We start from the raw sequence: 56893 nt of genomic DNA on the forward strand, positions 1-56893 counted from the left end.
CGCAGCTGGGCGGCTTCGTGCAGGGCAACCCCTGGCTGGCGCGTGGCAGCGCGCGCGTGATCCTCAACGAGGTCAACAGCAGCGCGCCCAGCCAGCTCAAGGGCTACGTGGAAGTCGCGGGACAGCGAGCCGAGGTGATCATCGCCAACCCGTCCGGGATCCAGGTCGATGGCGGCGGCTTCATCAACGCCAGCGCCGCGGTGCTGACGACGGGCACGCCGCGCTTCAACGCTGACGGCAGCATCGCCGGGTACGGCGTGCAGGGCGGGCTCATTCGCATCGATGGACAAGGGCTGGACGGCTCGCAGACGGACTACACCGCGCTGCTGGCGCGAGCGGTCGAGCTCAACGCCGGCTTGTGGGCCAAGGACGCGCGCATTCAGACCGGCACGCAGGTGATGACGGTCGAAGGCGCAGGCGCGGGCAATGGCGCCGGTGAAGCGCTGACGCCAACCGGCGAGCGCCCGCGCTACGCGCTCGACAGCACGGCGCTGGGCGGCATCTACGCGCAGCGCATCACGCTCGTCGGCACCGAAGCGGGTCTTGGCGTGCGCCAGGCCGGTCAGATCGTCGGTGGGCAGTTGACGCTGCGCGCCGATGGCTGGCTCGACAACACCGGCACCCTCTACGCGCAGGAAGCCGACGCCAACGGCACGCCGTCGCTGACGGTGCAGTCCAACACCGGCGTGCGCAACGCCGGATGGCTCGCTTCGCGCGGCAGCGTCGACGCCAAGGCGCCGCAACTGAGCGGAGAAGCCGGCAGCGTGACGGTCGCCGGCATGAACTCGGACGGCGCGATCGTCCTCGGAGCCGGCAGCCTGTCGCTGACCGCCTCGCAGTCGGCGACGCAGCTGGGTCAACTGCTCGCCGCCGACGGCATCTCCCTGCAAGCCCCCACCATCACCGCCGACGGCGCCCGCCTCGCGAGCAACGGCGCCGCGCTCTCCATCGTGGCCGATGCCTTCAGCGGCGTCGGCGCGAGCCTCGAGCAGTACGGCACAGGCGGCCTCACGCTCGACGCCCGCGTGCTCACGCTCACCGGCGCGACGCTGTGGTCCAACGGCGCGCTGTCGGCGCGCTCGGCCCAGCTCACGCTCGATGGTGCCGATGTCCAGGCGCTGTCGATCTCGCTGAAGGCCGACGGGACGCTGAGCCAGCAACGCGCCTCCCTGCGCTCGGCCGGCGCTGCGATGCTGAGCGCCGACCGCATCGACAACCGCGACGCGCGCGTCGCCGCCGATGGCGGCGTGACGCTACAAGCCGGCACCGAGCTGCGCAACGATCGCGGCGAGTTGCACGCCGCCGCGGGCGGCATCGTCATCCAGGGCCAGGCCGACGTGGTCAACACCGCCGGCGCAATCGCCGCGCGCGATGGCATCTCCGTGGAAGCGCGCTCGCTGGTGCAGGAGCAGGGCGCTTCGATCGATGGCCAGGACGTCACGCTGAAGCTGCAGGGCGCGCTGCGCCAGGACGCGAGCGCGCGGCTGTCCGCCGGCAATGGCCTGTCCGTCGACGCCGCCTCCATCGCCTCCGACGCGCAGGTGCGCGCCAGCGGCGCGCTCACCCTCGCCGCGCGTGACGGCGCCGTGCTCGGCGGCTCGATCTATGGCGGCAACGTGAGCGCCACGTCGGGCGGCGATCTCAGCGTGAGCGGCCTGCTCGCCGCTCAACGCGACCTGAACGCGAGCGCCGCCGGGCGCCTGCAGACGAGCAGCGCCGCGACCGTCGCCGCCGGCCTGGGCATCGACGGCCGCGTCGGCGCGCAGGGCGCGCTGGCGATGTCCGCGGGCTCGGCACTCTCGCTGCGCGGTCAACTGCTGGCCGTCGACGCCGCCTTCGACGCCGCCGGCATCGACCTGGCCAGCGCGCAGCTGCAAGCCTCCAACGCGCTGCGCCTCAGCACGGCCAGCGACCTGGTCACGGAAGGCGCGCGGATGAGCGCCTCGTCGCTGACGCTGCAAGCGCAGAACTGGCGCCATGCCGGCGGCCTGCTCGCGATGAGCGGCACCGGCGACTGGAACGTCGCGCTGAGCGGTCAGCTCGACAACCGTCAGGGCCAGATCCAGACGAACGCCCGCAGCGTCACGCTGACGGCGCAGGGCGTCGACAACACCGGCGGCCGCCTCTCGACCGCCGGCGAGGCCATGACGATGACCGTGCAGTCGCTCGCCAACGCGGGCGGCACGCTGTCGAGCAGCGGCGACCTGCGGGTCGAGGCGCGCCAGCTCGACAACCGCGACGGCGAGCTGAGCGGCCGCGGCGTCGACCTGCGCGCGCAGCAGCTCGACAACACCGGCGGCGGCCTGATCGCGGCCTCGCGCGACTTGAGCGTCCGCGCCGACGCGCTGACCAACGCCGGCGTGATCCGCGCGGCGGGCGCGGCGTCGATCGACGCGCGGACGCTGACGCATGGCGGCACCCTGGCCGCGGGTGGCGCGCTGGGCGTGCACGCCGGCGCCATCGACAGCAGCGGCGCCTTCGCCGCGGGACTGCAGACGGACAACAGCGTCGGCACCACGGGCGACCTGTCGCTGAAGGCCGATGGCCTTCTGAAGCACAGCGGCGTGACGCTGGCCGGCGGCGCCGCGCGCCTCGAAGGCGCCGAGCTGCAGCTGCAAGGCGGCCGCACACAGGCCGCGAGCGTCACCGCGCGCGCGAACGCCGGCGACTTGCGCCTCGATCGCGCGGCCATGGCGTCGGCGGGCGCGCTCGACCTGGGCGCGACCGGCGCCATCGTCTCCGAGAACGCGCAGCTCAGCGGCGGCTCGGTGACCTTGACGGCGGCCGACTGGCGTCACGCCGGCGGCGAGCTCTCGCAGATCGACACGGCCGGACGCCTCACGGCGACCGTGGCGGGCGAGCTCGACAACCGCGGCGGCCGCATCACCGCCAACGGCGCGGCGCTGACGCTGTCGGCGCAGCAGCTCGACAACACCGCCGGGCACATCGTCCACGCGGGCGCCGCCACCGGTGAACTGCGCATCGACGCCGGCACGCTGGCCGGCGCGCGGGGCGAGATCCTCGGCAACGGCGCGCTGACGCTGACCACGAGCGGCGCCGCCGACCTGAGCCTGGCGCAGACGCAAGCTGACCGCATCACGGTGCATGCCGCCAGCCTGTCGCTGCAGAACGCGCAACTGGTGGCGAAGGGCGCGGTCGATCTCACGGCCGCGCAGGCGCTCGACAACACGAGCGGTCTGGTGCAGGGCGGCGGCCCGGTGACGCTGCAGGCGGCGACGCTGACCAACCGCGACGGCCAGATCGGCGGCGCGGCGGTCACGTTGCGCGCCGGCGCGATCGACAACGCGGGTCAGGGCCTCGTGGCGTCGGGCGCGGGCCTGACGGTGACCGCGGACCGCCTCGACAACGCGGGCCAGTTGCAAGCCGCGGGCGACGTCGACGTGACGGCTCGCGCCGCGCTGACGAATGCCGGCCTGATCACCGCGAAGGGCGATGCCCGCGTGGATGCGGGCGCCTTCGATCACACCGGCACCGTGGCGGCGAGCGGCAACACCCGCGTCACGGCCGGCACGCTGACCAGCAGCGGCAGCTTCGCGGCGGGGCTCCAGGCCGACAACACCGTCGGCGATCGCGGTGACCTGACGATCACCGCGCAGCAGCTGCGTCAGAGCGGCACCTCCGTGGCGGGCGGCGCGATGACGTTCAGCGCTGACAGCGTCGCGCTCCAGGGCAGCAAGACGCAGGCGGGATCGGTGTCGCTGCAGGCGCTGGCGGGCGGCCTCGCGCTCGATCAGGCGACGGTCGCGGCGACGCGGCAGCTGGCGCTGTCGGCTTCGGGCGCGCTGGACGCGGCGGGTTCGACGCTGAGCGGCGACTCCGTCTCGATCGCGGCCGCCGATTGGCACAACGCGGGCGGCACGCTCGCGCAGACCGGCGCAGCGGGCGCGATGCGCGTCGATGTGGCCGGACTGCTCGACAACCAGGGCGGCCGCATCGGCGCGAACGCTCAAGCGGCCACGCTGAACGCCGGCCAGCTTGACAACCGCGGCGGCGCGATCACGCATGCCGGCTCGGACACGCTGACGATCTCGGCGGCCTCGCTGTCGGGCGCGGATGGCCGCGTCGCCAGCAGCGGCGACCTCGCGCTGACCGTGAGCGGCGCGGCGACGCTGGATCGCGCGCAGACGCAAGGCCGGACGATCACGCTCGACGCGGGCAGCCTCAGCCATCGCGATGGCCAGCTGCTCAGCCAGGGCGATGCCGCGGTGCGCGTGAGCGGCGCGCTCGACAACTCCGGCAGCTTCTACGCGCAGGGCGCGATGACGGTGACGGCGGGCGGCGCGCTCACGCACACCGGCCTGATCGCGGCGCAGGGCGACCTGACCGTGCGGGCGGACAGCATCGCCAGCAGCGGCGCCTTCGCCGCCGGCATGAAGCCGGATACCACGCCGGCGGCGCAGGGCGAGCTGACGCTATCCGCGGCGCAGGCGCTGCAGCACTCGGGCACGGCGCAGGCGGTGGGCCGCGCGACGCTCGAGGGCGCGTCGCTGCTGCTGCAGGACAGCCAGACCACGGCTGCGTCGATCGCGCTGAACGCGCGTGGCGGCGAGCTGCGCCTGGACCGCGCGCTGCTGTCGGTGCGTGATCTGCTCGAGCTGCGCAGCAGCGGCACGCTGAACACCGAGGGCGCGCGCATGAGCGGCGCCAGCGTCGCCATCACCGCGGTCGATTGGCGCAATGCCGGCGGCCAGATCGGTCAGACGGATGCTGCGGGCCAGTTCACGGCCACGCTGAGCGGGGTTCTGGACAACCAGGGCGGGCGCATCGCGGGCAATGGCACGGCGCTGACGCTGTCGGCGGACCGCATCGAGAACGGCTCGGGTCAGATCATTCATGCGGGCGCGACGGGCGGCACGCTGCGTCTGGATGCGACGACGCTGAATGGCGTCAACAGCACGATCGCCGGCAACGGCGCGCTGGCGCTGAACATCGCGGGTGATGCCGACTTGAGCGGCGCGACGGCGCAAGGCGACCGCGTGACGGTCCACGCGGCCAATTTCAAGCTGCGCGGCGGCGAGCTGCTCGGGCAGAGCTCGGCGGCGCTGACCGTTGGCGGCGAGCTCGACAACACCGGCGGCCTGGTGCATGGCGCGAGCAGCCTGACGATCGATGCCGGCACGCTGACGAACCGCGATGGCCAGCTCGGCGCGGTGGATGTGACGCTCAAGGGCGGCACGATCGACAACGCGGGCCTTGGCCTGATCGCGGCGCGCGGGAAGCTTTCGGCGGACGTGGCGAGCCTGAGCAACGCGGGCTCGATGCAGGCGGGCGGCGATCTCGACCTGCGCGCGAGCGGTGCATTGCGCAACAGCGGCACCGTTCGCGCTCAGGGCGATGGCACGCTGAACGCCGACACGCTGGTCAACACCGGCACGGTGACGGCGCAGGGCGCGCTCATCGCGCAGGCGCGCGAGATCGCCAGCAGCGGCGCCTTCGCCGCTGGCCTGAATGCCGACAACACGCTCGCCACGCGCGGCGACCTGATGCTGACCGCGAGCGGTCAACTGCAGCAGAGCGGCACCGCGCTCGCGGGCGGCGGGCTGACGATGAGTGGCGCCGGGCTCGCGCTGCAGGACAGCCGCGTGCAGGCACAGCGCGTGACGATGACGGCGCTGGCCGGCGACGCGCGCCTGGACCGCGCGACCGTGGCTGGCGGCGAGCGCCTGACCTTGTCCGCGGCGAATGCGCTGGACAGCTCCGGCGCGACGCTGGGCGCGGGCTCGGTGTCGATCACGGCGACCGACTGGCGCAACGCCGGCGGCGATCTCGCGCAGAGCGCGGCGGATGGCGAGCTGCGCGTCTCGGTGGCGCAGTCGCTGATCAACCAGGGCGGCTCGATCGCGGCCAACGCGGCGGACGTGACGCTCGCCGCGGTGCGCATCGACAACCGCCAAGGCACGCTGCTGCATGCAGGCACCGGCACGCTGACGCTGAGCGCGCAGCAGCTCGACGGCACCGGCGGCGAGATCCTGGGCAAGGGCGCGCTGGCGATCCAGACGCCGGGCGCGCTGACGCTGGATGGCGCGCTGACGCAGGCGCGCGACATCACGGTGAACGCGGGCAGCCTCAGCCATCGCGACGCCAAGCTGCTGAGCCAGACCGGCACGGCCTTCACCGTCGGTGGCGCGATGGACAACACGCGCGGCCTGATCCAGACGAGCGAGGACCTGCGCATCGTCGCGGCTTCGCTGGACAACACGGATGGCCAGCTCGGCGGCCGCGCGGTCGGCCTGAGCACGACGGGCCGGCTGCTCAACGGCGGCCAGGGCCTGATCGCTTCGGCGCAGGCGCTGACGATCGAAGCCGGTCAGCTCGACAACGCCGGCAGCCTGCAGTCGCAGGCGGCGATGGACCTGACGGCGCATGGCGCCCTCGGCAACACCGGCAGCGCGTACGCGCGCGGTCCGCTGACGATCACCGCCGAGGGCGCGTTGACGAACAGCGGCATGCTGGCGGCGCAGGGCGCGCTGTCGGTGCAGGCGGCGAGCATCGCGAGCAGCGGCGGCTTCGTCGCGGGCTTGAAGCCGGACAACACGCTCGGCACGCAGGGCGACCTGACGCTGCGCACGAGCGGCGCGCTGCAGCAGAGCGGCCAGACCGTGGCCGCAGGCGCGATGACGCTGTCGGGCACGACGCTGCAGTTGCAGGACGCGAAGTTGCAGGCGCAGCGCGCGGACCTGACGGCCAGCACCGGCGACCTGCGTCTGAACCGCGCGACGCTGGCGTCGTCGGGGGCGCTGACGATGTCGGCGGCGGGCGCGATGGACACGGGCGCGGCGTCGATCTCGGGCGACACGCTGTCGGTGACGGCGCAGCGCTGGTCCAACGTCGATGGGGTGGTCACGCAGACCGGCCAGGCCGGCGCGCTGAGCGCGACGCTGCAGGGCGCGCTGGACAACACGCGCGGCGAGATCGCCGCGGCGGGCCGCGCGCTGACGGTGAATGCGGGTTCGATCGACAACACGAGCGGCCGTCTGGTGCATGCGGGCGCGCAGGGGCTGAGCCTCACGACCGGCACGCTGAGCGGCGCGAGCGGCGAGATCCTCGGCGCGCACGCGGTGACGCTGACGGCGACGGGTGCGGTCGATCTGAGCCAGGCGAAGACGCAGGGCGGCACGGTGACGCTGCACGCGGACAGCCTGCGTCATCAAGGCGGCCAGCTGCTGAGCGGCGGCGATGCGCAGCTGCGCGTCGCTGGCGCGATCGACAACACCGGCGGCGCGATGGGCGCGGGCGGTGATCTGCGCGCGCAGGCAGCGTCGCTGGACAACACTGGCGGCCAACTCGGCGCTCGTGCTGTCGACCTGACGCTGGGCACGCTGACCAACGGCGCGCAGGGCCTGATCAACGCGCAGACCGCGCTGACGATCGGCGCGAGCCAGGTGACGAACGCGGGCTCGCTGCAATCGGGCGCGGACACGCGGCTGACGACGACCGGCGCGCTGACCAACAGCGGCAACGTCTACGCGCAAGGCAGCGCGACGGTGAGCGCGGGTCAGACGCTCACCAACAACGGCCTGATCGGCGCGCAGGGCGCGCTGACTGTGGACGCACCCGCGCTGGCTGGCGCCGGCACGCTGGCCGCGGGCCTGCGTCCGGACAACTCGCTGGGCGCTCAAGGCGACCTGACGGTCCGCACGACGGGCACGCTGCAATCGGCCGGATCGATGCTGGCCGCGGGCGCGATGACGCTGCGCGGCGGCGATCTGCAACTGCAGGACAGCCGTCTGCAGGCGGCATCGGTGTCGATGAGCTCGACGGGCGTTTCGGGCCTGGGTGCGCTGCGCCTGGACCGCGCCATCGTCGCGGGCGCTGGTGACTTGATGCTCGCGAGCGCGGGTCTGCTGTCGACGGACGCGGCGACGCTGAGCGGCGCCAACGTCGGCATCACGGCGACGGACTGGCGCAATGTCGGCGGCTCGCTGACGCAGACCGGCGCGGCCGGCGCGCTGACCGCGACGATCAACAACCAGCTGCTCAACACCGATGGCCGCATCCAGGCGGCCGGCACCGGTCTGCGTCTGCAGGCGCAGTCGGTGGACAACGTGCGGGGCACGCTGATGGCGGCGGGCAGCGGTCCGCTGACGGTCACGACGGGCTCGCTGGATGGCAGCTCGGGCCAGATCCTCGCGAGCGGCGCGGTGACGATCGCCGCGACCGGCGCGGTGACGCTGGTCAGCGCGCAGACGCAGGGCACGGGCGTGACGGTGTCGGGCAGCAGCCTCGACAACCGTGGCGGCAACCTCGTCAGCAATGGCGGGGCGCTGCTCAACCTCACGGGCGGCATCGACAACCGCGGCGGCACGGTCGCCAGCGCAGGCGCGCTCGACGTGCGCGGCGCGAGCCTGCTCAACGGCGGCAACGGCCTGATGCAAAGCGACTCGACGCTGCAGGCCACGATCGGCGGCACGCTCGACAACCAGGGCGGCCGCCTGCGCAGCGGCGCGGCGATGACGCTGAACGCGGGCAATGTCGACAACCGTGGCGGCTGGGCTGGCAGCGACGGCACGCTGAGCGTGACCACGGGCGGCGCGCTGCAGAACGCGGGCGGCACGCTGCTCGCGCAGCAGGGCGTGTCGCTGAGCGCGGCGACGCTGGGCAACCAGCAGGGCCGGATCTCGAGCTTGCAAGGCGGCGTGACGTTGCGCGCGCAGGGCGCGATCGACAACACGGCCGGCGCGATCCAGGCCGGGCAGACGGCGGATCTGGGCTCGGCATCGCTGATCAACGCGCGGGGCGAGGTCTCGGGCGCGATGGTCGTGATCGACGCGCGCGGGCAGACGCTGGACAACAGCGGCGGCCGGCTGCTCGCGACGCAGTCGCTGACGGTGGACAGCGGCACGCTGGAGAACCGCGGCGGTTTGCTGCAATCGGGCGGCGGCCTGTCGGTGCAGACGCATGGCGCGGCGCTGAACAACACGCGCGATGGCTCGGTGACGACGCCCACGGGCATCCGAGCGCAGGGCGCGATGACGCTGAACGCCGGCACGCTGACCAACGAGCAGGGCATCAGCGCCGGCACGTCGGCGCAGGTGAACCTGGGCCAACTGGTCAACCGCGCGGAGCTGTCGGCCTCGGCGCTGACGGTGTCGGTGAGCGGCACGCTGGACAACCAGGGCGGACGGCTGATTGGCGCGCAGACGCTGGACGCGTCGGCGCAGCAGGTGCTCAACCAGGGCGGGCTGATCTACGGCGGCAGCGCGCTGACCCTCACGGCCGCGGGCCGCATCGACAACACGAACACCAGCGGCGCCGGCCAGGGCATCCAGGGCGGCGCGGTCAACGTGCGAGCGCAGCAGCTGGACAACGTCGGCGGCCAGGTGCTGGCCAGCGGCGGGCTTGGACTCACGATCACGCAGTCGCTCAACAACGCGGGCGGTGCGCTGGGCGCGTCGGGCGCGCAGACGATCGGGGATGGGGCGACGGTGTCGGCGCTGTCGCTGAACAACGCGGGCGGGCGCATCTGGTCGGGCAGCGCGATGGGGCTGAACCTGCGCGAGCTCGCTGGCGGCGTCGGCGGGCAGATCAGCAGCGGCGCGGGCATGAGCGTCAAGCTCGTGGGCGACTTCGTCTACGGCGCGGGCAGCCAGTTCCAGTCGGCGGGCGACATGGTGCTCGATGTCTCGGGCAACTTCGCCAACCAGGGCACGCTGCGCAGCGGCGGGACGCTGTCGATCTCGGCTCAGAACATCGACAACGCGGCCAGCGGCGAGCTCAGCGGCGTGAACACGCTGCTCACCGCGGCCGGGCAGATCACCAACCGCGGCCTCATCGATGGCGACGGCGTGCTGCTGAGCGCGGACCGGCTGGTCAACGTGGGCACGGGTCGGATCTACGGCGGGGACGTGGTCATCGACGGCGGCGCGCTCGTGAACGGCGCGGAGAGCGGCGTGGCGGCGGTGATCGCGGGGCGGCGCTCGGTGGATGCGCAGCTCACGCGCGAGGTGTCCAACACGGACGGGGCGCTGATCTTCGCGGACGGGGACCTGAGGCTCGCGGGCGCGAGTCTGCTCAACGAGAACTCGACCATCGAGGCCACTCGGGGGCTCGCGCTGCAGATGACGGGCGGCATCGTGAACCGGACGGTGCTGCAGGGCGTGGGCACGGGGCAGGGCGCGGGGCAGGGGGAACTGGCGTCCAAGGCGTTCATCCGAGCGGGCGGGGACATGACGATCTCCGGCGACACGCTGCTCAACAGCGGCGCCACGATCGAGGGACGCGGCAATCTGACGCTGACGGCCAATCGGATCGACAACGTCAATCCGTACCTGATGTGGGGCCAGTACTCGAGCGGCGGCGGCACGGAAGGCACGCTGATGATTCAGTACAAGGAGGGCAAGAACGCCGACATCAACGACACGGAGATTGATCTCAACGGCCGCACGGAGCAGCAGGCGCTGGCCGACTTCGAGCGCTCGTATCCGAACCGGATCATCGTGTCCCACACGTCGACAGCGGTGGACGGCGAGGCCGGCTCGCCGCTGACGCAGTCGCTGGCGGGCAAGATCATCGTGGGCGGCACGCTGAGCATCGGTGCGGGCACGATCAACAACGACATGAGCCAGGTGGTCGGGATGACCGGCGTGGCCATCACCGGCGGGCAGGTCACGAATGTGCCGCATACCGTGACGGCCACGGACGCGCAAGGCGTGGCGCATACGGTGAATCTGTCGCTGGCGGGAGGAGCGCCGGCAGTGGGGCAGGTGTCGCAGGCGCCGGGCGGGCGTCAAGGCGCTGGCGCGGTGAGCACGGGTGGCGGAGCGTCGGCGCAGCAGGCGCAGGGCGGCGCGGCCGCCAATGCGAGCGGTGGACTCGGCTTGAGGGCCTTCATCGAGCGCGCGGTGCGCCGCACGCAAGCTGGTGATGCCGCGCAGACGAACGCGCAAGGAAACGCTCAGGTGCGCGTCGGCGGAGCGATCGCGTCGAAGGCAGTCGCGACGGGCAACGGCGCCGCAGGTGCCGGTGCGTTGCAGGCAACTCAGCGCAGCGGCGCGACAGCGACCGAGCGCGCCATCGCTGCCGCGCAGGCCGGTGATGCGGGGGGGCAAGTGCAACTGCTGATTGGCCACGAGCGCGATGGCGACGCGGTGCAGATGGGCTCGGTGCAGGACCTGCAAGGCGCGCGCGTGACGACGCAGTTCCGCGATGGGGCGATCGAGTCGGCGCAGGGCAACGGCACCACGCAGCAAGTTCAAGGCACGGCTCGCAGCGGCATTGCCGGTGTGCTCCAACGCGCAAGGGCTGCAGCCGCCGCGCAGGTCGATGCATCTGCGCAGGCCGACAAGGCCACGACGCAGATCGGCAAGGTGACGACACAGGCGGGCTCGACGAACGGGCCGGGCTCGGCGCAGAGCGCAGCGCTGAAGGTCGCCGGGCTCAGCGTCGGGGGGCGCCTGTTCGGCGTGAAGCCCAACCTCACGCTGCCGGCCAACAGCCTGTTCAAGGTGCACAGCGAGCCCGGCTCGAAGTACCTCGTCGAGACGGACCCGCGCTTCGCCAACTACCGCGACTGGCTCTCCAGCGACTTCCTGCTGCAGCAGATGGCGCTCGATCCCACCGTGACGCAGAAGCGCCTGGGCGACGGCTTCTACGAGCAGCGCCTGGTGCGTGAGCAGATCGGACAGCTCACCGGCACCGGCTATCTGTCGGGCTACGCGGACGACGAGTCGATGTACCGCGCGCTGCTCACCAACGGCGCGACCTTCGCCAAGGCGCATCAGCTGGTGCCGGGCATCGCGCTAACGGCCGAGCAGATGACGCAGCTCACGAGTGACCTCGTGTGGCTGGTGGAGCAGGAGGTGACGCTGGCCGACGGCACCGTGCAGCGCGTGCTCGTGCCGCAGGTGTATCTGGTGCCGCGCGAAGGCGATCTGCTGCCGAGCGGCTCGCTCATCGCGGGTGGCCGCGTGGAGATGGCCCTCAGCGGCAACTTCGACAACGGCGGCAGCGTGCGCGGCGGCGCGGTGAACATCCAGGCGCAGAACATCTCCAACACGGGAGACATGCGCGCCACGACGCTGGCGCTGACGGCGCGCGAGGACCTGCGCAACATCGGCGGACAACTCGCGGCTACCGGCGACATGAGTCTGTCGGCGGGGCGCGACATCGTCATGGAGAGCACCACGGCCAGCGGCGCAAAGATCAAGGGCAATGTGGCCACCCGGGCGACGGTGCTGGATCAGGTCGCGTCGCTGACGGCGGGCGGCGTGATGCTGGTGAAGGCGGATCGCGACGTGCAACTGCAGGCCGTGCAGATCACGCAAGGCGGTGCCGATGGCGCGGGGAAGGACGGCGGCGTGCTCGTGAGCGCAGGGCGTGACCTCACGCTGAGCACGGTGCAGACATCGAGTTCACGAGAGCAGATCTGGAACGCCACCAACTACAAGAAGGAGCACCAGAGCCAGGACGTGGGCACGGAGGTCAAGGCCGAAGGCGCGATCGTGCTCAAGGCGGATCAGGACCTGAGCGCCACCGCGGCGCAGATCGCCAGCGCGCAAGGGGCGGTGACGCTCAATGCGACGCGGGATGTGGAGCTGCTCGCGGGCGAGGCCAACAAGGTCGTCGAGGAGATGACCCAGAAGACCAAGAAGAGCCTGTTCAAGAAGAAGACCGTCACGACGTACAACAAGACGGATACGACCACGGCCGTGGGTACGACGGTGTCTGGCGATGAGGTCAACATCGTGGCGGGCCGAGACATCAACCTCGAAGCTGCCCAAGCCGTGTCGGACAACGGCACCAAGCTCCTCGCGGATCGCGACATCACGATCGACGGCGTCACCAACTCGGTGAACACGGAGCAGTTCAAGAAGACCGTGAAGTCGGGCCTGCTGGGCGGTGGCGGCATTGGCATCACGATCGGCAAGCAGGCGGTGTCGCAGGCGACGAAGACCACGCAGGAGACCAACCAAGGCTCGACCGTGGCCAGCGTGAGCGGCGACGTGGACATCCTGGCCGGCGGCAAGTACCGCCAGGTCGGCTCGGAGGTGCAAGCGCCCAAGGGCGACGTGTCGATCCAGGGCAAGTCCATCGACATCCTCGAAGCACGCAACCAGTCAGCGCAGGACACGGAGACGAAGTTCAAGCAGAGTGGTCTGTCGGTGTCGCTGAGCGTTGGAGGCTTGTCGACCGCGATGGAGGCTGTGAAGGCAGGCGAGCACGTCACGCAAACGCAGGACGACCGGATGAAGGCGCTGGCCGCGGCGACTGCGATCTCCAAGGCCATGAGGGCGCAAGAAGAGATCGCCAAGACCGTGAAGGCGCTGGACGAGGAGGGCGTCAAGGGCAACGTCAGCGTCAGCATCTCGATCGGCAGCACGCAGAGCTCGAGCAAGCAGACCAACACGGCGAATCAGGCCGCGGGCAGTTCGGTGCTGGCGGACGGCAAGCTGAGCCTCATCGCCACCGGCGCGGACAAGGACTCCAACGTCACGGTGCAGGGCAGCTCGATTGCGGGCAACGACATCCTCATCAAGGCCGACAACGCCATCAACCTGCTGGCCGCCAACAACAGCAGCGAGCAGCACAGCAACAACCAGAGCTCAAGCGCGTCGGTTGGCATCGGCTTCACGATCGGCAAGCAGAACAGCTGGGGCGTGACGGTCAGCGGCAGCGTGTCCAAGGGCAACTCGGATGGCGTCGACACGAGCTTCACCGCCAGCGAGGTCAAGGGCGGCAGCAGCGTGACGATGATCTCGGGCGGCGATACGACGCTCAAGGGATCCGTCGTGGCTGCTCCGACGGTCAAGGCGGACATTGGCGGCAAGCTGAACATCGAGAGCTTGCAGGACACGGCGACCTTCGCTTCGAAGAGCATGAGCGCGAGCGCCAGTGGCACCTTCAACCTCACGGGGGTCAGCGCGGCGAGCGCGTCGTACAGCAACTCGAAGGTCTCGGCGGATTACGCCGCGGTGGGCACGCAGGCCGGGATTCGAGCCGGTGACGGTGGCTTCCAGGTCAGCGTGAAGGGCAACACCGACCTCAAGGGCGGTGCCATCACGAGCAGCCAGGGGGCGATCGACGCGGGCAAGAACAGCTTCAGCACGGGCACGCTGACGACGAGCGACATCGACAACCGCAGTCAGTACAGCGCCAGCGCGGTGACCGTCAGCGTGAGCACGAGCGGCGGGATGGCCGGTGCGTACAAGGACAGCGGCGACGACCGCAGCACGACCAGAAGCACGATCAGTGCGGGCAGCACGACGATCACGAGTGGGGATGCGGCGAGCCAAGCGGAGCTGGAGAAGCTCGATCGCGGCGCAACGAACGATGCGACGGCGGGCAAGCTCGCGCAGGGCTGGGATGGGCAGAAGCTCGAGCAGCAGGTGAAGGTCAACGCGCAGATCTTTGCGGAGTTCGGGGCGGAGGCGGCCAAGCGGGGCGCTGATTACGCGACGGAGAAGAGAGACGGGCTTCGTGCGGAGGCAGTCCAGGCCGCGACTTCGGGAGACAAGGCGAAGGCGGAGAAGCTCTGGGCGGAGTCGCAGAAGTGGGATGAAGGCGGCGCTTATCGCGTGGCCATGCACGGCGTGATCGGCGGGCTGAGCGGTGGCGTCGACGCGGCGCTGGGCGGCGTGGCCAGCCAAGCGGCTGTCCCGGCGCTCGCGGAAAAGATCAGGGACAGCGATCTCCCGCTGGAGGTGAAGCAGTCGCTGATGCTGGCGGCGGGCACGGCCATTGGCGTGGCCGTTGGCGGTGCTGAAGGAGCTTCCACGGGCTTCAATGCGACGGACAACAACTTCCTGTCCGATCCGAACTACCTGAAGAAGCGCCAGGCGCTCAAGGTGCTCGATGAAGACGAGAGCAAGAACTGGGCTAGCAGGCTGCTGAATCCGACGAGCGGCCTTCTCGACGCGGCCCAGGTTCAGCAGACGCTGAAGGCCATGGACGTGGAGAGCGATCGTCTGCTCAAGATGTATCGTTCCGGCACGCCGATGTCCAACGCCGAGGTGAATCAGCTGGCGGTCTATCTCGGGGAATATGCGCAGAGCAACGGCAAGGACGCGGCGCAGAAGTTGGTGAAGTACGGGCCGCAGCCGAGTGTGGACGCGAGTTTCGAGAATTCAGGATGGACGCTTTCGCAGAAGGCGGAGTCGATTCTGAGAGTCAACGCGGTGCACGAAGGGCAGGCGGCGATCGGTACTCCGGCGCTGGAGGTTCTGGCAGGTCCGGTTGGTAATCTGGCTCGGTTGATTCAGGCCGCGCAGAGCAGTACCCAGATCGGCATGGGGATCGGGGCCATTCGAGATGGCGATACTTCGGGCGGCTTGGCTGATATTGGCTTGGGTCTGCTTGGGTATACGGCGGCGATTGGTGGGCAGTATGTTGCGCAGACTAGACAAAAACCTCAGTTCGAAATCCCTTCCGGGAACAAGAACGCCGGTAGCGCGGCCGCAGAGACTACAAACCCGTCGCTGGCGAACGCTGGAAAGATCGACCCATCAGGAGCCCTTACCGATGCGTCGCCCACTGCACTGCTCCCTCCGCCAAAGCCGGGGAATGTGGTTGCAAACGCAATGAGTCAGAAAGAAGTCGCACAGGCAGAGGATATCGTCAAACTTAAAGGAGGCACCTTTGTCGGACAAGAGTTGTCGAATACCCCCGGCATCGACGGACATTTGGACGGTGTTCCTGTGAGTCTTAAGACTGTCACCGGAAATGGAATGATTGCAGTGCAGCGTGGAATCGTTAAGGGCGCCGATCAGATGTCGAAGGCTGGTGTCGCCGGAGACATGTATGTGGATGCGGTGGCTGCTGGCGTTACTACGAAAAATGTGTCTAATTGGGTGGTGCCTGGAACTCCAATATCAAACATTCTTAATGAAGGGGTTGTGAAGAATGTTGTTATTAAGGCTTCAGATGGCTGGATAACTTTGACTCGAACTACAATTTCGGTAGCTCCAAAACCATGAGAGATGCACAAATACCATTGATGCGTGATATTTCCAATGCGGAAATTGAACTTGTTGTGATGGAGGAGTTTTCCCGTCGGGGACTAAAAAGCCCGAAATTATCTCTGCGCCCATATGGAAAGGGTGGTCTCGTCACTTATGTAGAGGGTGTGGGGAAGGAGGAATGGTGCTGGGTCAGGGTTTATGAATGGCCATCTGATCTCAGTCTAAATTTCGATTTGCGATACGCGTGCTCTATAGAGAGTCGTGGCAGTGACATCTTTTCTGCTATTGTTTCGTTGTCCATTTTGAAAGCTTTTGGTAATGTAATAATTGATGACGCTCAATATGTATCTGAAGGCGGAGAAATGACTTTGTCGGAGTTCTCCAATGCGCTGGAAGGGAAGCTTGCTGAAACGAAGTCGCCAGAGTGATCGGCTGGTTGTATCCGCAATCAGTTCGGTGCAGTCAACGTGCGAGTGCCGCAACTGAATAACCTTGGTGCAGGCGGCGAACTCGAATTTGTGACCGGCGAATGATAGTGATTGGTTATGGGTGAATCAAACATTTGGCTTGACTTGGTCATGGCTGATATAAAAAGGGGCGATGGCATCGGAGCAGCCGTCGCGGCGATTGAAAAGAAAGGTGGGCCATTCTCTACATGGGAGCGGCTTGCATTTCCCGAAGGACCCGGCCAACGTTATCTGGGAAGTGCGATTTATATTGCCTTCGCCGATCGATCGCATGAGTTTTTTGGAAAATATATAAATTGGGCGATTGATGCCTCCAAGCGAGCTTTGGAAGACCCCCGTTTTGAGATTTCTTCGGAAAACTCATCTAAAGGCTGGATGAATAGTCCGACGTTTCCAGGGAATCTAGGGGAGGTACGGGCTGTGTATGCTATCTCCAAGGCGATTGCCGAACAGTCGTCTATTGTGGAAGAAGACCTGAAGAAGAGCGCATCCGAGATTTCTGAATCGGCGCTCCTTAATAAGGGTAGGTACTGGAACGATGAGATAATTCAGGGCCAATATCTTTATGCCGTCAGACTTGCAATGATCGGCGGGGACTGGGATGGAGCAAGGCGCTTGTTGTCCGTAAAGAGGAAATTCGATGTTCTCTCGAGGCAGTTTGAAGTACTCCTCGCTGCTTCAAGAGCGGCGCCGGAAGGCCAAGGCGAGTCAGCAGACCTGAAGTTTTTCGAAGAATATTTCGAAACGATTAGGCGTCCTGACGGTAAAGATCAGATTTATGCCGACGGCGCTTCGTTTGATACGAACTATCGGCTAGAGTTTGCTCTTATTCGGCAAAGACTTATTCAAGATTCGCCGGCGTTTCCGGACTGGGGATTGATTTTCGAATCAATTTATAGGGAATCTTGATGCCGGCCTCTTGAGGAACATCGGGCGGGGCGCCCTGGACGGCACGATGGCGGTGCGCGCAGCAACCGGACAACATTGGCGCGCATGCGGGTCGCTGGCAGCCTTGGGGCTGACGAGCACGCATGCACTCAAAGAAGGGTTGGAATCGCTCGCCATCAAGAAATTAGCGAGGACGGACCAGCCATGAACCACTCCATTTCCAAAGAGCTCGCTAAGGCAATCGCAAATGTCGCCATCTTTTTTGAAGATGCTGCGGAGGACGTGCTAGACCCGGACGCGGCAATTCAAGTGATGGAGCAATTTGCAAGGGACTTGAAGAAGATGAACGATTCGGATAGGAGCGCGCTCATCCGGCGTTTGAAAGAAGTGAGTGCCGAATACGGCGATGCCGCTCGCAGGGAATTTGTGTTTGGACTTCCCGAAGCGCTTGGGTTGAAGTAATGAATGTGGGAATCTTTGGAGGGTGCACGATCTTTGAAGTTGGCACCGTTTCCGACGTGGTTCTCTTCTTCGATTGTGTCAAAGCATTTTCCGCGCGCGATGCGGATGGACTTCGGTGGGAACTGATTACCGACCGCCTCTACAAGCGATACGTGCGTGTGGGAGATATTGCTGAGACAGCGGGTTTGATGCGTCGAGTTCGAGAGGACTTTGCGCGACTGCCGTTGTCACAGGTCGAATGGCAACAAGATGGAAAAGTGCTTTCTGCCATCGATATGTCGTCCCCGAATCTTGCTGCGGCATTTTCAAAGTACTTTGAGGCGTTCGAGCATTGTAGCGAGTCTGCGCGTCTATTCCTTGAGGGTTTTGGGGAGTATCAGGCGATCCGAGTCATGATGTCGGACGTCACTTGGTTTGTTTGGGAGAAGATGCGGCCCCTCGCGCAATATGAAGCTCTGGACGGTCCGCCGTTTTGGATTCGTCCTCAGAGTTAATTTCTCTCGCGAATTCTCCCAGGTGCAGGATTTGGCGCTGAACTCGCGAGAGCCTCAAGGAGGCGGATTGTTTTCAGTATTGGACGACTATCTCAAGCTCGAGTTCTTGATCGACTATTGGTATGACGAAGGGATGGGGATCGCATCTCTCATTCTTTTCAAGTTCGACGAAGATGATTGGGCGGAGCTTGAAAATTCGTGTTCGGCAAGGTCGGTTGAATGGCGAATAAGGTGCGCTCATATATTGGATCTTGTCGACCACGAAATATCTACCAAGATTCTCATTGAATTTCTTCATTCTGACGCCGGAGACTTGGTTGTTGCTGCTGCTGATAGCTTGCGGTCGAAGGGCATGACTTGCTTGCCTCTCAATAGAATAGAGGCGCTAAAGAGGCTTTCCGCTGAAGGCTCGCCTCCTGTCAGGTTGATGATCGAAAAATTGCTCAGCCAACTATCTAGGCCTGACGAAGCATAGTCGTCAGGAGAAGCGAGGTTGTATGAATCGCGAGCGATTTGAATATATACGAGATGGTATCGAAGGCATGGAGCTTGACGCCCTATGGGACTACGCTTTAGAGGCAAGTGACTTCTTCGATGAGCAGCGACAGTTCTTCTTCATGATTCTCGAAAAATTGATTCGTGAAGGAAACATCAGACTGATCCACATGCATACGAAGGTGCCGATGTCCGGAACTGCTGAGCAACAAATTGACGCATTTATGAAGGTATTCCCGAGGGGCGCCGAGGAAATGAATGGGGGACTATGGTTCTTCAGCGAAGAATGTCCCGGTGGTTCTCTTTGGCAGGCACGTTGAGCCTACGCGTATTTTCACCTATTAGGTTTGAACGCCAGGATAAGTCGGGGTTGAATCGCCGAACGAGTCCACGACCCCATGTGCAATCGCTTTACTGAGGAAGCCACGGAACATTTTGGCAGTTGGCGCCGGGTTTTGAGCCGCTAATTAATGATGCGCGTCTTGTGCGCACCTCGGAATTGGCAAGGTTGTGTTCAGCTCGGGAGGCACAGGTGATGGGATCTCGGGGGCTATTCGCAATCCATGAACACCAAACTTCAAGGTGCATTTGTATTCGTCTACAAGAAGACGAACCTTCTTATGCTGAGTTTCTCCAAGTGCTCGCAGGGGACTGCTGCTGGTCATGGCAAGTTCGAGAAGTTCTCCATTGATTCACCGGATGCGGAGATCGGGGCCGCATTGCGCCGGCGAATATCAGATCGGCAGGATGGCCACTACGTTCCCCAAATGTGGAAGGAGCGCCAGGCCTATCTCTCTTACCGAAAGGCGCTCGAAGAGGATCGAGGTGGAATGTCCGAGAATCAGTTTCGGAAATATTCTTCAAGCTTCAATGTTCTTCTTGAGGGTGGGCGGATCGAGTTCGAGGTGTACGAAATGGAGCTATCCAGATGGGTCCAATTGGCAATACTTTGTCTGGACGCTTCTGACGATGAACTCGGTGCGGCTGTCAAAAATGCCGCGGAGTACGTGATTTCATAAGGGCCCTGTCCCGTACTTAGCCAGTCCACATGTTCCATAAGCCTCAGGGGTCGCCGGACGCGAGTTACGTAAATAACTGGGCGGATCAGGTGATGGCCGATCTGTCTAGAGGGGACGGCATCCCAGCAGCCATCTCAGTCACTGAAAAAAATGGCGGACCGTTCGCGAACTGGGAGCGTCTGTCATTTCCCGAAGGACCTTGCCAAAGGTATTTCGGAAGCGCGGTCTACGTTGCCCTCCTAGACCGGAATCACCCAGTTTCTCGTCAATATTTGGAATGGGCGATGGCTACGGCGCAACGAGCACTGGAAGACAAGCGCTTTGCCATTGCTTCCGAGAACTCTTCCAAGGGCTGGATGAATCATCCCGATTTTCCTGGAAATATGGGCGAGGTCCGAGCAGTCCATGCGCTCTCTATGAGCCTCTTTCAGGATGCACCGGTCGACCTTGATGCGCTAAAGAAGAGCTCGCATGAAATCGAGCAGTCCGCACTCCTTACCAAGGGGAAGAGCTGGAGCGATCGAATAGTGCAGGGTCGTTATCTGTACGCGGTAAGGCTCTCAATGATTGCGGGCGACTGGGGGGCTGCAGGCCGCATGCTGAGCGTAAATAGGAAATTCGATATTTTCAACCAGCAGTTCGAAATCCTTCAGGCTATCGCAATGGCATATTCGGCGGAGAATGAGGGCGGAAAGGTTGTGCCAGATGCTGTACGCGCATTCGAAAGCTACTTCCAAACGGTGCGAAGCCCTGCCGGGAAGGAGTTGCTCAATGCTCATTCTGCTTGGCCAGCAAACTGTTATCGGCTGGAGCTTTCGCTCATCCGTCATAGGATTCTTGCAAACGTCTTACCGTTTCCCAACTGGAATGACGTGTTCAAGGCGATTTGTGAATCCCCCTAACAGGCTGCCGAAACGCATCGCCGGACGCTTCGAAAGTGGTCCATGCGGGGGTGCCGCATCCCTTCGCAAGCACAAACAAATCGCGTGTAGGCTGTTCTATGAGGTCAACATTCTTGGCGCCGCGTCCTAGAACCGGTGCTTCAGCAGCCTACCAAGAAAGAGCAAGGATGAAGAGCTATCGAGAAATCTGGGCCGATCGTGTTTCCAAGGAGCTTCAGAAAGCCAATGGCTTTCCCGGGGTTGTCGCGTCCGCGGAAGCAAAGGGCGGACGCTTCATTGATTGGCACCTGTTGGCAATGCCGGAGCTTGCCGTATCCAGCAATTTCGAGCTCTTTATTGAGGTTGCGATCGGTGCTTGGTCTCACCCCTATAAGGAACTGTTTCTCTCGTGGGCGGAACAGGCCGCAGAGCTGGCATTAACGGATCCACGCTTTGACATCGAAGCAGATAATTCCAGGAAGGGCTGGAAGAACTCGGGGAGCTATCCCGGAAATCACGGCGTGATTCTTGGGATCTTTGCGCTGGTAAAGGCGATGAAGCGGAACTCCGAACCTATGGCAACCCAATTGATCCAAGCTGCAAAGGAACTTGAGACAAGCGCGCTGAATGCCAGGGGCCAAGCGTGGAACACCCACATTGTTCAAGGCGGCTATTTGAGAGCCGTTCAGTTTTTGATGATTGCAGGGCAGGCGGATGCAGCGCGAGCGATGCTCACGGTTCGCCGAAGCTTCAAGTATGTGGACGAGCATCGTCGGTGGCTGCAGAACGTCCTCGACTTGATTCCTGAGGACCCTCAACTCCATACAGCGTCTGCGGAGGAGCGATCGACCTTTGAGGAACGGTTTGACGTTATACGCGACCCCGATTTTCGGACCGTTCCGTCCTTCGATGACTCGGATAAGCACCTTGGCCAAGATGTCATGCAGCTTAGGCTCGATTTGGCATTGATCCGGCAGAGATACGTACTGGGGGAAACGATCGCCGGAAGGTGGGAAGACGTCTTCTATGCCATTTCGGCGTGAAGATGCAAGAGGCGCCTGATCAATTCTGAAACGAGGCACCAAAATGAGTATTGAGAGACAAACTGAACTTCTCAATGATTTGGTTGAGGTCATGCATCACAGCGCAAATGGCGATTACGAAGAGATGGCGTGCGTGTTTCGCTATTTGAATCCCGAGGGCTCTTGGTCGATTGATACTGAGTTTTCGTTCGTGCGAAATGGAGAGTCGATGAGCGCCTTTCTCCGGGATCCGCGCAATCGCATGATTCATCATGTTCGGGAACTTCATTCTTTGATGAAGGGCCACACGGGCGGTGACTGGAAATCTTTTGTGCTGCGGGTGGGGGCTGACGGCAGGGCAAAAACGAAGTTCGCGTATGGTGCCGAGAGTTAGCCTAGCAGAACCAAGAATCAGGGGCCGGGCCGCTCAGTCCATTAAGGTGAGTCATGAAACTGGGATTCAGTTGGATGCCGGGAGCTGCGGGGCAGCAGGCGAACTGTAATGTCGAGGGGCTCGCCGTGAATGACATATCGCCTCTCGCGTGCTTACTGATGGACGATGGCGGTCTCGACGAGCGCGCGTCCCTCGTTTGGCTTCAGGAGGGAATTGCTCAGATCGATGCCTTTCAATCAAGCGAAAAACTGGGGAAGATCGACTGGAACAGGGAGTCATGGGGCGCTGAAATATTTGGCGAGAATACTCGCATCTATTCGTTGTACGATGAGCAGTGCTTCGAATACGTCGCCACTACCGCCCTCAAGACCGCTCTGGTGGAATGGTTGAAATTTCTTCGCTCTGGACCTGCCTCGAACTGGGTCTCAGTTGATTTGGACCTGAAGATCTAATGCTTCTTTAAACAGAACTTGAAGAACGACGTTCCGTTCCCAGAAGGAGTCGCAGACTCAACACGGCTTGGGTGACCATGATGCGGTCATTAGCCTTGACGCGATCGGCTATATGGTTTCATTGATGGCGGCTTTATGGGCCAAATGGCTCGAAGCAGTGGCCTTTCCCGATATAAGCAATTTAACGTCTCAAGCTCGGTGAGCCGAAAATCATGCTTCGCCGAGCGTGGCGCCGAAAGCTGCGAGTCGCGTCAATAACGGGCTGGCGGATCAACTGGGACCGAAAGCTAATCGAGTTTCGACTTTCCTCGGAAGGGGTGGGAGGAATTGATGCTGGCAAAAGATAATGTATGGTCCCATCCGGTGATGGAGAACCTTCGGCGAGACGATGGCCTGACCGCTTCCGCCGTGATCAACGAGAGGGATGGCCCGTTTCCTTTATGGGAGCGTTTGGCCTCTCCTGAAGGTCCTTGCGAAATGTTGATGGAGGATGCCACCTATATTGCTCTCGGAGACTATGGCCATCCGCTTTGCGGAAGGTTTCTGGAATGGGCAATGTCAACTGCCGATCGAGCAATAGCAGATCCCCGCTTTGAGATCGGGGCTGAGAACCGAAGTAAGGGGTGGAAGAACCCCCCTTCCTTTCCTGGAAATCGCGGACGAGTGATGGCGATCAGCGCGCTAGCGAAGGCAATGAAGAGCGGCGCAGAGATCGAGCAAGATGCGCTTCGTGAGGCTGCGGACCAAATCGCAAGGTCGGCGTTGCTGGAGAAGGGGAGAGATTGGGCGGATAAGCTGGTGCAGAGCCAGTTCATGTACGCGGTTCGACTTCTGATGATCTCTGGGGACTGGCAGCTAGCGCAAAATCTAATAGCTGTGAAGAGGAAGTTCGAAGCCGTCCCGCACCAGTATCAGGTGATCAAGGAACTGCTTGAAAGTTGCCGAGGGAATCAATCGCCGGAACTGAGCTCTCCCGCTTGGCGAAAGTTTCAAGACTATCTTGAAAATATTAGTCCTCCAGGGGCGAATGCCCTTATTCGCGGTGAAACGATCGGCGGCACTTGCTTCTTTAGAACACAGATCGGTCTGATTCATCAGCGCGTTACCTCGAGGGGGCAACCCATCGTTTGGACTGAGGTCTTTGCAGTTATTGGGCATGGGCCGTGATCATTTGAAATCAATGAAATATTTTGGCCGGTGCGTTGAGTTCCAGTGTGTTCTGGAGTACAGATGAAGGACCTCGAACCGTTATATAAACAGGTCGCCCAGGCACTTGTCGGTTTGGCAGGCGAAGATTGGACGACCGCTTCTGTTTCCGCACCGGTGCTTGGTACGCGATGCGGCGGCATGGAGCTTTCGTGTACGACGTTGGCGGGAGAGAAAAAGTGGCTGAAGCCGACATCTCATGCCATTGCTGCAGTCGATGACGCATTCTTGAAGATTCGCGATGCGCTTTTGGAGAATGCAGGCACCAGAATCTGGTCGGTCGGCTTTGACTTGCAGAGGGACGGGAGAATGTCGGCCAGGTTTGGTTATGAACGGCCGTCATGGTATGACCAGTCCGAGGAGCCTCGCGAAGCGTCGTCATCTCATCCCTTGACGACGCCGGAGCAGATTCAAGAGCACGCGACCGAGGCGAAGAATCCGCCGGGTGTCCCGGCCCATGAGGTCGATGGTTTGTCTCGCCTACAACAAGAGCCGTCACCTGACGTAGCCAGTAAGTTGGACGAACTCTACGAAGCCGCCAGCTCAATCATCTTTCGAAACGCCCCCGTCGGATTCGCCGAGGCGTCCGTGGCAGCGGAAATCGGTGGGGAATCGGCAGGTGGCTTTCAGCTGGCCGCTCGGGACGCCGCGGGCAGTAGCTTGGACATGGATCTGAACGTTCGGCAACTACTGGAACTGCAACGGTGCTTTGTGCAGGTCCGCGACCATCTACTCCGCGAGACTGGCAGCCGCCTTTGGTCAATGCAGGTTGCCGTAACACAAGACGGAAGGTTCTCGGTCACGCACGGATATGAGGTGCCGGCTTGGTACATCGAAGAAGAAGATCCGTTGCTGGCATGGGAAGAGACGAATCCGCGATCGGAGCAGACGACCATTCACTTGCGCGAATGGGAGCGGCAGGGTCTATCTTGGCTTCAGCAAAGAACCGCAGAAGATGGCAAGTCCTGGGGTCTTGGGAGCGAGTCGAACTGGGATCTCGACCTGCGTGCGGGACGTTTCAGCCTATCCTTTTCTGATGGTCGAAGACTCGCGGGCCAAGTTCAAGTACTTGGGACTTTCAACAAGGAAGACGGCTCGTTTCTTTGGGCTTGGGACCACCCGTCCGTCCCAGAGGCCCTGCGAAGGTCGGCAGCCGAGATGCGCGAGTGGGGACTGGCCCATGGAGAGTTGGACTTGACCCAGCGCAAGGTGCGGGTGGATGAGTCAAGACTATGGGCATGGTTAGGTTTTGCGGCGAGCAAGTCGGGAGCGGATGGCGGGTATCGCGCCAGTTCCAACGGGACGGATGTCTACTTGATCTACAGCGGCATGGCCGACTTTGGTTGAATGCAGATGGCGGCGCCATGAGGCTTAAATTGATGACCGACTATGACTGCTATCCACTCTGGGATAGCTCCGGAGTGAACATCGATCCGCACGCCATCGGCATTTCCGCACCGCTCGCCGACGATTTGATGGCGTGGGCGAGCAAATATGACGCAACCCTGAACAGGGACAATCCGCGGGAATCCTGCTTTCTGTCAGAGCAGGAAGAGGTCCATTTTCGTGACGAGGGCGAGCGATTGCGCACACGCCTCCAGCGCGAATTGGGCGACTCAACAGAAGTCGTCCTCGTGATCTAGGTGATAAATGAAGGAAGTATCGTTAGAACATGCGGCACTGATCATGTGGCCATTTCATCAGGATGTGGCCGAACATTACCAGTATTACGACCAGCTCTTCTCACTCGATTTAAATGACGCGCGGCAGGCACAGCGCGCGATTGAGAATTGGCTTCTGCCTCAAGTCGCCGATTGGAGTGATACGGGTCGAGCGTTGAGAATGGAGGCTTGCCGCGTTTGCATTAGCCAGAACGTGGCATTCTCCGGGTACTGGCTTCCGGGCATAGAGGATCGCTGGAAGGCGAGTGGCGACATGGAAGAATACCGTTCTGATCTTGCGGTATTTCAGAAGCTCGCATGGAGGTTTATATTCGGCGAGGTCTACGTTCCGGCGATGTTGTCCGAATACGTCAGGCGAGTAGATGAGGGCTTCGAGAGTTTTCCGGATTTTCCTGAAAAATGGGGGAGCCCCCGCTATGCGGATTGGCCGAAATCCTTCGGCTGAGCGATTGATCGTCGTGAGCTCCTCGCTCCGTCATCGATCCGGCGGGCGATTTGGTCGGCGGCCGGATCATGGTGGATAGATCGGATGGCCATATCTGGAACTCGGATGAACGTGAGACCCTCATGTACGATCACAACAACGTTTTTGGGTGACTCTGGAACGCAGCATGAAGTTCACACCGAACTACTATGCCCACTCCGCTGTATTCTTTGAGGTTGACAAGGAGGGGCTGCGAGAGTTTTACGAAGGGTTCATGGCGGCTCTGCCATATAGCTTGGATGAACTCTTCGCAAAGATCTGGCGCACCCCCGGCTTCTCAGACTGGGAGGCGAACTTTCATGAGAACTCCTTACTTCGACTTGCCGATTGGCTTCAATGCTCATTGGAAGGCGAGGACGTTTCGGGAAACGCCGGGAAGGCGCCGATTCCGCCGGAGCTGTGTAACGCGCAGCCGCCGCTGTGGGATTTCACGGATGCCTCGCGAGAAATAATCGTCGCTGCCGGGATGTACTACGGTGAGGTGATGGTGCGGAGAAATCCAGGCGCCGCTTGGGTCCATTTCCTCAAAGGCAAGAGCATGGCCGACTATGGGCAGCCCGTGATCGGGGGAGCCGTCCGGCGTGTCATTAATCCCGTTCGAGTCGCAACGTCATTTGCTTTTGGTGTAATGGACGGAAGCGAGTCGCGGAACGGGCTGCTCGACGCTTACGCTTTTTGGGCTCAGCGGATTCTCGTCAGCTAGGCTGAAGGTCGGTGCCGACGCTGAAGAATATTGAATCGAGCTTCTCATTGCCGCCTGAATTTCCCGGGTGATCTCCTTCTCCAATCGGTGAGCCGCAATGGAAATCTTTTCAGACATGAGTCCTTATCGTCATATGGTGGCGCCGTATTTCTTCAAGGACGTATTCAATATTGGCTGGATCGATTTTGGAGCGTACGAACAGGGTGATGTTCCTGACGGTCTGCTGGAGAAATTGCGATCCTTGGCATTTGGCCTCTTCTTGCCGGGGTGTATCGTTGAGCCGGCGAGAGGCAACCCGATTTGCCCGGTATGTGGTCCCTTGGTCGAGCACTTCGGCGGAAGGGCGCTGAGAGAAGCCGAGCTATGGATTCCTGACGGGCATCGCGTGTTCGCATCCCCGGTCCAGATCGTCCACTTCATTCAGGTGCACGGATATCGTCCCCCGGATCAATATCTGGATGCGGTGGGCCGACTATCGCCGTCGCAGGTGTTCGACGGAGACGCGCTCTACCGCGAGAAGCTCAATGAATGCGGCTGGCAACCTGGGTCTAGTACCGCGGGTTAAGCAGCACCCGCGTCTATCGCCACAAGGTTCGGTCAGTAGATCGCGACTGCCCACGCCTGTATCAAATGAGAAGAAGATGAAGCAGGAAATAATGGACTGGCTGGAGCACTGGCTCGTGGACTGCCTGATCTGCGATTCGGTGACTCCCAGCGCTCTGGTAACGGGGACCTCGCTTGGAAACGACGAAATCCGCCGTGTGGCGGTCGGCTTCATTTACGCGGGACTGGTCTCTGGCACGCTGGAACTCCTGCCTGAAGGGGTTCTCTTCGGTGGCGGCGATCTTGGCTTCAATGGGCCTCTTGATTACGCGCAAGAACTGATGAAGTTCAATCCCTTCGAGTTCGACGATCTACTCGCGGGACGTGCCGCTTGGGGCGGTCCTCAAATCGCGCTCTCAAAGGCGGGGAGGGATCTCCTCGCCAACCTCCATCTTGAGTTGGCCGGATTGAACGAAGACGAGAGGGAAACCCGGTGCCGGGCGTTCCTGAGCGAAATGATTCGACGTTTCGAAGCGGCGGGTGTCAGGCTTGGGGACGTCGCTTTCGACGCTTCTGATGATGAGCGCGGTGCGGCCGTCAAAAATGCTTCGGAGTAGGTGATTTCATCGGGGATTCTTCCGCCTCATCGCTCCCCAACAGGCACCGGATCCCCCGTCCCATCGGCCTCATCCCACGAGTAATGCCGCTCCACCTTCGCGATGCGCAGCTCGTAATGTCGATACCAATCCCGCCTGCCCTGATCGCGCGCGGCCTGATGCTCGCTGACGGCGCGCCATGCGCGGATGTCTTCCAAGCTCCGCCAATACGACACCGTGATCCCCAACCCATCCGCGCCTCTCGCGCTCTCCACCCCCAGATACCCCGGCTGCGCCGCCGCCAGCGCCACCATCCGCTCGGCCATCTCTCCATATCCATCGCCGGGCGTGGCCTCGGTGCGCTGGCTGCAGAAGATCACCGCGTAATACGGCGGCTCGAAGGGGCGGGTAGGGGTATTCATGCGGTCATTCTCATCACCCGCCGCCCCGGTGCCATCTCTCACCCCGCATAGACTCCGCCGATGCTCACCGTCCACCACCTCAACAACTCCCGCTCGCAGCGGGTCCTGTGGCTGCTTGAGGAGCTCGGGCTCCCCTACGAGATCAAGCATTACCAGCGCGACCCCAAGACCATGCTGGCCCCGCCCGAGTTGCGCGCCGTGCACCCGCTCGGCAAGTCCCCGGTCATCAGCGACGACGGCTTCGTGATCGCCGAATCCGGCGCCATCCTCGAATACCTCGTCGACCGCCACGGCCACGGCCGCTTCAAACCCGCCGACGGCACCCCCGACGCGCTGCGCTACCGCTACTGGATGCATTACGCCGAGGGCTCCGCGATGCCGCCCCTGCTGCTCAAGCTGGTCTTCGACCGCCTCGAGCGCGCCCCGATGCCGTTCTTCGCCCGGCCCATCGCCAAGGGGCTCGCCGCCAAGGCCAAGGCCAGCTTCGTCCAGCCGCAGATCGACAACCACATGAACTACCTCGAGGCCGAACTCGCCAAGAGCCCGTGGTTCGCCGGTCAGGAGTTCTCCGCCGCCGACGTCCAGATGAGCTTCCCCCTCGAGGCCGCCGTCCAGCGCGCCGGCGCCGTCGCCCGCCAGCCCCGCATCACCGACTTCCTCAAGCGCATCCACGCCCGTCCCGCCTACCACCGCGCGCTCGAACGCGGCGGCCCCTACGCGCTGGCCAGCGCTGACTGAGCCGGCTCCTCAGGCGCTCATCGCGCCATTGGCGGCGTGCATGGCGGCGCTGCATGCAGGGCGGCGCCGCCTCGCGCATCACCCGTTCCAGCCGCCGCCCAGCGCCTTGTACAGCGTGACGCCGTTCGTCAGCCGCGACAGCCGCGTCCCGATCAGCGTCTGCTGCGCGCCGTACCAGGTGCGCTGCGCATCCAGCACGTCCAGGTAGCTGTCCACCCCGCGCGCGAAACGCGCATCCGACAGCCGCAGCGCCTCTCCGCTGGCCTCCACCAGCGACTGCTGCGCCTCCAGCTGGCCGCTCAGCGCCTCGCGCTGCGCCAGCGCATCCGCCACCTCCCGGAACGCGGACTGGATCGCCTTCTCGTACTGCGCCAGCGCGATGTCGCGCCCCGCCACCGCGTTGTCCAGACCGGCCCGGTTGGCACCGCCGTCGAAGATCGGCAGGCTGATCTGCGGCAGGAAGGTCCAGCTCCCCGACCCGCCCTTGAACAGGCCCGACAACTCCCCACTGCCGCTGCCCGCCGACGCCGTCAGGCTGATGCGCGGATAGAAGGCCGCCCGCGCCGCGCCGATGTTGGCCGTCGCCGCCTTGAGCTGATGCTCCGACTGCAGCAGGTCCGGCCGCCGCAGCATCAGCGCCGAGGGCAGCCCCGCCGGCAACTCCGGCAAGGCATTGAGCGAGTCCCCCAGCGCCCGCGGCGCCAGCTCCTCCGGCACCGGCGCGCCCAGCAGCAGCACCAGCGCGTTGCGGTCCTGCGCGACCTGACCGGTGTAGCGCGCCACGTCCACGCGCGCGCTGTCCACGCTGGTCTGCACCTGCCGCAGCGTCAGCGCCGACGCGCTGCCCAGATCGAACCGGCGCTTCGTCAGCGCGTAGGTGTCGGACTGGCTGCGCAGCGTCTCCCGCGCCAGCGCGAGCCGCTCCAGATCCGCCGCCCACGTGAGGTAGGCCGTCGCCACCTCGGCCACCAGCGAGATCTGCGTGCTGCGCCGCGCCTCCTCGGTCGACAGGTACTGCTCCAGCGCCTGCGCGCTCAGGTTGCGCACCCGGCCGAACAGGTCCAGCTCGTACGCGCTGACGCCCAGCGTCGCGCTGTACTGATGACTGGTCACCGCCTCGCCGGTGCCGGACAGACCGGCCGGCGTGCGCGTGGCCGTGCTGCTGCCCGCGGCGCTCAGCGTGGGCAGCGTGGCCGCGTCCTGGATGCGGTACTGCGCGCGGGCCTGCGTGATGTTGAGCACCGCTACCCGCAGATCGCGGTTGTGGTCGAGCGCCAGCTCGATCAGGCCGCGCAGCCGCGCATCGGCGAAGAAGCTCCGCCAGCCGACGTCGCTCGCCGCCGCGCCCTCCGCGGACGTGTCCTCGGCGCCCTTCGCGAGGGGCTCGGGATAGCGCCCGGGCACCGGCGCGGCGGGGCGCTCGTAGCCGGGCGCCAGGTTGACGCAGCCGCCGAGCAGCAGCGCGGCACTCAGCGCCAGCAGCGCCGGGAACGCCGGAAAGACCGCCAGCGCGCGCTTCGGGATCAGGGAATTCAGCCGGGACATGTCAGTGACCCTCGTTCAGCAGGGGAGTGGTGGGGGTGTCGGTGCCGTTGCCGGTGCCGGTGCTGGTGCTGGTGCTGGTGCCGCCTTCGCCAGGCGTGACCGCCGGCGCCTTCGCGCGCCCGAACAGTCCCTGCACCACGACGTAGAAGAGCGGCACGAAGAAGATCGCCAGCACCGTGCCGGACACCATGCCGCCCACGACGGCCGTGCCCAGCGCGTTCTGCGCGCCCGCGCCCGCGCCCTTGCTGACCATCAGCGGCAGCACGCCCAGGATGAAGGCCAGCGAGGTCATCAGGATCGGCCGCAAGCGCAGCCGCGCCGCGGCGATCGCCGCGTCCAGCGTCGACATGCCCTTGGCATGCAGCTCCTTCGCGAACTCGACGATCAGGATCGCGTTCTTCGACGCCAGCCCCACCGTGGTCAGCAGGCCCACCTGGAAGTAGACGTCGTTCATCTTCCACGTCAGCACCGCCCCGAGCAGCGTGCCCAGCACGCCCAGCGGCACCACCAGGATGACCGAGAACGGGATCGACCAGCTCTCGTACAAGGCCGCCAGGCACAGGAACACCACCAGGATGGACACCGCGTACAGCAGGCCCGCCTGGCCGCCGGCCTCGCGCTCCTGCCGCGAGACCCCCGTCCACTCGTAGCCGATGCCCGCGGGCAGCGCGGCCGCGTGACGCTCGACCAGGTCCAGCGCCTGGCCGCTGGACATCGCGCCGGGCAGCGCCATGCCCAGGATCTCCACCGAGGGCACGCCGTTGTAGCGCTCCAGCCGCGGCGAGCCCGAGGTCCAGCCCGCCGTCGCGAACGCGCTGAACGGCACCATCGTCCCGGCGGCATTGCGCACGAACCAGTGGTCGATGTCCCCCGGCAGCATCCGGAACGGCGCATCCGCCTGCAGGAACACCTTCTTCACCCGGCCCCGGTCGATGAAGTCATTGACGTAGTTGCTGCCCCAGGCCGTCGAGAAGGTCGTGTTGACGTCGCTCATCGTCAGCCCCAGCGCGCCGACCTTGTGCTCGTCGATGTCGAGCCGGAACTCCGGCGCGTCCTCCATGCCGTTGGGCCGCACCGCCACCAGGCCCGGCTCCTTCATCAGCGCGCCCAGCAGCTGGTTGCGCGCCTGCATCAGCGCCGCATGGCCCAGGTTGGCCCGGTCCTGCAGCATCAGGTCGAAACCGCTGGCATTGCCCAGCTCGGACACCGCCGGCGGCACGATCGCGAAGACGCTGGCATTGCGGATCGTCGACAGCACTGCCATCGCGCGGTTGGCCACCGCCGCGGCCTTGAGCTCCGGCCGGACCCGGTCCCCCCAGGGCTTGAGCTTGACGAAGGCGAAGCCCGCGTTCTGGCCGCTGCCGGCGAAGCTGAAGCCCGCCACAGAGAAGATCGAGTCCACCGCGTCCTTCTGCTCGACCAGGAAGTGGTGGTCCACCTGCTCCAGCACCTCCAGCGTGCGCGCCTGCGTGGCTCCCGGCGGCAGCTGCACCAGCGTGAACAGCGTGCCCTGGTCCTCCTCCGGCAGGAAGCCCGCCGGGATCTTGCTGAACACCAGCGCCACCACCGCCACCAGCACCGCGTAGCCGGCCATGTAGCGCCAGCCGCGGCCCAGCATGTGCCGCACCACGCCCTGGTAGCGGCGGTTGCCGCGGTCGAAGGCGCGGTTGAACGCGCCGAAGAAGCCGGTCGTGGCCAGCGCATGGCCCTTGGCCACCGGCTTGAGCAGCGTCGCGCACAGCGCCGGCGTCAGGATCATCGCCACCAGCACCGACAGCGTCATCGCCGAGACGATCGTCACCGTGAACTGCCGGTAGATCACCCCCGTCGAGCCGCCGAAGAAGGCCATCGGCACGAACACCGCCGCCAGCACCAGCGCCACGCCCACCAGCGCGCCGGTGATCTGGCCCATGGACTTGCGCGTGGCCTCCAGCGGCGACAGGCCTTCCTCGCTCATCACCCGCTCGACGTTCTCGACGACCACGATCGCGTCGTCCACCAGCAGCCCGATCGCCAGCACCATCGCCAGCATCGTCAGCGTGTTGAGCGAGTAGCCGAACGCCGCCAGCACCCCGAAGGTCCCCATCAGCACCACCGGCACCGCGATCGTCGGGATCAGCGTGGCGCGGAAGTTCTGCAGGAACAGGTACATCACCAGGAACACCAGCACCACGGCCTCGACCAGGGTCTTGATGACCTCCTCGATGGAGATGCGCACGAAGGGCGTCGTGTCATAGGGCTTGATGACCTTCACCCCGGGCGGGAAGAACCGGCTCAGCTCCTCCAGCTTCGCGTCGATGCCCTTGACCGTCGCCAGCGCGTTGGCGCCCGTGGCCAGCTTGATCGCCAGGCCCGCCGCCGGCTTGCCGTTGAAGCGCGCGACGCTGGTGTAGCCCTCGCTGCCCAGCTCCACCCGCGCCACGTCGCGCAGCCGCACGGCCGAGCCGTCGGCCTGCGTGCGCAGCAGGATGGCCTCGAACTCCTCGGCCGTCTTCAGCCGCGTCTGCGCGGTGATGGTCGCGTTGAGCTGCTGACCCGGCACCGCCGGCAGGCCGCCGAGCTGACCCGCCGAGACCTGCGCGTTCTGCGCCTGCACCGCGGCCTTCACGTCCAGCGGCGTCAGCTTGAAGCTGTTGAGCTTGGCCGGATCCAGCCAGAGGCGCATCGCGTACTGCGAGCCGAACAGCAGCGTGTCGCCCACGCCATCGACCCGGCTGATCGGGTCCTGCACGTTGGCCGCGACGTAGTCCGACAGGTCCGAGCCGCTGAGCTTGCCATCCTCCGAAATGAAGGCCAGCACGTTCAGATAGTTGGCGGCGGACTTGGCGACCTGCACGCCTTGCTGCTGCACCTCCTGCGGCAGCAGCGGCGTGGCCAGCGACAGCTTGTTCTGCACCTGCACCTGCGCGGTGTCCGGATCGGTGCCGGTCTCGAAGGTCAGCGTGATGGTCACGCTGCCGGTCGATTCGCTGGTCGAGGCGATGTAGGAGAGCCGGTCCAGCCCCTTCATCTTCTGCTCGATGACCTGCGTGACGGTGTCCTCCAGGGTCTTGGAGGAGGCGCCGGGATAGTTCGCCGTGATGGCGATGGCGGGCGGGGCGATGGTGGGGTGCTGCGCGATCGGCAGGGTCAGCACCGCGACGATGCCGGCCAGCATCGTGATGATGGCCAGGACCCAGGCAAAGATCGGACGGTCGATGAAAAAGCGAGCCATGAGGGGTCTCCGTCCGATGCTCAGTGCGCGCCGCCGGCGGCGCTGGCCGCGGCGGTCTTCACCGCGGCCGCGGTCGGCGCCTGGGCCTGCACGACCTGGACCGGCTGCCCCGGCCGCGCCTTCTGCTGGCCTTCGACGACCACGCGGTCGCCGGCCTTCAGCCCGCTGCCCACCAGCCACTGGTCGCCGATGGCCCGGTCCGTGGTCAGCGCGCGCTGGGCCAGCTTGCCGTCGCCATCGACGACGAAGGCCACCGGCTTGCCGGTGCTGTCGCGCGAGACGGCCGGCTGCGGCACCAGCACGGCCTGCTCGAGCACGCCTTCCTCGATCACCGCCTTGGCGTACATGCCGGGCAGCAGGTCGCCGCGCGGGTTGGGGAACTCCGCGCGCAGCGTCACCGCGCTGGTGTTCTGGTCCACCGACACCTCGGAGAACTGCAGCCGGCCGGTCTGCGGATAGACGCTGCCGTCCTCCAGCACCAGACGCACGTTGGCGGTGCCGCTCTTGAGCCGGCCGTTCTCCAGCGAGCGCTTGAGCGCCAGCAGCGCGCCCGCCGACTGCGTGACGTCGACATAGATCGGATCGAGCTGCTGCACCGTGGCCATCGCGCTGGCCTGGCTGGCGGTGACCAGCGCGCCCGGCGTCACCGACGAGCGGCCGATGCGGCCGCTGATCGGCGCGGTGATGCGGGTGTAGGCCAGGTTGATGCGCTGCGTCTGCAGCGCGGCGCGCGCGGCGCTGACATCGGCCTGGGCCTGCAGCAGGCTGGCGGCGGCGTCGTCGGCGTCCTGCTGGCTCACCGCCTTGATGGCCGAGAGCTCCTGGTAGCGGCCCGCCTTGAGCCGGGCCGAGACCAGCGTGGCCTCCGCCTTGGCCAGGCTCGCCTGCGCGTTGTCGACGCTGGCGCGGTAGGTCGCCGGATCGATCTGGTACAGCAGCTCGCCGGCCTTGACGTCGCTGCCTTCCTTGAAGCGGCGCTCCTGCACCAGGCCGCCCACCTGCGGCCGCACCTCGGCCACCAGCGCCGCGGTCACGCGGCCCGGCAGCTCGGTCGTCAAGGCCAGACGCTGCGCCGCCACCGTGACGACGCTCACTTGCGGCGGACCGCCGGCGCCCATGCTGGGCGGGTGAGGGGGCTCGCCGCAGGCGGTGAGGGTCAGCGCCGCGGCGCTGGCCAGCAGCGCCGTCGGCAGGAAGGGATCAGGGCGGATGCTCATGGCGGAACTCCAGGTCGAGCAGGGGCGGGTCTTTTGAAAGCGTACCGAACGGTTCGGTATTTGCGGGCGGATTATTGGTTTGACAATTCACGGGTGTCAAGAAAAAATGGACCGATTGGTACGGTTAAGGAGTTGTCGTGAAAGTGCGCACGGAGGCGCGGCGGGACGCGATCCTGGAGGTGGCCTCGCAGGTGTTCCTGGAGTTCGGCTACGAGCGGGCGTCGATGGCGGAGATCGTCAAGCGCATCGGCGGCTCGAAGTCGACGATCTACGGCTATTTCCCGTCGAAGGAGGAGCTGTTCCTGGCGGTCACGGAGGCGGTGGGCGAGCGGCACATGGCGTCCGCGCTGACCGAGATCGCGGAGTACCGCGGCGGCACGCTGGAGCCGGTGCTGACGCGTTTCGCGCAGAAGCTGGTGGGTTTTCTGACGAGCGAGGAGGCGATCGCGGCGCACCGCATGGTGCTGGGCGCGGCGGGGCACTCGGACATTGGAGAGCGGTTCCACGAGGCGGGTCCGGAGCGCGGCATGTCGGTGCTGATGGAGGTGTTCAAGCAGGCGATCGAGCACGGCGAGTTGCGCCGTGAGGATCCGTGGGTGCTGACGCAGCACTTCGGCGCGCTGGTGAGCTCGGAGCACCAGCACCGGTGGTTCCATCGCGATCTGCCGCCGGTGACCCGCACGCAGATCACGCGCTCCGCCGAGCGCGCGGTGCAGGCCTTCCTGCGGGCCTACGCGGCCGAGCCGCGCAAGGGCGGGTAGGGGACAAAGCGGACGTTCTTCGCCGCGGCCGTGTTGGACCCCGGCCCCGGTCTATCGCTCAGCGCGCCACCACGAACTCGTCAACGGGCACTCGAACGTCCGCGCAGATCTTGCGCAGCAAACTGGGCCGGATGTCGCTGCCCGCATGAAAGGGCACGATCGTTGTCCTGCCATCGGCATGACGGTAGAAGCGATGTGCTCCCTTGCCGGCGCGCTGCGTGAATCCCAGCCCAAGCAGGATCCGCTCAACTTCCCTGGCGCTGAGCACCGGCAGGCCGGCGCCCATGTGCTCATTCCATCCGCAGCGTCGTATTGAACGCGATGCCGCCGTCGATGTTCACCATGCCCTCTTCCGCGAGCAGTTGCAGCACCTCCGTCAGGCGCTCCAGCACCTCCTCAACGGAGGCGCCTTGCGTATAGGCGCTGCGAACTTCAGGCACGCTGCCCACCAGCACATCACTGCCTGGGTCGCGCTCGATCAGAGCATTGAAGATCATGCGCGGCAGCATAGCGCCGCGCACGAGGCGCGCGCGATGCGGATGCAAGGTCGGAATGCGAAGCATGGAGCGCTCCTGACTGCTGAACGGGGGAGACCTGGCAGTCTAGGAAAGCTCTTCCGCTTTTGGGGAAGGGAACTCATCGGCGGATCTGACGAACCACGAAGCGGTCAAACCGACGCCAACGATCGACGAACAGTGATGTGTTGATCGGACAGTCCGCAGCGTTTTGCCTTTTGGCCACGTCCGGTTCTGCTACCGCGGCTTCGCCAAGAACCACGCGACCCGGGCCTGCGCGGCCGGGCCGCGCGAGGCCGCGCAGGGAACGAGAGACCGCGCTGTCGAGAATCAGCGCCGCCGCACGTCGTAGGGATGAAGGCCGAGGCGATCGCGCCCCGGTCCAGGACTTCAACCTCGCGGAGGCTCTCATGAGGAAGATCAGGATCGCCGAACACATCTCGCTGGACGGCTTCGTTGAACCCGGCGGCCCCGGCGTCGACAGCGCCTACGCGCACGGCGACTGGACCGCGCCCTACCGCACGCCGGAAGGCGCCGCCGCCGTCGCCGCGGCCTACGGCAGCGGCTACGACCTGCTGCTGGGCCGCCGCACCTACGACCTGTGGTCCGGCTACTGGCCCGCGATGAAGGCCGGCCCGTTCGCGTCAGGCCTGAACGCCGCGACCAAGTACGTCGCGACCCATCGGCGTGAGGGCCTCGAGTGGGGGCCGGTCGGGGATCTGGGGCCCGACGTGTTGGCGGGCATCCGCCGCCTCAAAGCCAGCGACGGGCCCGACCTGATCGTCTGCGGCAGCGCGATGCTGGCGTCCACGCTGTTCGAGCACGGCCTCGTGGACGAGGTGATGCTCGCGGTCTACCCGTTGCTGCTCGGTCAGGGCAAGCGCTGCTTCCCGGAGCGCGCCATGCCGAACACCTTCGAGCTCGTCAGCTCGACCACCACGCCGAGCGGGGTGGTGGTGGGGATGTATCGCGTGGCGATCAGTCGAACGTGAAGCGGACGTTCTTCACCACTTCGTGGCGGCCCCAGCGGAAATTGCAGACGCGCGCGACCTCCGCGCCGTCCTTGCTCTCGGGCACGCAGCCGCCCACCAGCTTCACGACCTTCTCGCCGCGCGACAGCGGCAGTTCCAGCGCCGGACCTTCCGGCACGGTGTGCGTCAGTTCGACCTGATCGGCGAAGTCATCGACGAGCGCGAAGATCGTCATGCGGTCCACCCGCAGCACGTAGGTGTCGTGCTGGAAGCTCGCGCCGGGATACATGCACATCTCGACCTTCGAGTTCTCGATCGTCGAGCTCTGGCACTGCGGCTTGGGCGCCGATTGCGCATGCGAGCACACGGAAACGAAAGCGAGCGCGGCAGCGCAGAGGGCGGATGTCTTCAGCATGAGATCGATCTCGAAGTGGGAAGAGGAGGCGCCAGCGGGAATCGCTTGGCAACCTTCGGATTGGAGCGGCAGCGGCGACTCAGTATGGCGTCGACGTGCCGCCTGGCGCGAAATTCAGCACATCCAGCTCGCCTTCCTCAACGAGCAGCTGAACCACCTCGCTGAGGCGTTCCAGCACTTCGTCGACGGACGGGCCCTGCGCGCCTTCAATTCACCAGCGACCACAACAGCGCCGCATTCGCCCCGGTCACCAGCGCGAAGAGCAGCCAGCTCAGCGCCCGCACCACGGGCCCGTTGGCGAACCCGCCCATCACCGCCCGGTCGCCCGTCAGCCGGATCAGCGGCCACATCGCAAACGGCAGCTGCAGGCTCAGCACGACCTGGCTCGCCACCAGCAGCCGGCCCACCGCCGCCTCGCCCAGCCACAGCAGCCCGATGAAGGCCGGCACCAGCGCCAGGAAGCGCGTCGCCAGCCGCCGCTGCCAGCACGGGATCTTCAGCCGCAGGAAGCCCTCCATCAGCACCTGGCCCGCGATCGTGCCCGTGAACGTCGAACTCTGTCCCGCCGCCAGCAGCGCCACGCCGAACAGCACCGACGCGATCGAGCTCCCCACCAGCGGATCCAGCAGGTGATACGCGTCCTGGATCTCCGTCACGTCGCGATGTCCATTCGCATGAAAGGCCGTCGCCGCCAGGATCAGGATCGCCGCGTTCACCATCAGCGCCAGCGTCAGCGACACCAGCGTGTCGATCGTCGAGAGCCGGATCGCATCGCGCTTCGCCGCCGCCGTGTCCGCCACGCGCCGCGTCTGCACGATCGACGAGTGCAGATAGAGGTTGTGCGGCATCACCGTCGCGCCCAGGATGCCGATGGCCAGCAGCAGCGCCTTCGAGTCGTGCACCGCGGCGCCATTGGGAATGAAGCCCCGCGCCACCGCCGCCCAGTCCGGCCCCACCAGCACCAGCTGCACCGCGTAGCAGACGCCGATCGTCATCACCAGGCCGAGGATGATCGCCTCCACCTGCCGGAAGCCCCGCCCCTTCAGTCCGAGCACGATCACCGTGTCCAGCGCCGCGATGCCCACGCCCGCCAGCAGCGACATCCCGAACAGCAGATGCAGCGCCAGCGCCGTGCCCAGCACCTCCGCCACGTCGCAGGCGACGATCGCCAGCTCCGCCATCACCCACAGCGGCAGCCGCACCGCCGGGCGGTAGCGCTCGCGGCAGGCCTGCGCCAGGTCCAGCCCCGTCACCAGCCCCAGCCGCAGCGACAAGGTCTGCAGCAGCATCGCCGCCAGGCTCGACGCCAGCACCACCCACAGCAGCGCGTGCCCGAAGCGCGAGCCGGCCTCGATGTCCGTCGCCCAGTTGCCGGGATCCATGTAGCCCACCGACACCAGCAGCCCCGGCCCCGCGACGCGCAACAACCGCTTCCACAACGGCGCCCCTTGCTGGAGCGCGATGGAACCGTGGACTTCCGACGGACAGAACGGGGCGGTGGCGGTGGTGGGCAGGCCGAGCATGGGGCGCATTCTCGGGCCGGATGAACGCGGGTTCCGGCGCCGCGTCATCCACCGGATTGCGGATGCCGCACCGGCACGCCGCTGCCAGACTCCCGCGATCTGCGTCCCCAGGAGACCGGCATGCCCAGCCCGACCATCGCCGCCGACGTTCCGCTGAATGTCCCGCTGACCGATTCCCAGGCGCGCACCGCCAAGGCCATCGTCAACCTCTTCGAGACCGGGCATGTGCTGGGCGACTACGGCCAGGTCACCGTGCTCAAGGACGATCCCGGCCGCCTGACTTACGGACGGTCGCAGACGACGCTCGCCTCCGGCAAGCTCGCCGAGCTGCTCCAGCAGTACGCCGGCAACCCCGGCGCGCGCTTCGGCGCCGCCATCCGCGACTGGCTGCCCGCCATCGACGCGCAGGGCGCGGACCTGGACACCAACAGCCGCCTGCACAACCTGCTGCGCGCCTGCGCCGACGATCCGGTGATGCGCGAAACCCAGGACCGCTTCTTCGACGACGGTTTCTGGCAGCCCGCGGTCCGCGCCGCCGTCAAGCTCGGCATCCGTTCGGCGCTGGCCACCGCCGTTGTCTACGACAGCACCGTGCACGGCTCCTGGGCCAGGATCCGCGGCGAGACCGACCAGGCGGCCGGTCCGCTCGACCAGATCGGCGAGCAGGCCTGGATCGGCGCCTACGTGGCCACGCGCCGCCGCTGGCTGGCGACGCACAGCATCGCGATCCTGCGCAACACCGTCTATCGCATGGACGCCTTCCAGCGGCTCATCGATCTGAACCAGTGGGGCCTGGCCTTGCCGCTCGTGGTCCGAGGCGCGGAGATCTCGATGACCACGCTCAACGGCATGCCGCCCGGCTGCTACAACGGACCGGCGCCGGGCTCGCGCGCGCTGTCGGTGCAGGAGCCGCTGCTGCGGGGACTCGATGTGCGGCTGCTCCAGCTCGCGCTCTCCAACCTCGGCGCCGACATCAAGGCCGATGGCGTGTTCGGCGCCGCCTCCGCGCGCTGCGTCAAGGAGATCCAGAGCGCACGCGGTCTGCCCGCTACAGGCGTCGCCGACGTGGCGCTGATCGGCGCGCTCGTGGGCTGAGCCGCCGCCCCATGGCGCTCAGCCATGGCGTCGCGCTCAGCCGTGACGGTATGTGTCCGCCACGTCCGTCAGCAACGCGGACAGCGCCGCCTCGTCATGCCAGCGGCCCGCTGCGAGCACGCCGCGCGGCGCGCCCAGCGTCCTCAGGTCGTCGAGCGGATTGGCCGCCGTCAGCAGCAAGTCGGCGCGCGCGCCCGCCGTCACCGTGCCGAAGGGCGCGAGCCCCGGCTTCGTCTTCGCGATGAACTCGCCCGCCTGCCGCGTCGCGGTCGACAGCGCCTCGAAGCGCGACAGCCCCGCCTGCGTCAGCCAGCGCAGGTTCTCGTGCAGCGCATAGCCCGGCACCAGGCCCGGAATGTCCGAGACGTCCGTTCCAGAGATCAGCGGCACGCCCGCGCGCTGCATTGCGTGCACGAAGGTCTCGAGGAAGGCGTAACGCCGCATCAGGTCGCCCTTGCGCCGCGCGTAGCCGGACAGCGGCCACAGCGCGCGCTGCGTCGGCGCCACGAAACCTGCCTCCGGCTGCTTCAAATAGCCGGTCACGACCTCCGGCCGCCCCCACTGCTCGGCCAGCTTGCGGTAGGTCACCAGGTCCGCGACCACCGTCGTGCCGTGACGGCGCAGCAGCGCCACCGCGTCCGCGATCGCGGACTCCGGCGGCGCGCCGTTGGGATCGTCCTCGCGCGCTGGCGGGAAGTAGGTGTAGAAGAACTCCTCCGCATGCGCGATCAGCACCTGGCCCGACTCGATCTGCTTCGCGAGGCCGACCTTCGTGACCCCATGGCCCACCACGGGCAGCCCCGCGGCCCGGCCCTCGCGCACCAGCGCGGCGAAGACCTCCGGCGCCAGGTTGTTGTAGACCTTCAGGAAGTCGTAGCGGTTCGTCACCGCGAGCCGCACCGCGGCGCGCACGTCGTCTTCGGAACGCAGCACCAGGTGCCCGTAGTCCGGCGAACCATCCACCGCCAGCGCGGCGAAGGCGCGCGGACCCGTCACCTCGCCGCGCTCGATCGCGAGGCGCAGCCGGCCGACGAAGCTGTTGCGCGCCTCGCCCATGTTCAGCATGGTCGTCACGCCTTGCGCCAGCAGCACCGCCATGTCCTGGCGGCTGTCGCAGTGGTTGTGCATGTCGGCCAGGCCGGGCGAGAGCCACAGCGCGCCGTGTCCCTCGATGCGCAGCGCGCCTTCGGGCAACGGCGCCGCGGACGCAGCGGGCGCGATCGACATGATCAGGCCATCTCGCACCAGCACCGTCATGCCGCGCTGCACGCGCTCGCGGTCCATCGGCACGACGTTCACGTCGACGAAGGCGGTGACCGGCGCCGGTGAGGTCTGCGCCCGCAGCCCGGCGGGCAGGCCCATGGGCAGGCACAGCGCGGCCGTCGAGCCGATCAGGAATCCACGGCGGTTCGCCGGGAAGGACATCATCGAGCGGGGCATCGTCGGGCATGAAGAGCGAGGGGCCGGGCGATTATGGGGAGCGGCCGGCGCGGGTAACGCTCGTCACGGACCGGGCCTGGGATCGCGCCGGGGAGCGGCCGCTATAGTCCCGCCTCCTTCGCACTTCCCGCTGTTCCGTCGCGCGCCATGCCCATCGCCGACCTCCGCGCGGCGATCGACGCCGAGATGGCCGCGACGCCCGAGTTCTACGACTTCAAGGTCCTGCAGGCCGTGGCCGACGGCGCGCTCTGGCGCGTGATGCTCGAGCCCGGCTATGTCTACGCCGAAGGACAGCGGCCCGGCCAGTCATCGGCGCAGACGCTGCTCGACGATCGCCTGGAGGGCGCCTCCGCGTGGTGGGGCGCGCCGGTCAAGGGCGGCGCGAGCGTGCTCGCCGTGCTGGCGGGCGAGGACCAGCTCGTGCTGAAGGACGCCAGCTCGCCGCCGCCCGGCGAGGGCCATCTGATCCGGCTCTATCCGCCGCGCTTTCTCAAGGCCATCGCGGACGCCTGGGCCGATGACGGCTGGGCGCAACGCGCCGCCGCCTGCTGGCCGGGGCTCGCGCGGCCGGGCCGCGTGGCTCAGGCGCCGGTGCTCGACGGCTCGCCGTTCCGGTGGCTGCGCGCGGCGCAACGCGAGGCGCTCGGCCTGGTGGCCGCCGACAACGCCTTCCTCTGGGGACCGCCCGGCACCGGCAAGACGACGACGCTGGGCGTGCTGCTGGCCGAGTACCTCGACCGCCGGCCCGAGGCGCGCGTGCTGCTGCTCTCCACGACCAATCACGCGGTTGATCTCGCGACGCTGGCCGTCGACAAGGCGCTGCAGAAGGGGCGGCGCGAGGCGCTGCGCGGCGCCGTGCAGCGGCTGGGCTCGCGCTTCGACGCGGCGGCCTACGCGGGGCGGGGGCATCTGATTCCCGAGAGCGGCACGCCGTCGCCGCAGGTGCTGCGCAGATGCCGCCTCGCGACGATGACCACCACGCGCGCCGCCTTCACGCTCAAGACGCTGCGCGAGCTCCGCGACGATGGCAAGCCGCCTTTCGACCTGCTGGTGTTCGACGAGGCCAGCCAGGTGAGCCTGGCCCATGCGCTGGCGCTGATGCCGCTGGGCCGCGCGCGGCTGTTCGCGGGCGATCCGCAGCAGCTCTCGCCAGTGCTGCGCAGCGAGGACCGGCTCGCGCGGACCTGGCTCGGGCGCTCGCCCTTCGCGGCGATGCCCAAAGGCGCGCCCGCGACGGGCGCGCCGGTCTCGGTGGCAATGCTCGACGAGCAATCCCGCATGGCCGCGCCCATCGGTGCGCTGGTCAGCGATCTGTTCTACGACGGCGCGCTGCGCGTCGCGGCGGACGCGCTGGCCTCGGAGGACTGGGGGAGGGCGCGGGCACGGGTGCTCGGCGACATCCCGGCCGACGTCCACGTGAAGGTGCATCGCGTCACGCGCGAGGGCGGCTGGTCGGCGAAGGACCGTGGCCCGGTGCGGCGCGAATCCGCCGGCGCGATCGCCACGGCCATCGCCGGGGCGCTCGCCAGCGGGGACTGGCAGCCGGAGGAACTCATCGTGCTGACGCCGTTCCGCGCGCAGCGGGCGCTGATCCGGCAGCGGCTCGCGGCGCTGGGCGTGGACGAGCGGGTTCGCGTCAGCACCGTGCACCGCGCGCAGGGCAGCGAGGCGCCGGTGGTGTTCTTCGATCCCGCCGACGGCACCCAGCCTTTCCTCCAGACCGAGGAGGCGCGGCGCCTGCTCAACGTGGCGCTCAGCCGCGCGCAGGCGAAGGTGGTGATCTACCTGTCGTCGGCCGACCTGACGAATGAGGTGCTCGCGCCCATCGTTCACCGGATGCGGCTGGCCGGCGATCCGCGCGAGGCGGCGCCGCTGCTGGAACTGGCGAAGGCGGACGATTTCCCGTTCAACACGAAGGGGCGGCGCGTCGCGGCGGGGCGGCTGGTGGGCGAGGTCGACCGCATCGCGCCCGATGGCGCGCGCTTGTGGGTCATCAACGAGAAGAGCGGCAACGAAGTGCCCATCGACGCCGCGTTCTGGCGCGAGCGCGCCCGGCAGTGAGCGCCGGGCGGCGAGGCCGCAATACCGCGATATCGCCGCCCAATGAAAAACGCCCCGCGTGCGGGGCGTTTCGGCTCGGGTCGAGAGGGGCTCAGACCGGGACGCGGCGCAGCATCTCGACGCCGACATCGCCGTTGGCGACTTCGCGCAGCGCGGTCACGCCGGGCTTGTTCTTGGACTCCAGCTTGGGCGCGTGGCCTTGGCTCAGCATGCGGGCGCGGTAGGTCGCGGCGAGCACCAGCTGGAAACGGTTCGGGATCTTGGTCAGGCAGTCTTCGACGGTGATGCGGGCCATGCTGGTTCCTGCGGGAGAGGGTTATTCGATCAGGTCGAGCGCGCGGAACACGGTCGACCGGTTGCGGCGCTGAGTCGCGTATTTTAGCCGTTGCGCCTGGACGATCGCTTTCAGGTCGAAAAGCGCCGTTTCGAACACGGCATTGATGACCACGAAATCGAAGTGCCGGGCCTGCGCGACCTCGTCGCGGGCGGTCTTCATCCGCTTGGCGATGACCTCGTCGGCGGTGTCGCCGCGGCGGAGCAGGCGCTGCTTGAGCTCGTCCCAGCTGGGGGGGAGGATGAAGATCAGCACCGCATGAGGGAACAGCTGCTTGATCTGGAGGGCGCCCTGGTAGTCGATCTCGAGGACGACGTCGTCGCCGTGTTCCAGGCGGGCCTCGATGGCCGCGCGGGAGGTGCCGTAGAGGTTGTCATGGACCGTGGCCCACTCGAAGAACTCGCCGCGGTCGACCATGCCGCGGAACTCGTCCTCGGTGACGAACAGGTATTCGCGGCCGTGCTGCTCCTGGCCGCGCGGGGCGCGGGAAGTGTGCGACACGGAGACGCTCAGCTTGGCGTCCAGTTCCAGCAGCGCCTTGACAAGGCTGGATTTGCCGGCGCCGCTCGGCGCGGCGACGACGAAGAGATTGCCCGGGTATTCCATCGGGCGATTTTATGGGAGGCGGTGTGAAGAGCCCGGCAGGACGGCCTGGCTGAGAGCCAGCACTAGTTCACGGCCTCAAGGCAAAGCTTCGAGCCGGCGGAGCCACTCGTCGAAATGCGGACAGGCGGCACGGATGGCGTCGATACCGATCTCGCAGGCGATCAGCGGCCCATGGACGGTCTTCTCAAACGTCGGAAACGCAGCTTTGATCCGTTTGGAGGGCGCGGTGCCAGGGCCGTCGTTGATGTCTTCCGGCATGGCGGCGTGCCGGGCGGCCCGCAGTGGCTTCAGGATCGCATCGTCGTCGGTCCACTCTTCGAAGGCGTCGAGATCGGAGAACAGGACCGCCTCGAACTCGTGCACCAGCAGATGAGGCAGGAAGTTGCGCTGGCCGATATCGTCCGCTAGAGCCTGTTCCAGCACCTGAGCCTTGCGCCGACCATTTCGTTCCCTTGCGAAGGCTTCGCTCCGCATGCCGGGAAAGTCTTCCGGAAGCGCGTATAGATCGAACATCGTCGTCACATGCGCCGTCGGATCCTCCTTGCACTTCTGCTCAATCTGCCACCGGACCTTGCCGTAGCTGACGATGCCGCCTTTCGACGCCGGACCGGTGCTGACGACGATGGCGTTCAGATAGGTCTCGGACGCGCTGTAGTGAGGCTCGAGAAGCTCGCGCACGAAGGCTTCTTCCGTCTGACCTTCCACCAGGACGTGGATACGCTTCATCGGCCGGGCCTTCCCCCAAGGAGATTCTTCTGCCACAGGTCGCCCAGGCTGTACTGCGCCAACCATTCCTTCAGCGCGTGCACATCCAGCCGCTTGAAGCGGGAGGCGCCTTGATGCTTGTCCACGATGATCAGATCCTCGGCTTGGAACTCATCAACCAACGCGACCGATTGCGTGGAGATGATCAGTTGCCGCGTATGCGAGAGCGACTTCATGAGCCCGGCGAGCACCTGGACCGCGAACGGATGGAGACCAAGTTCGGGTTCGTCGATCAGCAGGGTGCTTGGCATGAGCGCTTCCGGTTGGAGGAGAACCGTCGCGAGACACATGAATCGCAGCGTGCCGTCCGAGAGCGCGCTCGCCGTGAACGGTTCGGACTGGCCGGCCTCGGTCCACTCCAGCTGGATCGTCTTCTCGTTGCCGACGACCGGACGCAGGTGGAAGTCGCCGAAGTAGGGAGCCACCAGCCGGATCACCTTGACGATCCGGCCGTAGTGCTCGGGGTGAACCTGCTTCAGCATCAGGAGATATGCGGCCAGATTGCGAGCGTCGTCCTGCAGGCGCACGTTGTTGTGGATGTTGTGGACCTGTTTGACTCTGGCCGATGGGCCGGTGTCATGGAAGTGATAGACCGTCCATGAGCGCATGGAGCGCAGAACGCTGTCGAGCGCGTTGCCATTGCCGTGACTGTCGTAGAGATGAGCCTGGGATTCCAGGTAACCCTGGCTGGTCACCTCGACGCCATCGAGGATGCCGACCACTTCGCGACTGAATGCGAGGCGGTTGTCGACCGTGGCCTCGAGCGAAAAACCGTAGCGCGCGCCTTCTGAAAACTCGATGGTGCAATCGAGCTGGTCGGTGACTTTGCGTCCGAACCTGAGCACGGCATCCGCACCGCCCGCCAGCGTGACGCTTCGCTGCAGCTGCTGCCCGATCACCTCGTTGACGAGCCGGAAGAACCCGATGAAATTGGATTTGCCCGCTCCGTTCGCGCCGATCAGGACATTGAGCGACCGGAGTTCGAGGTCACATTCGCCGATGGACTTGTATCCGCGCAGCAAAAGGCGCGAGATTCGTCCGGAATCCTGGGTGCGGGAGTTGGAGGCCATGCCGCATTGTCCTTCGCCGCAAGAGGGCTGCCCACAAAGCACCCTCAGATCACCCGGCAAGCCGGAGTGGGGCGCATCGCCGCCCAACGCGCGCACCGATGACCTGCTGGACGCTGGCGAATCCAGCGGCGGCGAACCCGGCCGCGCCGTCTCGTCGTCGGCGCTGGAGGGCGCGCAAGGCGTCGAGGCGCTCAAGCGCCAGGAGCGGCCGGAGCTCGGCCTGCCCAGCGACACCAGCAACGACGCGGACCGTGCCCGCCCCGGTCTGGGCGACTTCGCGCGCGGCGCCTGAACCGGCCGCGGGCGCCGGGCTCAGCCCGTCGACACCGTGATCCGCCGTGGCTGGGCATGCGCCTGCTTCGGGATCCGCAGCGTCAGCACGCCGTCCTTGACGCCGGCCTCGATGCGCGCCGCGTCGAGTTCGCGGCTCAGCGTGAACGCCCGGCGGAAGCGCGGGACCTTTACCTCCGCCCACAGGCCGCGCATGCCGGCCGGCGCCAGCACATCGGCCTCGCCCTCGATCCACAGCGTCTCGCCATCGAGCCGGACGTCCACGCGTTCGCGCGGCACGCCCGGCATGTCGGCCAGCAGCGTGATGCCGGCGGCGTCCTCGAGGATCTCGACCGCCGGCTCCGCGACGGCGCGGTTGTCCTGGCCGGAGCGGTCGCCGCGCGAGGCGGTCTCCGCGACGGCGTGTCGCTGCGTGTCGGCGGTCTCGCCGGTGCGGGTCAGTTGGGTGCGATCAGACATGGCAACTCCTTCCGATGCGGGGATCCGTTCATTGCACGTTGATGCGTTGGGGCTGGGCCGCTTCGCGCAGGCCGACGCTCACGCGCAGCACGCCGTCGCGGTAGTTCGCCTCCACGCTGCTGGTGTCGGCGTCGTCCGGCAGGCTGACGGCGCGGCTGAAGCGGCCGTGCCAGCGCTCGGCGGCGTACACCTGCACCGACTCGTCCTGGGCGCGGCGCGTGGGCTTGCGCTCGCCGGACAGGCGCAGCACGCCGCGCTCGACCGTCACGTCGATGGCCTCGGGCTCGAGGCCCGGTGCGAAGGCGTAGACCTCGATGGACCGCTCGGTGCGGCCGACGTTGATCGGCGGGAAGCTCCCCGCCGCCGACGAGCGGATGCCGTCGGCGAAGCCGTCCGGCGCCAGCGAGCGCGACAGCGCCTGTTGCAGCTGCGCCAGCTGATCGAGCAGGCCGCGAGGCCGATGGAATGCGGGATCGAACATGAAAGACCTCCTTTCCTGGGTTGAGGGAGCCGGCGGCCGCCGCCGGCACCGGTGCCCCGATGGGGCGAAGACCATCCCCGAGGCGGGCGCGGGCGCGCCTGCCGCGGTCGATCGGATGCGGCGCGGGTCAGCGCTGCGGGGGATGCTCGCGAGCAGCGGGAGAAGCTGGAGACGCGCGAGAAGCAGCCGGCGGCGGGGAGGGCTCCCGCGCGAGCAGCGGCCGCGAGGGCCCCTTGAGGCGCCGCAGCGCGTCGCGTGCGATCAGGTAGGCCTGAAGCTGCGACAGGCTCAGTGGAAGGCGCGCCGGGCGCGAGGAGCGCCGCATGGGCGCGCGGGACGATTCAACTTGCTGCTTGGCCATGATCCAGGTCCTCATCCGAATCGAGTGATGGCTTGACGAGCCGGATTTAGGAACTGCGCGCGCCCGCTTCAAGGGTCTAAAAATCAGTAGAAACCCTGATATGTACTGCGGTCACTAATCGGCGCAATGCGCCGCGAATGCGACGATGGCCTGCGCGAGCTCGGGCGCGCGCTCCTCGGCGATGTGATGTCCGCAGTCGAACACCACCTCCTGCACCGGATGCGCGCACCAGCGCGCCCACACCGCGGCAGGCTTCCCATAGAGCTCACCGAGGTCATCGCCGCTGGCCCAGCCCAGCAGCATGGGGCAGGCGACTTGGCGCCCCGCCCGCACATCGGCCAGCTCGTGCTCCCGGTCCACCCCCAGCCCGGCCCGGTAGTCCTCCAGCATGGCGGACACGGTGGCCGGGTCGTGGATCGCGCGTTGATAGTCCTCGAAGGCCTCGTCGCCCATCTGCTGCCGCTTGCGTTCCGGCGCGCCGTACCAGGCATTCGGATCGGCGTTGATCGCGGCCTCCGGCTTGTCCGGCTGGGCGAAGAAGAACCAGTGCCACCATCGCTGCGCGAACCGCGCGTCGCAGCGGCCCAGGGCCTCCGAGATCGGCACCGCCTCCAGGATCACCAGGCCGCACACCAGCTCCGGATGGTCCAGCGCCAGCCGCAGCGCGACATACGCCCCCCGGTCATGCCCGGCCACGATAAAGCGCCGATGGCCTCGGCTCGTCATGAGCTCCGCCATGTCGCGCGCCATCGCGCGCTTGCTGTACGGCGCATGCTCGGCGTCGGTGGGCGGCTTGCTCGACCGCCCATAGCCGCGCAGGTCCGGACAGATGACCTGGAAATCTCCTTGGAGCCGCGCCGCCACGGCATGCCAGGTCGCGTGGGTGCGCGGATGCCCGTGCAGCAGCAACAGCGGCAGGCCGCCTGCACCGCCGGAGCGGCACCAGAGCGTCGCGCCCGACAGGGCCACGTGTTGCGCGGAGAAGCCGCTGAAGAACCGGTCCTCGCTCGATGCTTCAGACATGCACGACTCCGTCTCCCGGGCGGCAAAGAGGCCCGTCGATGCCCTGCGGCACGCGGCATGCCCAGGCGCCATTCGCGGGTGACTGGCGGGGCGGCTGTTCGTCCGGCCGGTTCGGTCTATGCTTGGCCCACCCACGGCAGGCGAGAGTCACTTCGCAGGAGAGGAACCCCTCATGACGCAGTGCCCGGCACCCGGTACATCCGACCCCCGCTGGTACCAGCGCCTGTTCGAGGCCAACCCGGTGCCGATGTGGATCTACGACCTGCAGACGCTGGCCTTCCTGGACGTCAACGAGGTCGCCTGCCAGAAATACGGCTACTCGCGCGACGAGTTCCTGTCCATGACCATCCGCGACATCCGCCCGCCCGAGGACGTCAGCGCGGTGGAGCAGTCGGTGCTGCTGACGCCGCCCGAGGTCTTCAACAGCGGCGTGTGGCGTCACCGGCTGCGCGACGGGCGGCTGATCTACGTCGAGATCACCTCGCACGAGCTGACCTACAACGGCCGCGCCGCCCGTTTCGTGGCGCCGCTGGACGTGACCGAGCGGGTGCTCGCCGAGACCGCGCTGCGCCAGCTCAACGAGGAATTGGAGCGCCGCGTCGCGCAGCGCACCGAGCAGCTCGAGACCAGCAACCGCGAGCTGGTGGCGGCCACCCGCGCCGCCGAGCGGGCCAGCCAGTCCAAGAGCGAGTTCCTCACCCGCATGAGCCACGAGCTGCGCACGCCGCTGAACGCGGTGATCGGCTTCTCGCGCCTGCTGGCCGAGCCCGGCCACGGCTTTCCGGCCGAGCGTCAGGCCCAGTTCAACGGCCACATCCTCCAGGCCGGCGAACACCTGCTGACGCTCATCAGCGAGTTGATGAACCTGGCGCGCATCGAGGCCGGCAAGGTCGAGCTCGACCTGCAGCCGCTGGCGCTGCATGCCGTGCTGGCCGAATGCGCCGCGATGATCGAGCCGCAGGCCCAGGCGCGCGGCTTGAAGACCCGCTTCGCCACGCCGCCCGAGGACCTGGCCGTCGTGGCCGACCGCACGCGGCTGAAGCAGGTGCTGCTCAACCTGCTGTCCAACGCGGTGAAGTACAACCGCGCCGACGGCGAACTCACGCTGGCCGTGCGGTCCGCTGATCGCCAGCACCTGCGTGTCGAGGTGAGCGACCGCGGCCACGGACTCGCGCCGGAGCAGGTCGCCCATCTCTTCGAGCCCTTCAATCGCCTCGGACGCACGCAGGAAGGCCCCGGCGGCGTCGAAGGCACGGGCCTCGGCCTGGTGGTCACCAAGCATCTTGTCGAGTTGATGGGCGGCCGCATCGGCGTGGACAGCACGCCCGGCCAGGGCAGCACCTTCTGGATCGATCTCGTCGTCAAGGAAGGGGGTGAGGCCGCCGCCGCGGCCGACACGCCCATCGCCGCGCCGCCGCAGCGCGCCGCCGACACGCCCGGTCATCACACCGTGCTGCTCGTGGAAGACGACCTGCCCAGCCAGGAACTGGTGCGCGCGCAGCTGTCCCCGCGCGAGGACCTGCGCCTCATCACCGCCAGCAATGGCCGCGAGGGCGTGGCCCTGGCCATCGCGCATCGGCCCGCGGTCATCCTCATGGACAACTGCATGCCCGAACTCACGGGACATCAGGCCTTCGAGCTGCTGGCGCAGGACCCGCGCACCGCCGGCATCCCCGTGGTCGCCGTCAGCGCGGGCGCGGAAACCGCGGCGGCCAGCGACACCGCCATCCCGTGGTTCCGCCGCGTCGCCAAGCCCTTCGGGCAAGGTGACCTGCTGCGGGCCATCGATGCGGCGATCCGGCGCGAGCCTTGAGTCAGAAGCGGTGGAGCCGCCCGGCTTCAGCCCAGATCCACCACCAGCCGGGGACCACGTGCCCGCGAGCAGCACGGCAGGAACTGGTCGTTGGCCGCCTGCTCCTCGGAGGTGAGGTAGAGGTCGCGATGCTCCGGCTCGCCCGCGACCACACGCGTCAGGCAGGTGCCGCAGACGCCCTGCTCGCAGGAGGTCAGCAGCGGCACGCCCGCGGCGATCAGCGCGTGCGCGGCGCTCTGTCCCGCCGCCACGGGGATGACGCGGCCCGAGCGCAACTCGATCTCGAACGGACGATCCTCGTCCGGTGGCGGCGCCTGGGGACCGGCGAAGAACTCGTGATGCACCCGCTCGCCCGTCCAGTCCAGTTGCTCGGCGGCATCGGTGACGGCATCGATCAGGCGCCGGGGACCGCAGACGTACACATGCGTGCCGGCCGCCTGCTCAGCCAGCAGCGCGCGCACGTCCAGCCGGTCTGGCCCGACATGGAAGCGGGCCGCGCCGGCCCAGGCGCTGGCCTCGATCTCGGCGCGGAACGCGGCGCGCCCGGCGTCGCGCGCCGCGTAGTGCAGCGCGAAGCTCGCCCCTTCACGCGCGAGCTGGCGCGCCATCGCCAGCAGCGGCGTGATGCCGATGCCGCCAGCGATCAGCAGGCTGTGGCGCGCCGCCGGCGCCAGCGCGAAGTGATTGCGCGGCGCGCCGATGCGCAGCGTCTGGCCCGGCGCCAGCTGTTCGTGCACCGCGCGCGATCCGCCGCGCGAGTCCGCCGCCAGCTGCACGCCCAGCACGTACTGGCGCGCGTCGGCGGGATCGTTGCTGATCGAGTACTGACGCACCAGACCGCCCGGCAGATGCACGTCCACATGCGCGCCGGCCGTGAAGGCGGGCAGGGCGCCACCGTCGGCCGCGACCAGGCTCAAGGCGCAGACGTCCCGCGCGACCGCGGTCTTGGCCAGGACGCGGACAGGGATCAGGTCGCTCATGCCTGCGCCGCCATCAGACGTTCGATGACCTTGCGCGACTGCACGCCGCCGCCATCGATGTTCAGCATCAGCAGCTGGCGCTGCGGCCAGGCCAGCAGGTTCTGCTGCTGGCGCTCCAGCATCTCCTGGTCCTCCGCGAAGATCCGGCCCTGGCCCTCGCGGATCTGCTCGGTGAGCGCCTCGTCGCGCGGCTTGAACCGGCGCGCCATGCCCCAGAAGTAGTGGATGGAGGTATCCGTCTCCGGGGTGATGAAGTCCACCACCCAGCTCGCCGCCTTGACCTCGTCGGGCGCCTCATGGCCGCCGTGGCCGGCCAGCGCCACGCCGACCTCGATCATGATGTGGCTCGGCGGCGTGAAGTGGCAGATCTGCCAGCGGTCCACCGGCTGGTCGTGCGGCAGGCCGTTCATGCGCAGCGCCATCTGCCAGAACGGCGGCGCCTCGATGCCCCGCATGTGGCGCTCGGTGATCACATGGTCGCCGTCGACGCGCGTGCTGCAGGGGATCTCGTCGATCTCCTTCTGGCCGATGCTGCCCGCATGCACGTAGGTTTCGTGCGTGAGGTCCATCAGGTTGTCGATCATCAGCCGGTAGTCGCAGGCGATGCGGTACAGGCCGCCGCCATAGCCGAAGGCCGGATTGCCCAGCCACTCGAAGGCCGGCAGCGCGGCCAGGTCGGCGCGCGCGGCGTCGCCCGGCCAGACCCAGATGAAGCCATGCGCCTCATGGACCGGGAAACTGCGGATGGCCGGGAAGCCGCGCACGCGCTGGCAGGGCATGGACACCGTCCTGCCATCTCCGCCCATGGCCAGGCCGTGGTAGCCGCAGACCAGCGTGTCGCCGGCCACGCGGCCCAGCGACAGCGGCGCGCCGCGGTGGGGGCAGAAGTCCTCCACCGCGTGGACCGCGCCGGCGCTGTCGCGGAAGAAGGCCATCGCGTGGTTGCAGATCTTGCGGCCCAGCGGCTGGCCGCCGCCGACCTCGTCGCTGCGCGCGGCGACGTACCAGGTGTGGGTGAGGAACATGGTGCGGGTCTCCTTGCGCGGTCAGCGCGGCGCCATGCGCAGCGCGCCGTCGAGGCGGATGACCTCGCCATTGAGGTGGCCGTTGGCGACGATGTGCGCGGCCAGCGCGGCGAACTCCTCGGGCAGGCCCAGGCGCTTGGGGAAGGGGATGGATGCGGCCAGACTCTGCTGGACCTCCTCGGGCAGCTCCTTCATCAGCGGCGTCGCGAACAGTCCGGGCGCGATGGTGCAGACACGCACGCCGAACTGCGCGAGGTCGCGCGCCAGCGGCAGCGTCATGCCGACGATGCCGCCCTTCGACGCGGCATAGGCCTCCTGACCCACCTGCCCGTCGAAGGCGGCGACCGACGCGGTGTTGACGATGACACCCCGTTCGCCGTCGGCCAGCGGTGCCAGCGCCGCGATGCGGCTCGCCGCCAGGCGCGTCATGTTGTAGGTGCCGATCAGGTTGATGCGCACCACGCGCTCGAAATCCTCCAGCGGCGCGGGCGACCCGTCACGCTGCACGAGGCGCTTGGCGGTGCCGATGCCGGCGACGTTCATCAGGATGCGGGCCGGTCCATGGGCCGCCGCCGCCGCGTCCAGCGCGGCGGTGACGGAGGCGGTGTCGGTGATGTCGCAGCGCAGCGGCAGCGCGCGATCGGCGCCGATGTCGGCGGCGACGCGCCGGGCGCCGGCGTCGTTGATGTCGAGCAGCGCGACGCGGACGCCCTGCGCGGCGAGCGCGCGGGCGACGGCTTCGCCCAGGCCGGAGCCGGCGCCGGTGACGAGGGCAGCTTGTCCAGAGAGGTTCATGGGAGCTCAGCGGTTGGGGGTGATGACGTCGGGATGGCCGTCGGCCGCCCCGTGCAGCAGCTCGACCAGCGCGGCGCGGCGGCTCAGCACCGCGCGCTGGTTGATCGAGCCCTTGTCGGTGATCTCGCCGCCGTCGATGGACGGCGGCTCGGCCAGCACCAGCAGCCGCGCCGGTCGGTTGGCGCTGCCGGTGCCTTCGGCCCAGAGCCGGTCGGCCAGGTCCTGGAAGAAGCCGCGCACGATCGAATGCGCCAGCACCTCGGCGGCCGGGGCGCTGTCGGGCAGCTCGGCCAGCCGGCGCGCCTCGCCCATGCGCGGCACGATCAGCAGGCCGATCTCGTCGCGGTCCAGGCCGGTGACGACTGCGTCGTGCACGCAGGGAAAGCCCAGCGCGATGACCCGGGCGCGCAGCGGCCCGACGCTGACGAAGGTGCCGGTGGACAGCTTGAAGTCCTCGGCCAGGCGTCCGTCGAACATCAGCCCCAGCGACGGATCGCCGGGATCGGCGGGCCGCGCCGCGTCGCCGGTGCGGTAGTAGCCCTCATCGTCGAAGGCCTCATGCGTGAGTTCCGGCTCGCGCCAGTAGCCGGGCATCACGTTGGGGCCGCGGAAGCGCACCTCGCGCTTGTCGCCCGCCGGCACCAGCTTCACGTCCACGCCGGGCATCGGGCAGCCGATGAAGCCGGGGCGGGAGTCCTCTGGGATGGCGAAGGTGCAGGTCGGCGCGGTCTCGGTCATGCCCAGCCCCGCGGCGAGGCGGATGCGCGCGCCGATGGCGGCCTCGGCCAGTTCGTTGAAGGCGTCCAGCGTCTTGGCCGACAGGCCGGCGCCGCCACATTCGACCAGGCTCAGCCGGCTGAAGAAATGGTCGCGCAGCGCGCTGTCGGCCCGCAGCGCCGAGACCAGTTCGTCATAGCCCTTGGGCACGTTGAAGAAGATCGTCGGCGCGACCTCGCGCAGGTTGCGCAGTGTCTCTTCGAAGCGGCCGGGCACCGGCTTGCCCTCGTCGATGTACAGGCTGCCCCCGTTGTAGAGCACGATGCCCAGGTTGTGGTTGCCGCCGAAGGTGTGATTCCACGGCAGCCAGTCCAGCGTCACCGGCGGCTCCTGCGCCAGGAAGGGCAGGGTCTGCAGCGTCATCTGCTGGTTGGCGCACCACATGCGCTGCGTCACGATCACGCCCTTGGGCGCCTTGGTCGAGCCCGACGTGAACATCAGCTTGACGATGGTGTCGGGACCCACCTGCGCATGGGCCGCCTCCAGCGCGGGCCCCGGCGCGGTGTCGAGCAACTCGTCGAAGCGCTCCGCCGCCCGGCCCGCCAGCCGGCCTTCGCCGAGCACGATGCGCGTGTCCCCGGGCGTGGCCGACAACGCGGCCTCGATGGCCGGCTCGTAGCTGGCGTCCGCCGCGTAGAGCGCGCCCGGCGTGGCCTTGGCCACGATGTGGCGCAGCCGGCCGAAGTCGGTCGAGACCAGCGAATAGGCTGGCGAGAGGCTGACGCTCGGGATGCCGGCCCACATCGCGCCCAGCATCAGGCTCAGGTGCTCGAGGTCGTTGTCGGACAGGATGACCAGCGGCCGCTCGACGCTCAGGCCGCGGTCCAGCAGCGCCTGGCCCAGCGAGCGCGCCCGCGTCAGCATGTCCGCGTAGCCGAGACGGCGCCATGCGCCGTCCGGGCCGCGCCTGGCCGCGAACAGCCGGTCCGGCGCGGTCCGCGCCCAGTGCGAGAGGCGCTCGCCCATGTGCCGCGGGTAGGGCGCCAGCGCTTCGGGTGAGCGCAGCACGAAACCGCCGTCGCCGCGGTGCTCGACCCGCGCGCGGTCCAGGCAGCCGCCGACAGCCACGGGGCGGTAGCGCGGCGTCATGACTTGAGGACCTTGGGGCTGCGCTTGTGCAGGAAGTCCTGCAGCCGCTGCTTGGCCACCTCATCGCCTTGGGCGATGGCCGCCATCAGCGATTCCATGAAGAGCCCGTCCGCCTGCGGCAGATCCGCGATGCGCGGCAGCGCCTGCGTCACGGCGAAGTTGGACAGCGGCGCGTTCTGCGCGATGCGCGCGGCCAGCTCGATGGCTTTGGCGACGGCCTGTCCGGCCGGCACCACGTACTGCGCCAGGCCGCGGCGCTCGCCCTCCTGGGCGTCCAGGACGCGGCCGGTGAGCATCATGTCGGTCATGCAGGCCACGCCGGCCAGGCGCGGGATGCGGGCCGAGCCGCCGCCGCCGACGAAGATGCCGCGCTGGCCCTCGGGCAGGCCGAAGTAGGCGGTCTCGTCGGCGACGCGGATGTGGGCGGCGGCCGCCAGCTCCAGTCCGCCGCCGACGACCGCGCCATGCAGCGCGACCACCACCGGCACGCTGCAGAACTGCAGCGCGTCCATGACCACATGCCAGCCGCGCGAGTGCAGCACGCCTTCGGCCACGCTGCGTTCGCTGAGGTCGGACAGGTCCAGACCGGCGCAGAAGTGCTCGCCTTCACCGCTGATCACCAGCGCCCGCGTCGACGCCGGCAGGTTGAGCAGCGCGGTGTGCAGCTGGCGGATCAGCGCCTCGTTGATGGCGTTGCGCTTGGCCGGGCGGTTCAGGCGCAGCCGGGTGATGGCGCCCGCATGCTCGATGAGCAGCAGGTCGAGCTGGGCCAGCAGACCGCTGGCGGGGAGGAAGTCGGTGGCGGCGTTCATGCGAGGGTCATGCGGAGGTCGATGCGGAGGTCGATGCGGCAAGGGCGGCGGCCAGGCCGCCCCAATGGTCGCGGAAGAGTCCGGCGTCCATGGTCTTCACACCGCGCATCAGCGGACGGAATTCCATGTGGGCCAGCACGTCGCGCTCGAGGTCGATGCCGGGTGCGATCTCGGTCAGCTCCAGGCCCTCCTCGCGCAGCGCGAAGACGGCGCGCTCGGTGACGAAGAGCACCTCCTGGCCGCGCCGCGCGGCATCGCGGCCGTTGAAGGTGATCTGCTCGACCTGCTCGACGAACTTGCGCGCGCGGCCTTCCTGGCGGATGTGGAGCGCGCCGTCCGAGACGGCAAGCTCGACGCCGCCCGCGGTGAAGCTGCCGCAGAACACCAGCCGCGGCGTCGAAGCCGTGATGTTGATGAAGCCGCCGCAGCCCACCGGGCGGCCGTTGAACTTGCTGACGTTGACGTTGCCGTGGCGGTCGGTCTGGGCCAGGCCCAGGAAGCTGCAGTCCAGGCCGCCGCCGTCGTAGAAGTCGAACTGCGAAGACTGCTCGATGATGGACTCGGGGTTGTAGGCCAGGCCGAAGTCGCCG

48 protein-coding genes (1 of these 48 cut by a window edge) are annotated in these 56893 nt (G+C 66.8%); 26 read left to right on the plus strand and 22 right to left on the minus strand.

The window, feature by feature from the left end; all coding sequences use genetic code 11:
* Window positions 1-17: 17 nt before the first annotated feature.
* From ABDW61_RS07070 to ABDW61_RS07160, 19 genes are all read left to right on the plus strand, one after another.
* Window positions 18-15932 carry a hemagglutinin repeat-containing protein gene (locus ABDW61_RS07070; protein ID WP_343637608.1) on the plus strand — a complete coding sequence of 5305 codons (15915 nt, stop codon included), beginning with the start codon at window positions 18-20 and terminating at the stop codon, window positions 15930-15932.
* 20 nt (window positions 15933-15952) lie between these two features.
* The gene (locus ABDW61_RS07075; protein WP_343637610.1) at window positions 15953-16345 is read left to right on the plus strand and encodes a hypothetical protein; all 393 of its coding nucleotides are present in this window, start codon (window positions 15953-15955) and stop codon (window positions 16343-16345) included.
* A gap of 150 nt (window positions 16346-16495) precedes the next feature.
* Window positions 16496-17293: a hypothetical protein gene (locus ABDW61_RS07080; RefSeq protein WP_343637612.1), complete on the plus strand. Its 798-nt coding sequence runs from the start codon at window positions 16496-16498 to the stop codon at window positions 17291-17293.
* A 183-nt stretch (window positions 17294-17476) separates the two neighbouring features.
* Complete coding sequence (locus ABDW61_RS07085) at window positions 17477-17734, plus strand: hypothetical protein (RefSeq protein ID WP_343637614.1); 258 nt, start codon at window positions 17477-17479, stop codon at window positions 17732-17734.
* Entirely contained in the window at window positions 17734-18228 is a 495-nt protein-coding gene (locus tag ABDW61_RS07090) for a hypothetical protein (RefSeq protein WP_343637616.1), read from the plus strand. Before ABDW61_RS07085 ends, ABDW61_RS07090 begins: the two co-directional genes overlap by 1 nt.
* On the plus strand, window positions 18182-18703 hold the full coding sequence (locus tag ABDW61_RS07095) for a hypothetical protein (protein WP_343637618.1): 522 nt from the start codon (window positions 18182-18184) through the stop codon (window positions 18701-18703). The genes ABDW61_RS07090 and ABDW61_RS07095 overlap by 47 nt, the downstream gene beginning before the upstream one ends.
* Before the next feature lie 22 nt (window positions 18704-18725).
* Window positions 18726-19043, plus strand: a complete 318-nt coding sequence (locus ABDW61_RS07100) for a DUF596 domain-containing protein (protein WP_343637620.1) — start codon at window positions 18726-18728, stop codon at window positions 19041-19043.
* A 243-nt stretch (window positions 19044-19286) separates the two neighbouring features.
* Window positions 19287-19742 (plus strand): hypothetical protein, encoded by a 456-nt coding sequence (locus ABDW61_RS07105; RefSeq protein WP_343637622.1) that lies wholly within the window; start codon window positions 19287-19289, stop codon window positions 19740-19742.
* Between the two features lie 92 nt (window positions 19743-19834).
* A complete protein-coding gene (locus ABDW61_RS07110; protein WP_343637624.1) occupies window positions 19835-20644 on the plus strand; it encodes a hypothetical protein in 810 nt (269 codons plus the stop codon).
* Window positions 20645-20811: 167 nt separating this feature from the next.
* On the plus strand, window positions 20812-21666 hold the full coding sequence (locus ABDW61_RS07115; protein ID WP_343637626.1) for a hypothetical protein: 855 nt from the start codon (window positions 20812-20814) through the stop codon (window positions 21664-21666).
* Window positions 21667-21709: 43 nt separating this feature from the next.
* A complete protein-coding gene (locus tag ABDW61_RS07120; RefSeq protein ID WP_343637628.1) occupies window positions 21710-22039 on the plus strand; it encodes a hypothetical protein in 330 nt (109 codons plus the stop codon).
* Between the two features lie 53 nt (window positions 22040-22092).
* Window positions 22093-22491 carry a hypothetical protein gene (locus tag ABDW61_RS07125; RefSeq protein WP_343637630.1) on the plus strand — a complete coding sequence of 133 codons (399 nt, stop codon included), beginning with the start codon at window positions 22093-22095 and terminating at the stop codon, window positions 22489-22491.
* Window positions 22492-22821: 330 nt separating this feature from the next.
* The gene (locus ABDW61_RS07130) at window positions 22822-23658 is read left to right on the plus strand and encodes a hypothetical protein (RefSeq protein ID WP_343637632.1); all 837 of its coding nucleotides are present in this window, start codon (window positions 22822-22824) and stop codon (window positions 23656-23658) included.
* A gap of 63 nt (window positions 23659-23721) precedes the next feature.
* Complete coding sequence (locus ABDW61_RS07135) at window positions 23722-25044, plus strand: DUF6882 domain-containing protein (protein WP_343637634.1); 1323 nt, start codon at window positions 23722-23724, stop codon at window positions 25042-25044.
* Between the two features lie 32 nt (window positions 25045-25076).
* Window positions 25077-25340 carry a hypothetical protein gene (locus ABDW61_RS07140; RefSeq protein WP_343637636.1) on the plus strand — a complete coding sequence of 88 codons (264 nt, stop codon included), beginning with the start codon at window positions 25077-25079 and terminating at the stop codon, window positions 25338-25340.
* 7 nt (window positions 25341-25347) lie between these two features.
* On the plus strand, window positions 25348-25824 hold the full coding sequence (locus ABDW61_RS07145; RefSeq protein ID WP_343637638.1) for a hypothetical protein: 477 nt from the start codon (window positions 25348-25350) through the stop codon (window positions 25822-25824).
* Window positions 25825-25990: 166 nt separating this feature from the next.
* Window positions 25991-26566, plus strand: coding sequence for a hypothetical protein (locus tag ABDW61_RS07150; RefSeq protein WP_343637640.1), 576 nt, complete (start codon window positions 25991-25993; stop codon window positions 26564-26566).
* A gap of 97 nt (window positions 26567-26663) precedes the next feature.
* Window positions 26664-27131: a hypothetical protein gene (locus ABDW61_RS07155; protein ID WP_343637642.1), complete on the plus strand. Its 468-nt coding sequence runs from the start codon at window positions 26664-26666 to the stop codon at window positions 27129-27131.
* 76 nt (window positions 27132-27207) lie between these two features.
* Window positions 27208-27726, plus strand: a complete 519-nt coding sequence (locus tag ABDW61_RS07160; RefSeq protein ID WP_343637644.1) for a hypothetical protein — start codon at window positions 27208-27210, stop codon at window positions 27724-27726.
* Between the two features lie 26 nt (window positions 27727-27752).
* Here the strand turns inward: ABDW61_RS07160 and ABDW61_RS07165 are convergent, their stop codons facing one another.
* Window positions 27753-28127 carry an antibiotic biosynthesis monooxygenase gene (locus tag ABDW61_RS07165; protein WP_343637645.1) on the minus strand — a complete coding sequence of 125 codons (375 nt, stop codon included), beginning with the start codon at window positions 28125-28127 and terminating at the stop codon, window positions 27753-27755.
* A 60-nt stretch (window positions 28128-28187) separates the two neighbouring features.
* Here ABDW61_RS07165 and ABDW61_RS07170 point away from each other — a divergent pair, with 60 nt between their 5' ends.
* Complete coding sequence (locus ABDW61_RS07170) at window positions 28188-28865, plus strand: glutathione S-transferase (protein ID WP_343637647.1); 678 nt, start codon at window positions 28188-28190, stop codon at window positions 28863-28865.
* A gap of 78 nt (window positions 28866-28943) precedes the next feature.
* Here the strand turns inward: ABDW61_RS07170 and adeC are convergent, their stop codons facing one another.
* Genes adeC through ABDW61_RS07185 form a run of 3 tightly spaced genes read right to left on the minus strand, consistent with a single transcriptional unit; the run spans window position 28944 to window position 34841 of the window.
* Window positions 28944-30410: an AdeC/AdeK/OprM family multidrug efflux complex outer membrane factor gene (gene adeC / locus ABDW61_RS07175; protein ID WP_343637649.1), complete on the minus strand. Its 1467-nt coding sequence runs from the start codon at window positions 30408-30410 to the stop codon at window positions 28944-28946.
* A gap of 1 nt (window position 30411) precedes the next feature.
* Window positions 30412-33624, minus strand: coding sequence for an efflux RND transporter permease subunit (locus ABDW61_RS07180; protein WP_343637651.1), 3213 nt, complete (start codon window positions 33622-33624; stop codon window positions 30412-30414).
* Between the two features lie 20 nt (window positions 33625-33644).
* Window positions 33645-34841, minus strand: a complete 1197-nt coding sequence (locus ABDW61_RS07185) for an efflux RND transporter periplasmic adaptor subunit (protein ID WP_343637653.1) — start codon at window positions 34839-34841, stop codon at window positions 33645-33647.
* A 137-nt stretch (window positions 34842-34978) separates the two neighbouring features.
* On the opposite strand from ABDW61_RS07185, the gene ABDW61_RS07190 reads away from it, so the two are divergent.
* Window positions 34979-35602: a TetR/AcrR family transcriptional regulator gene (locus tag ABDW61_RS07190; protein WP_343637655.1), complete on the plus strand. Its 624-nt coding sequence runs from the start codon at window positions 34979-34981 to the stop codon at window positions 35600-35602.
* A gap of 58 nt (window positions 35603-35660) precedes the next feature.
* Here ABDW61_RS07190 and ABDW61_RS07195 read toward each other — a convergent pair whose 3' ends face one another.
* Both ABDW61_RS07195 and ABDW61_RS07200 read right to left on the minus strand, forming a co-directional pair.
* Window positions 35661-35888 (minus strand): type II toxin-antitoxin system HicA family toxin, encoded by a 228-nt coding sequence (locus ABDW61_RS07195; protein ID WP_343637657.1) that lies wholly within the window; start codon window positions 35886-35888, stop codon window positions 35661-35663.
* Between the two features lie 4 nt (window positions 35889-35892).
* Window positions 35893-36165, minus strand: a complete 273-nt coding sequence (locus ABDW61_RS07200) for a type II toxin-antitoxin system HicB family antitoxin (protein ID WP_343637658.1) — start codon at window positions 36163-36165, stop codon at window positions 35893-35895.
* A gap of 362 nt (window positions 36166-36527) precedes the next feature.
* On the opposite strand from ABDW61_RS07200, the gene ABDW61_RS07205 reads away from it, so the two are divergent.
* Window positions 36528-37109: a dihydrofolate reductase family protein gene (locus ABDW61_RS07205; protein ID WP_343637659.1), complete on the plus strand. Its 582-nt coding sequence runs from the start codon at window positions 36528-36530 to the stop codon at window positions 37107-37109.
* Here ABDW61_RS07205 and ABDW61_RS07210 read toward each other — a convergent pair.
* Together ABDW61_RS07210 and ABDW61_RS07215 are read right to left on the minus strand one after the other, a co-directional pair.
* Window positions 37096-37503, minus strand: a complete 408-nt coding sequence (locus ABDW61_RS07210; protein WP_343637660.1) for a hypothetical protein — start codon at window positions 37501-37503, stop codon at window positions 37096-37098. The genes ABDW61_RS07205 and ABDW61_RS07210 overlap by 14 nt on opposite strands.
* Window positions 37504-37709: 206 nt before the next feature.
* The gene (locus ABDW61_RS07215; RefSeq protein ID WP_343637662.1) at window positions 37710-39026 is read right to left on the minus strand and encodes an Nramp family divalent metal transporter; all 1317 of its coding nucleotides are present in this window, start codon (window positions 39024-39026) and stop codon (window positions 37710-37712) included.
* Between the two features lie 120 nt (window positions 39027-39146).
* Here ABDW61_RS07215 and ABDW61_RS07220 point away from each other — a divergent pair, with 120 nt between their 5' ends.
* The gene (locus ABDW61_RS07220) at window positions 39147-40121 is read left to right on the plus strand and encodes a peptidoglycan-binding protein (protein WP_343637664.1); all 975 of its coding nucleotides are present in this window, start codon (window positions 39147-39149) and stop codon (window positions 40119-40121) included.
* A gap of 36 nt (window positions 40122-40157) precedes the next feature.
* On the opposite strand, the gene ABDW61_RS07225 is transcribed toward ABDW61_RS07220, so the two are convergent.
* Window positions 40158-41549 carry an amidohydrolase family protein gene (locus ABDW61_RS07225; protein ID WP_343637666.1) on the minus strand — a complete coding sequence of 464 codons (1392 nt, stop codon included), beginning with the start codon at window positions 41547-41549 and terminating at the stop codon, window positions 40158-40160.
* Window positions 41550-41708: 159 nt separating this feature from the next.
* Between ABDW61_RS07225 and ABDW61_RS07230 the strand changes: the two genes are divergently transcribed.
* Window positions 41709-43622 (plus strand): ATP-binding protein, encoded by a 1914-nt coding sequence (locus ABDW61_RS07230; RefSeq protein ID WP_343637668.1) that lies wholly within the window; start codon window positions 41709-41711, stop codon window positions 43620-43622.
* A 91-nt stretch (window positions 43623-43713) separates the two neighbouring features.
* On the opposite strand, the gene rpoZ is transcribed toward ABDW61_RS07230, so the two are convergent.
* The 4 genes from rpoZ to ABDW61_RS07250 all read right to left on the minus strand — a co-directional run bounded on the left by rpoZ (window position 43714) and on the right by ABDW61_RS07250 (window position 46397).
* Complete coding sequence (gene rpoZ / locus ABDW61_RS07235; protein WP_058936171.1) at window positions 43714-43917, minus strand: DNA-directed RNA polymerase subunit omega; 204 nt, start codon at window positions 43915-43917, stop codon at window positions 43714-43716.
* Between the two features lie 21 nt (window positions 43918-43938).
* Entirely contained in the window at window positions 43939-44562 is a 624-nt protein-coding gene (gene gmk / locus ABDW61_RS07240) for a guanylate kinase (RefSeq protein WP_343637669.1), read from the minus strand.
* Between the two features lie 75 nt (window positions 44563-44637).
* On the minus strand, window positions 44638-45288 hold the full coding sequence (locus tag ABDW61_RS07245) for a DUF4276 family protein (RefSeq protein ID WP_343637671.1): 651 nt from the start codon (window positions 45286-45288) through the stop codon (window positions 44638-44640).
* Window positions 45285-46397 carry an AAA family ATPase gene (locus ABDW61_RS07250; RefSeq protein WP_343637673.1) on the minus strand — a complete coding sequence of 371 codons (1113 nt, stop codon included), beginning with the start codon at window positions 46395-46397 and terminating at the stop codon, window positions 45285-45287. Before ABDW61_RS07250 ends, ABDW61_RS07245 begins: the two co-directional genes overlap by 4 nt.
* On the opposite strand from ABDW61_RS07250, the gene ABDW61_RS07255 reads away from it, so the two are divergent.
* Window positions 46396-46689 carry a hypothetical protein gene (locus tag ABDW61_RS07255; RefSeq protein ID WP_343637674.1) on the plus strand — a complete coding sequence of 98 codons (294 nt, stop codon included), beginning with the start codon at window positions 46396-46398 and terminating at the stop codon, window positions 46687-46689. The two genes, ABDW61_RS07250 and ABDW61_RS07255, sit on opposite strands and share 2 nt — an antisense overlap.
* 20 nt (window positions 46690-46709) lie before the next feature.
* On the opposite strand, the gene ABDW61_RS07260 is transcribed toward ABDW61_RS07255, so the two are convergent.
* The 3 genes from ABDW61_RS07260 to ABDW61_RS07270 form a co-directional block, all read right to left on the minus strand.
* Entirely contained in the window at window positions 46710-47147 is a 438-nt protein-coding gene (locus ABDW61_RS07260; protein ID WP_343637675.1) for an Hsp20/alpha crystallin family protein, read from the minus strand.
* A 28-nt stretch (window positions 47148-47175) separates the two neighbouring features.
* Complete coding sequence (locus ABDW61_RS07265; RefSeq protein WP_343637676.1) at window positions 47176-47628, minus strand: Hsp20/alpha crystallin family protein; 453 nt, start codon at window positions 47626-47628, stop codon at window positions 47176-47178.
* A gap of 475 nt (window positions 47629-48103) precedes the next feature.
* Window positions 48104-49012 (minus strand): alpha/beta hydrolase, encoded by a 909-nt coding sequence (locus ABDW61_RS07270; RefSeq protein WP_343637677.1) that lies wholly within the window; start codon window positions 49010-49012, stop codon window positions 48104-48106.
* A gap of 172 nt (window positions 49013-49184) precedes the next feature.
* Here ABDW61_RS07270 and ABDW61_RS07275 point away from each other — a divergent pair, with 172 nt between their 5' ends.
* Window positions 49185-50825, plus strand: coding sequence for an ATP-binding protein (locus ABDW61_RS07275; RefSeq protein ID WP_343637678.1), 1641 nt, complete (start codon window positions 49185-49187; stop codon window positions 50823-50825).
* Between the two features lie 26 nt (window positions 50826-50851).
* On the opposite strand, the gene ABDW61_RS07280 is transcribed toward ABDW61_RS07275, so the two are convergent.
* The 6 genes in view from ABDW61_RS07280 to ABDW61_RS07305 are tightly spaced (at most 21 nt apart) and all read right to left on the minus strand, a layout consistent with a single transcriptional unit that may run on beyond the window.
* On the minus strand, window positions 50852-51805 hold the full coding sequence (locus ABDW61_RS07280) for a PDR/VanB family oxidoreductase (RefSeq protein WP_343637680.1): 954 nt from the start codon (window positions 51803-51805) through the stop codon (window positions 50852-50854).
* A complete protein-coding gene (locus ABDW61_RS07285; protein ID WP_343637682.1) occupies window positions 51802-52830 on the minus strand; it encodes an aromatic ring-hydroxylating dioxygenase subunit alpha in 1029 nt (342 codons plus the stop codon). The genes ABDW61_RS07280 and ABDW61_RS07285 overlap by 4 nt, the downstream gene beginning before the upstream one ends.
* A 21-nt stretch (window positions 52831-52851) precedes the next feature.
* The gene (locus ABDW61_RS07290; RefSeq protein ID WP_343637684.1) at window positions 52852-53625 is read right to left on the minus strand and encodes an SDR family NAD(P)-dependent oxidoreductase; all 774 of its coding nucleotides are present in this window, start codon (window positions 53623-53625) and stop codon (window positions 52852-52854) included.
* 6 nt (window positions 53626-53631) lie between these two features.
* Window positions 53632-55491, minus strand: a complete 1860-nt coding sequence (locus ABDW61_RS07295; protein WP_343637686.1) for a feruloyl-CoA synthase — start codon at window positions 55489-55491, stop codon at window positions 53632-53634.
* Window positions 55488-56303: a crotonase/enoyl-CoA hydratase family protein gene (locus ABDW61_RS07300; protein WP_343637688.1), complete on the minus strand. Its 816-nt coding sequence runs from the start codon at window positions 56301-56303 to the stop codon at window positions 55488-55490. Before ABDW61_RS07300 ends, ABDW61_RS07295 begins: the two co-directional genes overlap by 4 nt.
* Before the next feature lie 7 nt (window positions 56304-56310).
* On the minus strand, window positions 56311-56893 hold the final stretch of the coding sequence (locus tag ABDW61_RS07305) for a CoA-transferase (RefSeq protein ID WP_343637692.1). 998 nt of this gene lie beyond the right edge of the window; 583 of the gene's 1581 nt are visible here — the last part of the coding sequence; its start codon lies beyond the right edge, outside the window; the stop codon is at window positions 56311-56313.

Origin of the sequence: Roseateles sp. (assembly GCF_039595595.1) — a bacterium.
Classification (GTDB): Bacteria; Pseudomonadota; Gammaproteobacteria; order Burkholderiales; family Burkholderiaceae_C; genus Roseateles.

What these genes read in the sequence shown, in the direction of transcription:
- ABDW61_RS07075 (WP_343637610.1), top strand. Translation starts at nt 15,953, where the DNA reads ATGCGTGATATTTCCAATGCGGAAATTGAACTTGTTGTGATGGAGGAG.
- ABDW61_RS07080 (WP_343637612.1), top strand. Translation starts at nt 16,496, where the DNA reads ATGGCTGATATAAAAAGGGGCGATGGCATCGGAGCAGCCGTCGCGGCG.
- ABDW61_RS07085 (WP_343637614.1), top strand. Translation starts at nt 17,477, where the DNA reads ATGAACCACTCCATTTCCAAAGAGCTCGCTAAGGCAATCGCAAATGTC.
- ABDW61_RS07090 (WP_343637616.1), top strand. Translation starts at nt 17,734, where the DNA reads ATGAATGTGGGAATCTTTGGAGGGTGCACGATCTTTGAAGTTGGCACC.
- ABDW61_RS07095 (WP_343637618.1), top strand. Translation starts at nt 18,182, where the DNA reads ATGAAGCTCTGGACGGTCCGCCGTTTTGGATTCGTCCTCAGAGTTAAT.
- ABDW61_RS07100 (WP_343637620.1), top strand. Translation starts at nt 18,726, where the DNA reads ATGAATCGCGAGCGATTTGAATATATACGAGATGGTATCGAAGGCATG.
- ABDW61_RS07105 (WP_343637622.1), top strand. Translation starts at nt 19,287, where the DNA reads ATGAACACCAAACTTCAAGGTGCATTTGTATTCGTCTACAAGAAGACG.
- ABDW61_RS07110 (WP_343637624.1), top strand. Translation starts at nt 19,835, where the DNA reads ATGGCCGATCTGTCTAGAGGGGACGGCATCCCAGCAGCCATCTCAGTC.
- ABDW61_RS07115 (WP_343637626.1), top strand. Translation starts at nt 20,812, where the DNA reads ATGAAGAGCTATCGAGAAATCTGGGCCGATCGTGTTTCCAAGGAGCTT.
- ABDW61_RS07120 (WP_343637628.1), top strand. Translation starts at nt 21,710, where the DNA reads ATGAGTATTGAGAGACAAACTGAACTTCTCAATGATTTGGTTGAGGTC.
- ABDW61_RS07125 (WP_343637630.1), top strand. Translation starts at nt 22,093, where the DNA reads ATGAAACTGGGATTCAGTTGGATGCCGGGAGCTGCGGGGCAGCAGGCG.
- ABDW61_RS07130 (WP_343637632.1), top strand. Translation starts at nt 22,822, where the DNA reads ATGCTGGCAAAAGATAATGTATGGTCCCATCCGGTGATGGAGAACCTT.
- ABDW61_RS07135 (WP_343637634.1), top strand. Translation starts at nt 23,722, where the DNA reads ATGAAGGACCTCGAACCGTTATATAAACAGGTCGCCCAGGCACTTGTC.
- ABDW61_RS07140 (WP_343637636.1), top strand. Translation starts at nt 25,077, where the DNA reads ATGACCGACTATGACTGCTATCCACTCTGGGATAGCTCCGGAGTGAAC.
- ABDW61_RS07145 (WP_343637638.1), top strand. Translation starts at nt 25,348, where the DNA reads ATGAAGGAAGTATCGTTAGAACATGCGGCACTGATCATGTGGCCATTT.
- ABDW61_RS07150 (WP_343637640.1), top strand. Translation starts at nt 25,991, where the DNA reads ATGAAGTTCACACCGAACTACTATGCCCACTCCGCTGTATTCTTTGAG.
- ABDW61_RS07155 (WP_343637642.1), top strand. Translation starts at nt 26,664, where the DNA reads ATGGAAATCTTTTCAGACATGAGTCCTTATCGTCATATGGTGGCGCCG.
- ABDW61_RS07160 (WP_343637644.1), top strand. Translation starts at nt 27,208, where the DNA reads ATGAAGCAGGAAATAATGGACTGGCTGGAGCACTGGCTCGTGGACTGC.
- ABDW61_RS07165 (WP_343637645.1), bottom strand. Translation starts at nt 28,127, where the DNA reads ATGAATACCCCTACCCGCCCCTTCGAGCCGCCGTATTACGCGGTGATC.
- ABDW61_RS07170 (WP_343637647.1), top strand. Translation starts at nt 28,188, where the DNA reads ATGCTCACCGTCCACCACCTCAACAACTCCCGCTCGCAGCGGGTCCTG.
- adeC (WP_343637649.1), bottom strand. Translation starts at nt 30,410, where the DNA reads ATGTCCCGGCTGAATTCCCTGATCCCGAAGCGCGCGCTGGCGGTCTTT.
- ABDW61_RS07180 (WP_343637651.1), bottom strand. Translation starts at nt 33,624, where the DNA reads ATGGCTCGCTTTTTCATCGACCGTCCGATCTTTGCCTGGGTCCTGGCC.
- ABDW61_RS07185 (WP_343637653.1), bottom strand. Translation starts at nt 34,841, where the DNA reads ATGAGCATCCGCCCTGATCCCTTCCTGCCGACGGCGCTGCTGGCCAGC.
- ABDW61_RS07195 (WP_343637657.1), bottom strand. Translation starts at nt 35,888, where the DNA reads ATGGGCGCCGGCCTGCCGGTGCTCAGCGCCAGGGAAGTTGAGCGGATC.
- ABDW61_RS07200 (WP_343637658.1), bottom strand. Translation starts at nt 36,165, where the DNA reads ATGCTTCGCATTCCGACCTTGCATCCGCATCGCGCGCGCCTCGTGCGC.
- ABDW61_RS07205 (WP_343637659.1), top strand. Translation starts at nt 36,528, where the DNA reads ATGAGGAAGATCAGGATCGCCGAACACATCTCGCTGGACGGCTTCGTT.
- ABDW61_RS07210 (WP_343637660.1), bottom strand. Translation starts at nt 37,503, where the DNA reads ATGCTGAAGACATCCGCCCTCTGCGCTGCCGCGCTCGCTTTCGTTTCC.
- ABDW61_RS07215 (WP_343637662.1), bottom strand. Translation starts at nt 39,026, where the DNA reads ATGCTCGGCCTGCCCACCACCGCCACCGCCCCGTTCTGTCCGTCGGAA.
- ABDW61_RS07220 (WP_343637664.1), top strand. Translation starts at nt 39,147, where the DNA reads ATGCCCAGCCCGACCATCGCCGCCGACGTTCCGCTGAATGTCCCGCTG.
- ABDW61_RS07225 (WP_343637666.1), bottom strand. Translation starts at nt 41,549, where the DNA reads ATGATGTCCTTCCCGGCGAACCGCCGTGGATTCCTGATCGGCTCGACG.
- ABDW61_RS07230 (WP_343637668.1), top strand. Translation starts at nt 41,709, where the DNA reads ATGCCCATCGCCGACCTCCGCGCGGCGATCGACGCCGAGATGGCCGCG.
- rpoZ (WP_058936171.1), bottom strand. Translation starts at nt 43,917, where the DNA reads ATGGCCCGCATCACCGTCGAAGACTGCCTGACCAAGATCCCGAACCGT.
- gmk (WP_343637669.1), bottom strand. Translation starts at nt 44,562, where the DNA reads ATGGAATACCCGGGCAATCTCTTCGTCGTCGCCGCGCCGAGCGGCGCC.
- ABDW61_RS07245 (WP_343637671.1), bottom strand. Translation starts at nt 45,288, where the DNA reads ATGAAGCGTATCCACGTCCTGGTGGAAGGTCAGACGGAAGAAGCCTTC.
- ABDW61_RS07255 (WP_343637674.1), top strand. Translation starts at nt 46,396, where the DNA reads ATGCCGCATTGTCCTTCGCCGCAAGAGGGCTGCCCACAAAGCACCCTC.
- ABDW61_RS07250 (WP_343637673.1), bottom strand. Translation starts at nt 46,397, where the DNA reads ATGGCCTCCAACTCCCGCACCCAGGATTCCGGACGAATCTCGCGCCTT.
- ABDW61_RS07260 (WP_343637675.1), bottom strand. Translation starts at nt 47,147, where the DNA reads ATGTCTGATCGCACCCAACTGACCCGCACCGGCGAGACCGCCGACACG.
- ABDW61_RS07265 (WP_343637676.1), bottom strand. Translation starts at nt 47,628, where the DNA reads ATGTTCGATCCCGCATTCCATCGGCCTCGCGGCCTGCTCGATCAGCTG.
- ABDW61_RS07270 (WP_343637677.1), bottom strand. Translation starts at nt 49,012, where the DNA reads ATGTCTGAAGCATCGAGCGAGGACCGGTTCTTCAGCGGCTTCTCCGCG.
- ABDW61_RS07275 (WP_343637678.1), top strand. Translation starts at nt 49,185, where the DNA reads ATGACGCAGTGCCCGGCACCCGGTACATCCGACCCCCGCTGGTACCAG.
- ABDW61_RS07280 (WP_343637680.1), bottom strand. Translation starts at nt 51,805, where the DNA reads ATGAGCGACCTGATCCCTGTCCGCGTCCTGGCCAAGACCGCGGTCGCG.
- ABDW61_RS07285 (WP_343637682.1), bottom strand. Translation starts at nt 52,830, where the DNA reads ATGTTCCTCACCCACACCTGGTACGTCGCCGCGCGCAGCGACGAGGTC.
- ABDW61_RS07290 (WP_343637684.1), bottom strand. Translation starts at nt 53,625, where the DNA reads ATGAACCTCTCTGGACAAGCTGCCCTCGTCACCGGCGCCGGCTCCGGC.
- ABDW61_RS07295 (WP_343637686.1), bottom strand. Translation starts at nt 55,491, where the DNA reads ATGACGCCGCGCTACCGCCCCGTGGCTGTCGGCGGCTGCCTGGACCGC.
- ABDW61_RS07300 (WP_343637688.1), bottom strand. Translation starts at nt 56,303, where the DNA reads ATGAACGCCGCCACCGACTTCCTCCCCGCCAGCGGTCTGCTGGCCCAG.